The organism is Mucilaginibacter sp. P1_A3 (assembly GCF_056406855.1).
In genome coordinates, this window is record NZ_JBFTZJ010000001.1 from 576,713 (window position 1) to 634,383 (window position 57,671).

The following is a 57,671-nucleotide window of genomic DNA, read 5'->3' on the forward strand; positions in this document are numbered from 1 at the left end:
GAAAACCAAGTGCTGTATAAATCATCATGAATTGCGAGTTTCTCAAACGAAACACCGCACTTCATTCTATTTGAGTTTAAGATACTCCATAAAACCCATCATTCCTGCCGGATAAACCCCAAACCAAATAATTAACAGGCTTAGAACCGATAGAGCTATAATACTTACCATATAAAATACCGGATTTGCTTTTTCTTCTTGAGGTGCAATACTTTTTTGGCCAGCGAACATCGTGGAGATAATCCGGAGATAATAGTACAAGCCAATTACGCTACTCATAACCAGGACAAATGCGGTCACCCAAAATCCCGCCTGAAGCCCAGCTGCCAGTATATAAAATTTACCAACAAAGCCAACTGTGAGCGGTATCCCGGCTAAGGACAGTAAAGCCGAACTAAATATGCAGGCCAAAACAGGGTGTTGCCAAAATAATGCTCTGTAGCTTTCAATATCTTCCGCATCCTTTTCTTTATTGGATAAAACGGTCACAATGCCAAAAGCGGTTAACGTGGTAATAAAATAAGCCATCAGATAAAAACTAACGGCTTTTATACTCATTGTACTGCCAGGGATAAAAGCGACTAACAAGTAACCAAGGTGAGCAATAGACGAATAAGCCAGAATACGTTTCACGTTTTTTTGTTGTACTGCAAGCAGGTTACCCATAATCATTGATGCAATGGCAATACAGATCAGAATAAGCATCACAACCTTAAACCTAAAGCCATCAATCATTATAAAAAAACGGAGCAGCACCGCAAAAACTCCCCCTTTGGAGGCTGTAGCAATAAAGGCGGTTACCGGTGCAGGGGCTCCCTCGTATACATCGGCAGTCCACATATGAAACGGGACTACTGCCAGCTTAAATCCTATTCCCACTAACATCATTCCCAAGCCTGTAAGAAATAGTGGGGATAGTGATTGAACTGAGGTTAGCCAACGGGCAATTATTGAAAAGTCCATGCTTCCGGTTTCCATATAAATTAGGGCCATCCCGAAAAGAAGAAAGGCAGAAGAAAATGCCGCCAGAACAAGGTATTTAATTCCCGCCTCTATATTATGATGCCTAACCCGCAAATAGGCAATCAGGGCGTATAAACCAACAGTCAGGATTTCGAGCCCGAGGAACAAAGAAATAAAATGCTTACTAACTGCCAGCACACAGGCTCCAAGAGTACACAGAAAAAGCAGCACGTAATACTCTTTAGGGCTTTCCTCCTTTTCTTCAAAATAGATATAAGAAAGGATATTGACCACCAAACTTGAAAAAATGATGAGGCCCATAATAAACACCGAAAATCCATCTATAACCAACAGCGGTTCGATGCGGTAAGGAAGCAATTGTTGAATATAAAAAAGTGAAGAAAAGGTGACAGCAAACAAAAGCAGACTACTTAGCTGAATTACGCGGTGACTCAATTTTACTGCAATCAGCAGCATGATCAACACGGAAGAACCGGCAAGTAATAATAATGGCGTAAGAGCAAAGAAATCGTTACCTGACATAGTGTTCTTCTTATTTTTTGACCAGATATTTATTTGTGTTCGATGGTATTTCCTGATGGTTTTCTTTTTGCACACTTTTATTCTCCGTTAGGAAAATATGCTCCAACTTGTTAATCACCGGTTTAACTGTATTGATGACAGGCTGTGGATACAAGCCCAGCCAAATTATTGATAGTGTGAGCGCTGCCATAACCACTATTTCTCTAAATGAAAAATCGCGAACCTGATCCGGTCTTTCTGATGGCCCTAAAAAAACTTTCTGTACAATACGCAAGGAATAAATGGCAGAAAAAACAAGGCCAATGGTAGCGATGACAGTAACCAATACATTGGCTTTAAAAGCGCCCAATAATATCAGGAATTCAGCAATAAAATTCCCCAATCCGGGTAAGCCCAGGGAAGCCATGGCAAACAGCATTCCTATGGCCCCCATTTGAGGCATCTGAGTCCATAACCCTCCCATTTGGTTAATATCGCGGGTATGAAGGCGTTCTTTCAGCATCCCTGCCATAATGAACAAGGCCCCCGTACTTATTGCATGTGTAACCAATTGCATTACTACGCCCTGGAGCGCCAGCTCATTAAAAGCAAAAATACCCAGTATCACAAAGCCCATGTGGCTCACACTTGTGTAAGCTACAAGCCGTTTCAAATCTGTTTGTGAGTAAGCCAGGATGGCCCCGTAAATAATCCCCATTACACCAAAGAGCATAGCCCATGGCGCTAACTCCTTCGCAACTTCAGGGAATAAAGGGAGTACAAACCTTAATATACCATAAGCCCCCGTTTTTAATAGTAAACCTGCCAGTATCAAACTTCCCGCAGTAGGCGCTTCGCCATGCGCATCGGGTAACCAGGTATGAAAGGGAACTATGGGTAATTTCACCACAAAGGCAATCATAAAACCCAACATCAGCCAAAAAGCAATACCCGGTGAAATGATGGTTCCCAGTAATTCAAAGTAGTTGAAGGTATAAACACCGGTATTACTACCATGGATAAAATATAAGCCAATAATGGCCAACAGCATCAGCAGGCCACTGGCTTGGGTAAAAATAAAAAACTTGTACGCAGCATATTCCCGGTTTTCGCTTCCCCATATCCCAATCAGGAAATACATCGGGATAAGCATTACCTCCCAAAAAAAGTAAAACAGGAACAAATCCATTGCCATGAACACTCCTGAAATTCCGGCCAGTATCCAAAGCAAGTTGAAATAATAAAAACCAAGGCGTTCTTTTATATCGTTCCAGGAACATAGTACCGCTAAAATTCCAAGGAAAAACGTCAGTACCAATAACAACAAGCTTAATCCATCAATAGCCAGGTGAAAGCTTATCCCAAATGACGGTATCCAGGTATGCCGGTAATCTATCAACCATGTATTGGAAAGCTGGACATTAACGGTGCGGTATTGGTCGATCCAAAAAGATACTAAAGCAATAAAACCAACTGATAGCGTACAAAGCGCAATCCAGCGGGGTAGGTTTTTATTCCATTGCCCCAACAGGAGTGCCAGCAAACCGCCTCCCATTAATAAACCGATGACATAAATAAGTATCATAACATTATTTGTATACTTAATATGATTATTGCGCCTATTACCAATCCCATAATATACCACCTTAATGATCCCGACTGGGTAAATGATAAGGATCGATAAAGGCGGATAGTGACGAACGTTATACCCTGATAAAGCTTATCAACCACATCATTTTTGTTGATATTGGCTATAAAAACAACAGGCCTCACAATTAGCACATCGTATAATTTATCAAAACCCCAGCCCGAAAACCAGAAAAAATAGAGGTTCATGGCAAATCCCGATTGCTTTAATTTTTCAATACGCTGTGGTTGTTTGTAATAAAACAAATAAGCCAGATAAATCCCACTAAAAGTTGCCAGGAGGGCCAGGATCTGAAATTCCAGTTCAGTATTCATACCGGCCTTTAAAACCGTTTCGGGTAATACCGGCTCAAGCATGCCCGAAAAAAGTCTGAAATGACCAAAATTATGAGGCAGTTCTATAAAGCCTGCGAAAAGGGAAAAAAATGCCAGGACAATTAAAGGAACGGTCATTAACTTACCGGGATGATGACCAATCTCTGTTTTAGCTTCGCCCCAAAAAACAAGAATCACCATCCGGGTTGTGTATACCGCTGTAATGAAAGCCCCCAGCAAGGCAATAAACCATAGCGTGGGATTCCCTCCTTCGCTGGCCCAGGCGTACCATAGTATTTGATCTTTGCTATAAAATCCCGCACTTATCAATGGAAGCGCGGCTAATGAGGCCGAACTAATCAGAAAAGTCCAGAATATGACTGGCAGCTTATTTTTAAGTCCGCCCATTTTAAACATATTATGCTCGTGATGCAAGGCTTCTATCACAGCGCCTGCTGCCAGGAATAAAAGCGCCTTAAAAAACGCATGGATCATGAAATGAAAAATAGCCGCCGACCAGGCGCCTACGCCCAACGCCAAAAACATATACCCGATTTGACTGATGGTAGAATAAGCCAATACCCGTTTTATATCATATTGTGTGAGGGCGCTGAAACCAGCTATGAATAAGGTTGCCGCTCCAATCACAGCAACTGTCATTTGTACAATTGGCGACAACTGAAAAATAACATGCATCCGGGCGATGAGATAAACACCCGCTGTTACCATAGTAGCAGCATGGATTAGCGCACTTACGGGCGATGGCCCCGCCATAGCATCGGGCAGCCAGGTTTGTAACGGTAACTGAGCAGACTTCCCCACCCCTCCGGCAAGTAGCAATAGCGCTGTAATGGTAGCTATTGACGCCCCCTGTTGCCATAAAACCGGGGCCTTAGCCAAAACATCGGGAATAGCCAGCGTGCCAAACTGGTAAAAAATTACAAAAAGCCCGATAGCCATGGCCGTGTCGCCAATCCGGGTGATGATAAAGGCTTTACGGGCTGCATATCCGTTGACCGCGCTTTCATACCAAAAACCAATCAATAAGTAGCTGCACAAACCCACGCCTTCCCAACCCAAATACAACAGCAATAAATTATCAGCCAGTACTAACAGGAGCATAGAGAACACAAACAAGTTCATGCAGGCAAAAAAGCGTGAATAATCTTTATCATCCGCCATAAAACCCGCCGAATAAATATGTATCAGAGCACCGATAAACGTGATTACAAAAACAAAAACAAGTGATAGCGCATCCAGGAAAAGCGTTATTTTAGGGCTAAAGCCAGCTACCTGCATCCATGTCCATAGAGTTTGGGAATAGTTACCTGAAGCAGGCGGATGAGACAGAAAACTGACACCAATTACAAGCACGATGAGAGCTGAAAGGCTTACGCTTCCTGCACCAATTATTGCAACCCAAACACGGGGTATACGTTTACCTGCCAATGCCAGTATCAAAAAACCGGCAAAAGGCAAAACTGGTACAAGCCATAACAGGTTATTCATATTGCTTTTATTTATACGTGTTTTTTGCTTTAAAACCCCTATTCCAATTTTAAACTATCCTTTCATTTCTTTCAACTTGTCAATATCTAATGATTTATGCTGATGATAAATTTGGAGTATCAGCGCCAGTCCAATGGAAACCTCTGCTGCTGCCATAGCCAGGATAAAGATGAACATCACCTGTCCATCCGGTTGTGCCCAGCGTGAGCCCGCTGCCACAAAGGCGAGGCCTGAAGCATTTAGCATTACTTCTACAGATAGCAACATAAAAATGATGTTCTTTCTGATGATGACACCAGCAATGCCCAGCACGAAAAGCAAGCCTGCCAGTAACATAACTATCTCTATAGATATAGATGATTTCATGATTGCTCCTCTCCTTTTAAAAACCTGTGCAAAATCATTTTTTTATGCTGCCCTATATGTGCCGCGCCTACTACACCCGCCATTAACAACATGGCCGCCAGTTCTACGCAGATAAGATATGGCCCGAACAATGAAACAGCAACGACCTTGGGATCAATAATTTGCAGATTGTATGACCCCGCATGAGCTGTAATGATCAGGTAAACCAATTCCACAAAAAGAATAGCCGACAAAATTGCCGGACCAATCCAAACCTTTGGTTTAAGCCATTCTTTCTCCTGTTTCGCCGTTTCCTGGCCGAGGTTTAAAAGCATGATCACAAAAATAAAAAGCACCATGATTGCACCGGCATAAATGATAATTTCAAGCAAGGCTGCAAATGGCGCACCCAATAAAAAAAAGATTACAGAAATGGATAACAAGGAAATAATGAGGTACAGCAGCGCGTGCACCGGGTTATGCCTGGAGATGACCATGACTGTGGAAATCACGGTTACAAAAGCGGTTATGTAAAAAACGATATCCATTTTTAAGGCAATAAACTGTGTATATCAACTGGTGGTTCCTCGTTGTCACCTTCACCTTTTCCTTTTATACCTGCAGCCAAGCCGGCAACTTTATAATAATTATAGCCGGGATATTTCCCCTGGCTATCTATCAATAAATCTTCTTTCTCATAAACCAGGTCCTGCCGGTTATATTCAGCCATCTCAAAGTCGGGAATTAACTGAATAGCGTATGTAGGGCAAGCTTCTTCACAATAGCCGCAAAAAATACATCTGGAGAAATTGATACGAAAAAACTCGGGATACCTTCTGCCATTCTCATCTTCGGTAGCCTGCAAAGAGATGCAATCCACCGGGCAGGCAGCGGCACATAAATAACAACCCACACAACGCTCGCCCATATCGGGGTCACGGGTCAATACAATTCGTCCCCGCCAGCGTGGATGCAACACCACCTTTTCTTCAGGATACTGTATGGTTTCCCTTTTTCTGAACGTATGCAGAAAAGTAAGTCCTATGGTTCTTAATATGCTGATCATCGTTTCTCTTTTTACATTATCACTGATAAAAGGGTGAATTTTAAATCGTCGCGTCCCGCCCTTAGTTAATCGCTATACACGTTATGACATCATTACTTTTTCATCATTAATACAATCCCTCCCGTTATTAATAAGTTTAGTAAAGCCAGGGGTAATAATATTTTCCACCCGTATTCCATCAGCTGGTCATACCTGGGCCTGGGGAGCGAGGCCCTCAGTAAGATGAAAAACACGATAAAAACAAAAGTTTTAAGTGTAAACCAAACTAAAGGAGGCAAGAATGCTGGCCCTAACCAACCACCAAAAAACAGGGTAACTACCATAGCCGAAATGAGGGTGATACCCAGGTATTCGCCAATAAAAAACATCCCGAATTTCATCCCCGAGTATTCCGAATGAAAACCAGCCACAAGCTCGCTTTCTGCTTCCGGGATATCAAACGGCAGCCGGTGTGTTTCGGCAATGCCTGCTATCATGAAAATAACGAAAGCTACCGGCTGAGTAATAATATACCAGCAACCTTTTTGAGCAAGTACAATATCTGTAAGCCTGAATGAGCCTGACAGCATCACTACCCCCATTAGCGAGAGTCCCATAAATACTTCATAACTGATCATTTGCGAGGCCCCACGTAATGCCCCGAGCAGCGAATATTTGTTGTTTGAGGCCCAACCGCCCAACACTATGCTGTAAACACCGAGGGATGACATTGCCAGGAAAAACAGCAGGCCAATATTGAGGTCGGCAATGAGAAGGCCCGGTGCATAAGGGATGATTACGAAACTCATGAGTACCGTAGCTCCTATAATAGTTGGAGCAATCACAAAAATTGTTTTATCAGCAAATGGAGGAATCCAGTCTTCTTTAAAAAACAGTTTAATGGTATCGGCAACTACAATGAGCAAACCAAACGGACCAGCACGATTTGGGCCATATCTATCCTGCCAAAGTGCCAGCATTCTCCGTTCCAGCCAAATCAGCCACGCAGCAATTGTAGTTAATGTAAATAATACAATTACAATCATCAGGATATATTGAAGTATTGTGCTCATATCGCTGCTTTTGTTAAAATTCCTGTCGCCGGCCAGGCAATTCCGCTCAGTCCGGAAATATTGAATGGTATACCTGCCAGGCCTTCTGGTAGTTCTTCATTTATCTTTGCAGGTAACTTATAAAGCTGATCTGTGATCTGCACCTGCATCATATCATTTTCGCTGATATTCAATTTTGCCGCGTCGTGTTTGTTAATGACGATATAAGGCTGGGGAGATCGCTCCGCAATACCGGGTGTATAGATACTGAGTTCTTCGGAACCAAATATGTGCAACAGTGGCACAAGTTGCCATTCCCCGGTACGTGGTGTAAAAGCCGGCGGTATAGTATTCAGAAATCCATTTTGGGCAACGGCGGTTTCTGGGAACAACCTTTTACCCGGATCGCCACCCTGCAAAGGCCCTCCAACTTCCGTTTGGTATTTGTTGATGGATTGTACCGAGTTCCAGCCCGGGGCCCAGTAAAACGGGACTAAAGGAGCCGGCGGCATTCCTTTAAAACCCTCCATCGTAAATGATAAAGCCGAATCGGGATCTTCGGGTGGTTTGGGTTCACTTACAATAATGTTGGCCAGCATAGCCGTGCGGCCGCTATAACGATGTGGTTCGCGGGGAATTTTCTGCCCGGCAATACGAAAGTCCGCGGGTGGCGCTACTGTTTCTGCTCCTTTAAATTGAGGCATTAACCCCACCATTTCGGCCATCAAATCACCGGGAGCGACCAGATCTTCCGGACTTACTCCATTTTTAAATTGTCTTAATTCATCAAGCCATCGCCAGCTTTCCCTCAGGTTTTCATTTTTCGGCATAAATACCTGGAAGAAACACTGGGCCCTGCCTTCGTTATTAACTATCGTCCCATCGGCTTCGGCAAACGTGCCAACAGGTATCAATACATTGGCCCGGTTAGTAGTACCATTATGCAAATGATCAAGCACTATAACCTGTTTGCAATGGTCAAAAAAGCTATCCATATCCTTTTTAGCTCCTCTGCGATACAGGTCATTTTCCACAATAATTACGGTATCAGCTTCCCCCTTTTCCAAAACTTCTGCGGCCTGTTTTAACGATGGCGCCTGCATCATCGCCAATCCCATCGAGTTGCATTCAGGAACCACAAAGCACAGGCTGGCTTTTTTATCTTTAGTACCCAACGCAAATGCAATGTTTGAAGCCGCTTTAAGAATAGCTTCATTACCCAGGCTTGTTCCGCAGATGATCAGTGGTCTTTCAGCTTTTTTCAGGATATCTGCAATGCGATGGGCAAGTTTTAATGTATCATCACCTATTCCCCCGGGCGCAGGGGCTTCATTGTTCAGGGAATTTGCAATGGTAAAGCCTAACCGTGCAATATCATCGGGCGATATATGCAGGCTATCTGAGGCAATTTCGTCCAGCTTGGTTTGAGTGGGATAAGCTACAAAGAGTTCCCCTTTTTCCTGTTGGGCAAATTCACGTAACGCGGCATCATGCCAGGAGGGTATATTTATTCGTTGTGCATTTTCAAAAGGCTTTTTACTTATTGCCTGCCGTACCGCCAGCGCCAATAGTGGTGCAGCATTGGTTATGTCTTCTCCCAGTATTAAAACAGCATCAGCCGCTTCAGTTTCTTTTAAAGTGGGCGTATGGATGTGTCCTGAATTTACAGTATGAAGTATAGTGTGCATTAGCTGAGCTTCGGTTTCTGAAATGCCCTGGTAAAAACTATCTTTTCCTACCAGTTGCATCAAGGCAAAGTTCGATTCCAATGATGCCCGCGGAGAAGCAATACCAATCACCTTATTGTTTAATAAAACAGATTTGAGGTGGTTATATAAATCTTGTTTACCTACAGCATCTGGAACTTTGCCTCGTATTAAAGGCTGCTGGATGCGGTTAATACTGTTTACAAATTCATAACCAAATCGGCCCCTATCACAAATGAAATAACCGTTTACCTCGCCATTAAACCTACTGGTGATCTGCCTGAGTTCCCCATAGCGCTCCCCAGCTATAATATTACAGCCCAGGCTGCAATGCTGGCAAATAGAGGGCGCCATGGTCATATCCCATTTTCGGGTATAATGTTCTTTAAGGGTTTTATCGGTAAAAACTCCGGTAGGGCAAACTTCTGCAAGGTTGCCGCTAAACTCGTTTTCCAGTATGCCATCCTGCGCCCTGCCAAAATAAACATGATCATGAGCTGCAAATACATCGAGGTCTTTCCCGCCGGCATAATCTTTATAAAACCGAACGCAACGGTAACACTGTATGCAGCGGTTCATTTCATGATTAATAAAGGGCCCCAGATACTGATTGGTATGAGTACGTTTTTTGTATTGAAACCGACGGTAAGTATGGCCTGTCATCACGGTCATGTCTTGTAAATGGCAGGAACCGCCCTCATCACAAACCGCGCAATCATGCGGATGATTAGTCATGAGCCATTCTATAACCTGCGAGCGAAAAGCTTTGGCAGTAGGATCGTTAACAGATAGATACATGTTATCTTTCACCACTTCCATGCATGACATCACTAAACGGCCATTGGTATCCTGCTCGTCTTTAAAGAGTTTAATGGCGCATTGGCGGCAGGCGCCTACGGAACCCATGGCGGGATGCCAGCAAAAATAAGGCAAATTAAAACCCAGCGTAAGACAGGTTTCGAGCAAATTTTTGCCGGGCTTTACTTCGTAAGCTTTACCATCAATATAAATTGCTGCCATTGTATTTTACCTCCACGGACATCTTTTTTCGTTTATATGCTTTTCAAAATCTTCTTTAAAATATTTCAGGCCGCTTTGCAGCGGTTCCATTGCTCCGGGCGCCAGGGCACAAAATGTGTTACCGGGTCCTAAATGTTTAGTGTGCATTTTCAACAATTCCAAATCTTCGGGTCTTCCTTCTCCATTTTCAATCGAAAGCAAAATCTTTTCTGTCCAAGGCAAACCCTCCCTGCAGGGTGTGCACCAGCCGCATGATTCCTGCGCAAAAAAGTGCTCCAGGTTGTGTACAAAACCAACTGGACAAGTTTGGTCATCAAGTATGATCATTGTGCCTGTGCCCAAACGGCTGCCGGCCGCAGCTACAGATTTGTAATCCATTTTAATATCAAGGTGCTCTGTTACCAGGAAATCGGTAGAAGCGCCCCCCGGGAGGGCTCCCTTGAATTTGAAGCCATTTTTCATTCCGCCGGCGTGCTCTTCAATCAGCTGCCGCATGGTAGTACCCATTGGCAACTCCCATAATCCGGGGTTATTTACTTTGCCACTAACGCCGTATAATTTAGTTCCCGCATCAGCACCTGGACTCAGGCCTCTAAACCAATCAGACCCATTATTAACGATGTGCGGAATATTACAAAGTGTTTCCACATTATTAACAATGGTGGGTTTACCAAATAAACCACTTACCTGCGGAAAAGGAGGCTTGGTGCGGGGAGTGGCCCTTTTCCCTTCAAGCGCATTTAACAAAGCGGTCTCTTCCCCACACATGTATCTGCCAATGCCTGTATGCAAGTGCATTTCGAGGTTAAAGCCGGAGCCTAAAATATTTTTCCCGAGGTAACCGGCCGCATAAGCTTCATCGATAGCATGCCTGATGAGCCGGGCAGCTTTTTTATAGGCCCAGCGCAAAAAAACATAGGATATATTGGCTTGTATAGCATAAGCCGATACAATCATACCTTCAATTAATTGATGTGGATTTCCTTCAAGCAACAGGCGGTCTTTAAAAGTTCCGGGTTCCATCTCGTCGGCATTGGCAACCAGGTATTTGGTTTGCGCATTATCATCCATCGGCACAAAACTCCATTTAATTCCCGTATTGAAACCAGCGCCACCCCGGCCTTTAAGGTCTGAGTCCTGCACCATTTTTGTAATATCCCGTGGAGACATCTTAACAGCCCTGTGCACAGCCTGATACCCGCCCACACGCACATAATCTTTAAGATTAAACGAAGGGCGATTCATGTCAATATGTTGCGTCAGCGGCGTTTCCATGTATTATTTATACTCTTTTAATATATCATCCAATTTATCGTTGGTTAAATCCCTGTACAAATCATCATTAATCATTAATGCTGGGGCATGATCACAGGTGCCCAGGCAGGGGTTAGGCAAAAGGGTGAACCTGGCATCGGGCGTAGTTTCTCCGAATTTAATGTGCAACCGGGCTTGCAAATGCTCATATATTTTTTCATAACCCATTACATAACAAGTAATACTATCACATAGTAAAATAATATTTCGACCTACAGGCTTACGGAAAATGAGATTATAAAATGTTGCCACACTCTCCAGTTCCTCGGCAGACATATCCATGTGGATTGCAATAGCCCGAAGACTTTCATCTGAGATCCATCCACGATGATTCTGCACAATTTTTAACGCTTCTATGCAGGCCGCTTTCCTGACCGGGACAAGCGCAATCTCATGGTCTATTTTCAATATTTCTTCCGTTGATAGCATAATTGTTTTGATTTAGCCAACCGGGAATTTGTATCGTATTCTCTTTTTATCCTTAACTTCTATTTTTCGAATGTTTCACCTGTCTATATCGGCCAGCACATAATCCATGGCGCCCAAAATGGATAATAAATCTGCAACCGTGTATCCCTTGCTGATATATGGCAGCATCTGCATGTGCGGGAATGAGGGCGTTCGGATTCTCACTCTGTAGGGTGAAGTATTGCCATCACTAGTCAGGTAATAACTATTGGCCCCTTTGGTAGCCTCAATACAGCTCATAGCTTCCCCGGCGGGAATTACCGGCCCCCAACTTACATTCAGGAAATGGGTAATGAGGGTTTCAATATCCTGCATCGTATTTTTTTTAAGAGGAGGTGTAGTTAAAGGGTGATCGGCCTTATAATTTCCCTCGGGCATATTTTTTAGGCATTGATCAATAATGCGCAGGCTTTGCCACATCTCTTCAACACGTACCTTTGCTCTATCATAACAATCGCCGTTTTGAGCCGTTGGGATATCAAATTCAAAATTTTCATAGCCAGAATAGGGTTGTTTTTTTCTGAAATCCCATTCTAACCCGCAAGCTCGTAAACCAGGACCGGTTACCCCCCACTCTATTGCTTCTTCTACGGTGTAAATGCCTATACCCACTGTTCGGCCTTTGAAAATGCTGTTACGCATCACCATCTGGTGATATTCTTTCAGTTGTTTTGGAAAATAAGCTACAAAATCGCTCACCAATTTATCCCAGCCCTTAGGTAAATCCTGGGAAACTCCTCCAATTCTGAACCAGTTTGGATGCATCCTGGCTCCGCAAATAGCTTCCACAATATCAAATATCTTCTCCCTATCTGTAAACATGTAAAATACGGGCGAAAGCTGCCCCAAATCCTGCGCAAATGTACCGTACCATACCAGGTGACTTGCTATGCGGAAAAACTCACATAACATAATGCGCATTACCTTTACCCTTTCGGGAACGATGATACCGGCCAGCTTTTCAACAGCCAGTAAATAGGCCAGATTGTTCATTACTCCACCCAGGTAATCCACCCTATCGGTGTATGGTATATAGGTATGCCATGACTGGCGCTCGCCCATTTTTTCTGCTCCGCGATGATGAAAGCCAATATCCGGAACAGCATCAACGATATCTTCACCGTCCAGCTGGAGAATAATGCGTAAAACGCCATGTGTACCGGGGTGCTGAGGACCAAGATTAAGGAACATAAAATCGGCATCTTCACTTGCTCTTTTTAAGCCCCAGTCTTCGGGACGGAATTGCAGGGCGTTTTGCTCCCGGTCTTGTTTTTCGTCCCAAAGTTTAAATGGCCCCATTTCGGTGGCTCTTGCAGGATGTTCCTTTCTCAACGGGTGGCCTTCCCAGGTCAACGGCATCAGTATGCGGGTTAAATGAGGATGGCCTTCGAAATTTATGCCGAACATATCATAAACTTCCCGCTCATACCAGTTGGCATTTTTCCACAAAAAACTGATAGATGGTATAGATGGATGATCACCTTGTAAGGCTACTTTAAGGCGGATAAAAACATTCCGTTCAAATGAAAGCAGGTGATAAACAATAGTAAAATCAGATAGCGTCGATCCATTCTTTTTAGCATGGCTTCGCTCATCAATAGCACAGAGGTCATACAGTAATTCAAAAGGATGGTGGATGGTGTGCTTAAGATAGTTAAGTACCCTTGTTATGTTTTCCTTTGCAACCCATAAAGTAGTAATCTCATCAACTGTAAGCTGCTGAGTAAAAACAGACCCTCCGAATTCAGAGGTCAATTCATCTGTCAAGCCTGAATAGTTATCCATGCTCTTTATACTTTATTTAGGTTTATATTAAATACTAATGCATGCTAATGCATTTCTTAAATCCAATTTAAATCCCATCAGGCGAACGGAAATCGATCATCTTTTTACGTTCTGCCCTTTTTTCTTCCTTCATTGACACTTGTTCGGGTTTTATAACCCCCTGGGGACCAATGGCCCAACTTAAAGGTCTTTGTTCTTTCCCTACCGAAGCAGCCAGGAGCATCAACCCCTGCATAAAAGCATCAGGCCGGGGTGGGCATCCGGGAACATATACATCTACCGGCAAAAACTTATCTACGCCCTGCACAACACTGTAAATATCATACATGCCACCGGAGTTGGCGCAGGAGCCCATGGAGATCACCCATTTAGGTTCCATCATTTGCTCGTGCAAACGTTTAATGATTGGGGCCATTTTTACAAAAACGGTTCCAGCTATAACCATTACATCAGCTTCACGGGGAGTTCCCCGTATTACCTCCGCTCCAAAACGTGCAACATCATATTTGCTGGTTAAACTGGTTGCCATTTCCACAAAACAGCACGAAAGGCCAAAATGAAAGGGCCACATGGAATTTTTTCGACCCCAGGCGAGTAAATCCTGAACTGTTGTAAGCATAACGCTTTGCCCAACAGACTCTTCAAAAGAACCTGTTCCTTTTAGCGTATTTGCCGGTTCAGCCGGGTTACTAAGCCACCATTTCATATTGTGGGTTTCTTTAGGTTTAGTTTTTGATAAGCTTTTAGAATTTTCTTCCCATCAGGTCCAAAATCCAATGCTCCAATGCTCCATTCATAAATAAGTACAGCAAACAACAGCCCAATAAAAATACAAATGCTTATATAGCCCGGCCATCCTAATTCATTAAATGCCAGGGCCCATAAAACAATAAATACTACTTCGATATCAAAAATGACAAATATCATGGCCACAAGGTAGAATTGCGCCGAAAACCGCAGTCTTGCCGACCCGGTTTCTATGATGCCCGATTCATAAGGCTGACCGGTGGCCCGATCAGTATGACGTTGTCCCAAAAAATAGGAAAGGGAAATAATAAGGATCATTAACAACAAAACAAAAGCACCGTAAACTATAAATGGCCAAAATGGTACACTGGGTGGGCTTGATACATTCATAAATACTATATTATAAAAGAATGTCTATAAACTGCTTTTGTACTTGAATGGGTATTTCCCAAATTTTAGCAGCCTTTAATGTAATGCTCCATATTTTCGATAATGAATTTTTGTTCTTCGATGATGTATTTTACTACGTCGCCAATAGAAATAATTCCCTTTAGTTTGCCATCGTCTATTACGGGCAAATGCCGTATAAATTTATCGGTCATTAACCTCATGCATTCTTCTATGGTGTTAGAAGAGGAAACGGTTACCGGATCTTCCGTCATGATTTCACCAACCAGGATTTCTTTGGAAGCTCTCCCTTTCAGGATCACCTTACGGGCGTAATCCCTTTCGGTGAAAATACCACGGAAGTGCTCTTGGTCCATTACTAAAATAGCGCCAATGTTTTTTTCATACATCAACTCCAGCGCTTCAAAAACAGTAATATCCGGACTTACAAAAATTGGAGATTGACTTTTGGTACATAAGATATTTCTAACACATCCCATTATGAGCTCCTTTCTGGTTACAGGTTGGGGAAATAATTTGGTAACAAATTGGTTATAATAAAGTTACTTAATTGTTTCAGAAAAAAAAGCAATATTTAAAAATAAATAACAATATTGATTTTTATTTTCAACTGCAAAATTCAGGCTAAAAGCGGTGTGAAAATCCCTAAGCCATTTAGCCTCTTATTTTTAGATTATCGACTTATTTGACGCTCTTTTTCTATAAGTTGGTCGATTTTCTGCTGAATGAGTTTAGTGTATAACGTTCCTTTTTAAAATCAGTGTCAGTCCTTATTTAAAATCGGCCCCTTTTGTTGTTAATTTCCACTGTTCCAATTCTGCAGACATAGCTGCCAGTTTTTCCGAAGCCCTGTTATAGGCGTCATTCCCAAGAAACAGGTGCATTGGCGGTTCAGAACTTCCAGCCAATTCCATAAATATTTCCGCTGCCCGGTCCGGGTCACCAGCTTGCTGCCCGTTCATGGACAAGTAACGGTCCTGCGTGTTCCTGACAGCTTCATAACCTTCAATTTTGGTAGTGGTGAACGCAAGCGAGTCTTTAGTTAAAAATCCTGTACGGAAACCAGATGGCTCTACTATAGTAACTTTAATTCCAAATTCTTTAACATCCAATGCGATGACTTCAGAAAAGGCAGCCACCGCAGCTTTGGTAGCTGAATAAACAGACCAACCGGGAGCACCAACAAAACCAGCCACCGAACCGATATTTATAATATAACCCGACCGCTGACTGCGCATTACCGGCAAAACACTCTTTACCACATTTATTGTAGCAAGTACATTAATATTAAAGATGTTCCTGACATCCTCTTCGGCTATTTCTTCTAATGTTCCGGCCATTCCATAGCCAGCGTTATTAACCACCACATCAATCCGGCCGAACGCTGCCAGTGTTTGCTGTATGGATTCATCAATGCAATCCACGTTATTCAAATCGACGGCCAGCGGAAGAAAACGATCCTTGTCTATCAATCCAACCTCCTGGCTCAATGCATGTGCATCACGGGAGGTTGCGGCAACCCGATAGCCGTTATCAAGCAGTTTTTTTACCAGGGTCAATCCCAATCCCTGAGAAGTCCCGGTTACATACCATACTTTTGAAGTATTCATCACGTTACATTTTAATGTTTCTATTCGAGTTATTTTAAGGCATGATCTATTCCGTCCGGGTATTTCACAGCTTAAAATTTTTTATCGGATAATGTTTTACAGTTCAGTTTTTACACCTGTTTTAAGAATCTTTAAGCGGTCGGCAATGCCCAGAACCTGGAAGGATTGCCGCAACGTTTCTCCGGTTTCTGTATAATGCGACCAGCCTTCAAAATGTACCGGAATAATGGTTGCCGGGGCAAAAGCAAAAGCCGTATCGATTGCGTCATTCGCTCCCATGGTTACATTAAATGGTCCCCGTGGTTTAGCGGCACCCGCAAAAATGAATACATATTTAGGTTTAAATCGTTCAGCTACTTCTTTTATCCCCTCATAAAAAACAGTGTCACCGGTAATGTAAATCTGCATTTCATTAGTCGATATAATAAAGCCCGTTACATCACCCGTAAGATGCTCACTTCCAGCCGGGCCATGGCGGGCAGGTGTTGATGTAATTGTGACCTCATCATTTAAAACAATGCTTTCCCATGGTGATAAACCTACAGCGTTCCCCTGCAATCTCTCCGCTCCTATCCTTGTGGTTACCGTTTTAGGAACTGACTTTAAAAATTCCCTGCCGGCATGATCCAGGTTATCGCCATGCTGGTCATGGCTTAACAACACGACATCTATTTTACCGATATCAGTGAGAGCCGGCCCTTCGGTTTTCCAGTAGGCAGGTTTGTCATTAATCATAAACGATTCACCCGCCGGGTCAAGCGTCGGATCTGTCATCAGCCTTAACCCACCAATCTCCAGAATGATAGTGGGGCCTCCGAGATAAATAACGTTGATTGCATTTTTCATGATTATAAGCTTTTCGAGGTCAAAGTATACTACTCGGCAACATCAGTGATCATTTTATTAACAATCATCCACTGGTTATCGATTTTATGAAACGACAGGAACTCATCATAATTAAAGTCGTACATTTTCACATGTACTTTGGCAACTGCTATTGAGTTTACTACATCAATAGAAATAATTGTTCCTTTAAAAGGCTTACCAGAATCTTTGGGGCTTTGACGGTTCTTTACTCCATCAAGGTACTGATCGAGAGTTTTAGCATAAGGCTGTCCCTTCACATCCCCGAACAATAAGGTACCGGGGTTTAAAATATTTCCCAGGGTGGTTATATTGCCTTCATAGATAGCTTTGAAGTAATAATTCTCGAGTGCCTGGGTGATTGCTAATGAATCTTGCTGTGTATTTTCCATTTTGTTTGAATTTTGTGCTTTTAATACCATTAATGTACAGGACAAAAAAGCGGTCAGTAAAAGCGTTTTCATATTAATTCAGATTGTGCCCTGCTCCCAAACCTCCATCAACGTTGATGATTGCTCCGCTAACAAAGTTGCTCTTGGCAACGGTATAAACCATTTGCGCGATATCTTCTACTTCGCCCACGCGGTTCAGCAAATGTAAGCCTGCGCTTTGATCAACACTATCACCGTGCATTGGGGTGCGGATGGTGCCTGGTGCAATCGTATTCACCCTGATGTTATCTTTGCCAAATTCGGCTGCTAATTGTATGGTAAGCGCATGTATTGCCGCCTTTGATGCCATTTGTGCCGTAATGGGTACCCCCGCAATGCCGTGGTTTACCAACGGAGCACCAATATTAATCACTACGCCATTATGCTGCTTAAGCATTTGAGGAATAGCAGCCTGGGTAGTAAAGAAAGTACCCTTCAGGTTTGTATCCAAAAACCGGTCGAGGTAAGCTTCATCTACCTCAAGGAATGGTTTGGTTTCAAAAATACCGGCGTTGTTCACCAATACATCCGCTGAGCCAAATTTTGCAATGGCAGTAGCTACCAGGTTTTCACCGGTCCTTTTATCACTTACATCGCCGGCTACCATGGCCAGATTTGCACCTGCGCCAAGTTCCTTGTAAACCTCTTCCAGCTTTTCAGCAGTTGATGAATTGATCACCACATTGTCGCCGTTTTCTAAAAAGTGACGGGCTATTTCTTTACCGATGCCTGATGAGGCACCGGTAACAATTATTGTTTGTGTTTTCATTATATTATTTTCTATCGGCAGTAATGCCTTTGTCTCTCAATACAGATACCTGTTCTCCGGCGTAACCCCAGTCGTCCAGATCAATTTCCTGGATCACCACGTGAGTCAGATGAGGGTCTTTATTCAATACATCAGTCATTAGGCTGGTTACACCTTTAATCAGCGCTTGCTTTTGTTCTCTTGTAACGCCTTCGCGGGTTACTTCAATTTTAACGTATGGCATGGTTTTAATTTTTATGCTAAAGCGGCCTATCAGGCAGCTTTAGCGGTTACACTTACATTGAGTTCAAAATCATTATAGATCAGCGTATCGCCCAAATCTTTAAAGAAATTACCTGAACGGAATTTCATTTCATATTTTGTACGATCAATTACCAGTTTACCACTTGCGGTTAAATTATCACCGTTTGTATTGATCACTACATCAAAACCAACGGGATGCGTAATGCCTTTGATGGTCAGATCACCTTCGACATGATTTCCTGATACTGAGGCGATTGCTAAAACTGCTTCAGGGTACTTTTCAATAGAGAAGAAATCATCAGAAGCGAGGTGACCGAAGAATTGCGCGTTGGTTGCAGGGTCGGTTACATCCAGTATTTTGATGGAGGTGGTATCGATGATAAATTTACCGCCAGCAAGTTTACCGTCATTCAGAATCAATTCACCTTCTTTAACAGCAATGGTACCATTGTGTGCGCCGGTTACCTTTTTGCCTACCCAGTCAATATTGCTTTGGGTATTTACGATTTCAAATTTTTGAGTTTCCATTTTCTTTGTGTTATTAATTACACCACAAAGTACGGCAGGATATTCCAGGTGGCTACGTGACCTATATCACATTTGAAGAGCGGCAAAATGTATGTGATGTAGATCACATAGCAGGCATAGTATGTAGCTGGCTACGCGTTATATCTTGAAATAACCTAATTATTATGATGCAATTTAGTTATATATTATAAAGTTTATATAATGAATTGTAATCAGAAATATACCGGGTAGGCATAACAAACTGCATGATGAGTAAGATTGATTGCCGTATTGCTATTGGTGCAGAACGTTTCCAATTAGCATTTAAGTCCCTACCTTTATCCTATCTAAAAACAAGCATATGAAAGCATTTCTTGGAATGGGCCTTTTAGGTTCAAATTTTGTAAAAGCAATGATCAAAAAAGGTGACCAGGTTCAGGTTTGGAACCGGACGAAGGAGAAAGCAAAGGCATTGGAAGCTGATGGAGCCAAAGCATTTGACAACGTTGCCGAGGCCGTAAAAGGCGTAGCCACTATTCATCTTACTTTAAAGGATGACAACACGGTAGATGAAGTATTATCCTTAGCCAGCGAGGGGTTTGAACCGGGCGTTATTATTATAGATCATACAACCACCTCTGCAAAGGGTGCTGTAGACAGAACAGCTGCCTGGAAAGCGAAAGGATTTACTTATCTGCATGCTCCGGTATTTATGGGTCCACAAAATGCATTGGAAAGTACAGGTAACATGCTTGTTTCCGGAGATCAGGAAGTTATCCGCAAAGTAGAACCAGAACTATCCAAAATGACCGGTAAGCTGATCAATTTCGGTACAACGGAAGGCAAAGCGGCAGGTATGAAACTAACGGGAAACCTGTTCCTGCTGACCATGACCGCCGGTATCGCTGATACACTGACATTTGCCAAAGCGCTGGGCATCCCGGCCGGAGATGTATCTGCCTTATTTGACTCCTGGAACCCCGCAGCGGCAATGCCTTCAAGACTTAAAAGAATAACAACCGGAAATTTCACTCAACCCTCGTGGGAACTGAATATGGCGAGAAAAGACGCTGGCCTAATGCTGGCCGCAGCCGCAGAGCAAAATGCAAGACTAAGTCTGATACCAGCAATAGCCGACCTCATGGATCAATGGATTGATAAGGGACACGGTAATGATGATTGGAGTGTAATTGCTAAAGATGCAGTTTCCTAATTCCTGTGCAACAGTTTACAACAAAGCCGCTTCAAAATCAATTGAGGCGGCTTTGTTCATCATTGACAAATTAACACTTACGTTCATATAGGAAGCATCATTTTCAAAATGTGCATTATAAAAATCAAACTTCTTTTCGGGAAAATCGTGCGCTATCCGTGGGCGGCTCGCAGTATTTAGGTTATTTGAATAGCAACTCCTGGGTTAATTTACCACCCTGCGTTACCCTAAGATCATTTCTCAACATAGCTTTAGCATGTAAGCCGTCATCGTCGGCATTAAGAACTTTTCTGCTCAGCGCCTCCATTTTTTCTCTAAAACCATCAAGCATTGCATAATTTTTAAGCTCATACAGCAACATCAGGTCCCAGTCATTTTCTGAAGAAGGCAGTGCAGAAAAAACTTTGTAATCCAGGATAAGTCCGGCTTCCTTTGCTGCCCGCATTTGTTTTACCCATCCCTCACTGAGGTTTTTCAAATAAAGATTGTTCATGCCTGGTTTGGTATGTACAAATTGTACTTGCCAAAGCGGACCGTCTGTATAAGGCTTGTCAGTCTGGGCAAAAGAAACACCTGTGCTTACCAACAGTAAAACGATACTGATGATAAAATTTAAGATAGTTTTTTTCATGGTTTTACAATTTAGATTTAATGGCCTTTTATTGATCTAACCTACTGATTTAAAAAAAAATAAAAAAGAAATAAGATATGATCCTCGTCACGATTTAGAGTAGAAAACTGTTCATAGTTACTGTCTATTTGCAGGTGAAAGTATCATGTGAATGATTTTGAATTATTGTTCTATCCATTATATTTGCATCGTAATTTGTTTAATTTAAACAGTTCGGGATGTAGCGTAGCCCGGTATCGCGCCAGCATGGGGTGCTGGAGGTCGTGGGTTCGAATCCCGCCATCCCGACTTGAAAAAGGCTTTATGGATTAAACTCATTAAGCCTTTTTTATAAGGCCCACATTTTTAGTTCGTTCTCTTAAGATTGTAATTATCAAGGTAAAAAAGCCGCAAGCCTAGTTTATACCTGGCGGCTAAAATAAAAACAGGCTGTATCATATTCATGACCAGCCTGTTTTTAATAATAGCTATATCCTTGACCAATGTACTATTTGTAAAACATTAAAGGTCTGCGATTTAGAATACTGCAACAATTTGTAAATTCAAATTATTCATTAAGGTTTAACCGTATTTGCAATCAGGGTTACCGCTGTTTGTGCAAATAGTTTACCTGTAACTTTAGCCCCTGTGTTTAAAGAAATTAGTGTTTTGCTAATGATAATTCCTTTAAAATTTGCGTATGTTCCAAGGGTAGCTTGTCCAGAAACTACCCAAAAAATATTCTTAGCCTGGGCGCCACCTGCCAAAGTAATGATTGCGCTATTTCTTACAACCAGATTTTGTGCTATTTGAAAAACCCATACATCGTTTGGCCCACCACTTAAAGTAACACCGGCATTTGTTACTAAAACTCCGGTACTCCATTTATATAAGCCCGCAGGTAAAGTTCTGCCACTGATATCACCTGCATACTTATTAACCAAAGGTGAAGGAGTGGTAATTCCATTTGCAGTGGTAAATGCCGTTTTCATGTCGCTTACTGCGGTGGTCATTTTAGATGGAGTGGGAACTGCATAATTGGGTCCGTAAACTTTTCCGATTACAATAGGAGTATGTGAGGATTGATTATTGGTATCCATTATTAATCCAAATCCTGTTATTGCGGTAGAGGCAATAGGACTTGATCCTATATCGCCGGTAATTGAGGTAACGCCAGTAGTACTGATACCTGTTTCTGTTAAAATTGTAAAATTGTTTGCTGTTCTGAGGTTTATTGGTAAAAGCCCTGCAGTACCTGTAACTACTGCTAAATTTGTGGATAATGAAGATTCAGGCGGTGCAGTTGGCGCCACATCGGCACTCTCCTTTTTACATCCTGCTGTAAATACAATTAGCACTAACATTAAAAACCAAACCATGTTGAGCTGTTTAAAATAGCTACTACATTTTTGGGTACTGTTTACGGCGAAATTGTTTTTTCTACTCATGATTTGTTATTTAATACTGGTTTTGATATTATAAAATGTTAAAGATTAAATTTTATAATAAGGATTTCATTTACAACAGAATAGCAAAGCAAGTGCCCGCAATTTTTGGGGTGTTAATTACCGCCAAAAAAAGCAAACTACTTTTTTCTTGATTTTTTTAATCATAACATCCATCAAATGATCTAATTATGAAATTTTTTTAAATAAAAGTTAACCAGTTTAAATAATGAAAATTGGTAGAAATAAAAACTAATAAATTCTATATTTAATTTCATCAATAGTTGTTCTCGTTTATTTTATTTCAAAATACATAATCATTATTTCTTTTAGGTTAAATAACAACAGATAAAACCCAACTTGAATCTAATGACGTCTGTTTGTAAAATATTAAATTTGTTATGATAGATAATGAGGAGGGGGATTTAGCTTTTAAATTGATTATGATCGATATTCACTAAATACTGTAGGTATTGAACTAAAATTGCATTAAATTCAATACGCTATTTAAAATAAGACATTTATGTGTCTTTTTTATATGTTGTTTGATTAAAGTAAAACATAAAGACAGTTTTAAATTAGTTTGATATAATAAATGCATACATTTTTGAATTTCCGCATGATGTTGTAGTTTTAATGCGTTCAGAAGTTTTTACTTTTGAATTTAAACTTACCTATGTATTCTACTTTCGAAACCGAATTCCGCGTACGTCCCGACGATATAGACATGTTTCAGCATGTGCACAACAGCAAATATTTTGATTATGTGCTGGCTGCGCGTTATGACCAGATGGAACGCTGTTATGGCATGGCCATGGAAAAATTTATGGAACGTGGTTTTGGTTGGGTGGTACGCATAGCCCATGTTGATTACAAGCGCGCCCTCACCATGGGCGATTATTTCATTGTAAAAACCGGAATTGAAAGTATAGATGAAAAAGGTTGCCGCGTAAAGTTTAGCATAACCAACAAAGCCACTGGAAAAATATCCTGCGATGGTTATTTTGATTACGTGATGATAGATATGGCTACCGGTCGGGGTACTAAGATCCCGGAGGATGTGATTGAGCAGTATACCGTTTAGTTGGCTTTTTATCTGAACCCTGGAATTCCTTGAACTTGTTACATTGCACTAATTTTAAAATTCTGACAATTCATTAATTCAGTTCACGTCCTTATAAACGTTACAACTCAATATCTTTATTCACCATTCCCTGATAGCTGTAGTAATTAAAATAGAAAAACAAATACCCTACTCCAAGGTTCAGTGGTATCAGTACCCAAAGCAGGTGAAACATGATAATCCAAAACAGCACAATAAATAATCCTAATATCCATTGGAGGTATTTATCCATGTTAAGACCAAACCAGTATAACATGCTGTGAAATAGCAACGCCGTACTTAAACCGGCGAGTAATAACTCCACCGCCATTAAGGGGCTAAACCTGCTAAACAACCATACAGATTCAGGTAATAGAAAAAATAAATAAACACCCGCAAAACTCAGGAACAATTGCCAGCGACTGTAGGGCAGATTACGTGAAAAACATAGGCGGATTTCTTCAAAACAGCGCGCTTCAAATATCAGTACCACGTGTGCCGTTATTACAGCGAGCATTGCTATACCCGCTACTCGCATATCACTTTTCACATCGGCAAACAAATAAAACACACCGGTAATAATAAGCCACGATAAAGCCTTGGTTACAAAATACTGGATTTTAAGACTATCAAATACATGATAGATATACAAACTGAAATATGGCTTACGCCAGCTTCTGCTTAGCTTTAATAGCAGCGACTGGCTACTTCCATCAATCAGGTTATTTAACTGCCTGGTATATAACACAGCGCTGCAATAAACCATTCCTGTTATAAACAGTAATATAACTAAAGGCATTATATAATAATGATGTGTAACGCCCACCCCTACGGTCAACAGTGCATATATGATTATTGGAAGTAAAATATAAGCTTGTGCATAAAACCAGCTTTGTAATTGTTCATTTCGATTTAAAGCATTGCTGCTATAAAACAGGAAGTGTTTTTCAGGCTTGAGTAACTGCACAGAAACATAATGCCAGCTTTTAAATATATAGATAAGCCATCCACCAAAAACCAGCATCAGCATAACCGGGCTACTGCACATGGCAATCATTAACGATTCATGGTAACTCAGGAGCGTGTTGCCAGGCACGCATCCCACCATAATAAAAAAAACAAATAACAATACAGGCGCATGCACCTGGTAAAAGCCGTTGGCAAATACCTTTAACAACACGGTAGTTAATGGCGGCTTCATTAAGTAATGAATTTTAGGGTTTGTTCCTCAACCAACAGCTCACGTGCTATAGGCAGGGCATCAAGCTCCAATAGTTGGTGCGATGAAAGCAGAAAACTGGTGCCCTGTTCATGATAACGCTCGGCTATCCAGATGTTCAGGACCTTTAATGATGCTGTATCAATGGTAATAAGCGGTTCATCCAGCAAAATCAATTTAGGATTACCCATAAAAGCCAGCACCAGTGACAGTTTTTTGAGCATCCCACTGGAGTAGGTACCCACAGGTTGACCAACATAAGCCTGCATTTGCATGGTTTCTATATAATGCTGCTCCTGCCCTTTCGGTGCGTCTTTGGCCTGGGCAAACAGTGCTATCATTTCGGTGCCCGTTAAAAACTCCGGGAACACGGGTTCGGCCTCAGCAAAATTTACCAGCTTGCGGTACGCTACCGGGTGCTTTTTTATACTGATACTGTTATCAAGCAAAATATCTCCCTCGAAAGATAAGATACCAGCGATGGATTTTAGTAACGTGCTTTTACCCGATCCGTTAACACCCTTTATCCAATAGATACCCGGATTAATGGAAAGTTCATCAATTTTCAGAGCGGGAAAACCGCCGTATCGCTTTTTGAATTTTATAAACTGAAGCATTGATAATTGGATAAAAAAGTAACCGGCATTGTTACACGTAAAATAAAAAAGACGCACATGATGCGTCTCTAAATTTTTAATAACAATTTGAAAATTGGACAGCCCAATTCCCCAATTATAAAGCTCCCTCAATTAAATCCCCGTAAAACTCACCTAAGTGCATTCCTGCAGCCCTTACCTGCTGTGGAATAAGGCTATTTGCAGATTGGCCCGGCGTGGTGTTGATCTCGATAAAGTAAAACTCGTTAGTACCTTCCAATAAAATAAAATCAACCCTTACCATACCCCTGCAATTAAGGCGAATGTATACTTCGGTCACTATTTCGGCTATCAGCTCGTTTTGTTCAGCCGGTAAATCGGCAGGAGTTATTTCCTTGGTAACGCCGGAGGTATATTTTGCCTCGTAATCAAAAAAATCTTTAGTTGTGAGAATCTCGGTAGCCGGCAGAACGGTTATTTTACCATTCAGCCTGGCAATGCCAATACTAAACTCACGGCCTTTAATAAATTCCTCTACCAGGATCTGGTGATCTTCGTGAAAAGCTTTTTTCAATGCATCCGGTAAACCAGCTACATTATAAACCTTGCTCATACCAACACTGCTGCCACCATTATTGGGCTTAATAAATAAAGGAAATTTCAACGTAGCCGCAATAATAGCAACGTCATGCATATCCTTATCAAACAACCGCATAGAATGGGCTGTATGTAAGCCATGTATGCCATTCACAATGGTTTTAGTATATGCCTTATTCATGGTAATGGCGGACGTTGTTGCGTCACAGGTATTATACGGTATGCCCAGCATATCTAAATAGCCTTGAATCTTGCCGTCCTCTCCAGGGGGGCCATGGACAGTGATAAAAGCGAAATCGAACTTAATTTTTTCATCGTTTATGGTAAGGCTGAAATCGTTTTTATCAACATCAACAGTTCCATTTGCAAGCTCATGAAACCACTTGTCGCGGTTTATGTATATGGTATAAACTTTATATTTTTCAGCATCCAGATTACCAGCTATATTTTTGGCGCTGTTAACAGATACTTCGTACTCGCCGGTAAAACCGCCGGCTAAAAGGGCTATATTCTTCATATTTGGGATTTCGGATGTTCAGATTCGGATTTATCTTTGATTTTCAATTTGTGCCACACCGGGATTCTATTTTTCGATTTCCGAAAATAGAATAATAGAATTGAATATGCTAAACTGAAATTACAAATTCATAATTTCAAAATCCTTAAATCCGAATCTGAACATCCCAAATCCAAAATAATCCTTATGTTTGATACTTATTTGACTGTAATTATCCTTACATATACTGATGAGCAAATTTGGGGCTTACTTAAAAACAAAATCATTCCGTTATAACCTTATAGGCGCTATTATTACCGTAATAGTGATTGTTTTAATAGCATTTTACAGCTTAGGATATTACACCAACCATGGATCGGGCATACCGGTACCAAAGTTGAAAGGTGAAAAGATAGATAGAGCTATGGCCTTATTAAAAGAACAAGGATTCGGCTATAAGATAGATTCTGTTTACGTAGCGGATGCAGACCCTGGCACCATAGTGGAACAGGATCCCGATGCAGGAACAAACGTTAAAGAAGGGCGCGTAATATACCTTACTATGGTTACGCTACAGGCGCCTCCTGTTGCACTGCCAGATCTGGAACAAAGTACTTATCGTGAAGCCACTGCTACCCTATCAAACTATGGTTTAAAAATTGGTGATACTACCTACCGTTCAGATATTGCGCGCGACCGGATTCTGGAAGTTCGGTATGGAGGTGCAATTATTAAAGCGGGTTTCAAACTACCTAAGGGCTCAAAGGTTGATCTTGTTTTGGGAGATGGAGAGGGCGCCAGCGAAGTGGAGATCCCTGAATTAATAAACCTTGATCTGGATGCGGCACGTTTCGCAATTAAAGGAGCAGGTTTATCTATAGGTACAATTACCTACCAGGGAACCATAACAGATTCGACCAATGTTGTAGTTTCTGCACAATATCCTATGAAAACCGATTCGTTAAGTAAAACCAGTATAGGTACACGTATTAATATTACGGTTACACAAGGTGCAAAAGCAGATGCAGCCCCAACAAATTAATGCAACGGAACTGCTCGCCCGTATAAATAACGGGGAGGGTTTAAATTTAATAGATGTTCGCGAAACTATTGAATACCACACCTTTAATATAGGAGGCACTAATATTCCGCTTTCTGTTCTTGTTAATACCATAAATAACTGGGCTTACAACAAAACAGATGAGTTGATCGTTATCTGCAAAGTTGGTTTGCGAAGCGAAACCGCGCAAAAAATTCTACTGCAAAATGGGTATCAAAACGTTAAAAACTTAAGCGGCGGATTGATTGCCATTCAAAAATTAAAATAATTACTATTCATAACTATTTATCATGACTGAACAGAAGTCAAAATCAGGATTATTAAAAAAGTTCATTATAGCACTGGTACTGGTTATCATTGTATTGCTGGCATTTACAGGTGTAAATTATTATTTTAAATACTTTGGTCCCAATGTTACCGGTAAGCAGCAGTATTTGTACATACGTACAGGCGCAACTTATGCCGATGTTTTAAAAACCATAAAAGAGCAGGATATGGTTAAAGATACAGCAACATTTAACTGGGCTGCTACAAACATGAATTATATTCATCGCGTTAAGTCAGGTAAATATCGCCTTCACGAGGGAATGAGCAATCGTAAACTCATTAACATGCTGGCATCAGGCGCACAGGAAGCAATTCAGCTGGAATTTCATGGCCTAAGGATGAAGGAACAGTTTGCGGGTTTTGTATCTAAAAAAATAGAAGCAGATTCTACGGCAATCATCAACCTGCTTGATTCTGCGGGTTATGTAGCTAAATATGGTTTTACTACCGATAACGTGTACACCATGTTTATACCCAACTCCTACCAGCTATACTGGAATACATCGCCCGATAAATTCTTTAAAAGGATGTATGCCAACTATGAAAAATTCTGGACACCTGAGCGTAAACAGAAAGCCGCGGCACTTAATCTTTCCCAACAGGAAGTTTCTGTTTTAGCCTCAATTGTTGATGCCGAAGCTTTACATGATAATGAAATGCCAGCTGTTGCCGGCTTATATCTTAATCGCCTTAAAAAAGGAATGAAACTGGAAGCCGACCCTACCGTGATCTTCGCCCTTAATGATTTTACCATAAAGAGGGTGCTTAACAGATACCTTTCTTATAATTCGCCATATAATACTTACCTGCATACTGGATTGCCTCCTGGCCCAATTATGATGCCTTCTGTCAATGCAGTCAATGCCGTTCTCGATTATCAAAAAAGCGATTATATTTATATGTGTGCCAAAGCCGATTTTTCCGGATATCATGCTTTTGCAACCAATATGGCCGATCATTTGGTGAATGCTCATAAATTTCAGGAAGCACTTAACCAGCGCAACATTAAAAGGTAATGTTTGAGAATACCACCAAAATAAGGGTACGTTACGGCGAAACCGACCAGATGGGCTATATGTACTACGGTAATTATGCCGAATTTTATGAGGTTGGCCGGGTAGAAATGTTGCGTAGCCTGGGCTTAACCTATAGCGGTATGGAGCAATCGGGCATTATGATGCCGGTATTGGAGTTAAAGTGTAAGTATTTAAAACCAGCCTTATATGATGAGGAGATCAGCGTAAAAGTGATCATGGATAAAATGCCAGGAATCCGCATCCATTTCAGGTATGAGTTAAGTAATAATAAAGGTGAACTTATCAATACAGGCGAAACGCTATTGGTATTTATTAACATGAAAACCAATCGACCTTGCTTGCCCCCACAGGATTTTATAGATAGATTATTGCCTTTTTTTGAGTAAATTTGGTTAGATGAGATGGCTACACCGTTTTTTACTGCGCTTTAAGTTTTATCAGTACATTGTAGAGTGGACCAAGTTTATCGTAATTCCAGGTTTCCGCCCACTGCCATTATATACGGTTATTGATTTTTTTATTACGGAGATTTCTAAAAGCTCACTGATAAATCGTGCATATTCCCTTGCTTATAGTTTCATGATGGCCATTTTTCCGGCAACTATATTTTTGTGCACGTTAATACCCTATATCCCCATAAATCATTTCCAGGGAAACTTACTCAGCATATTGGCATCAATAATGCCTACAGAGGCATATCTGGCCTTTAGGGGCACTATTATAGATATCATTAAGAACCAAAATGGCAAATTGCTTTCTTTTGGTTTTTTGCTGACTATTTATTTTGCTACAAATGGAGTTATCAATTTGATGAAGGCATTTAATAAATCGTCGCTGATTGTGGATAAACGCAGTTGGGTAAAAAGACGTGTAGTTGCCCTTGGCATTACAATAGCCATCTGCATGGCCTTTTTAACTGCTATAGCAATTATGATAGCCGGACAGGCAATTATAAGCTGGATACGATCACACGTGGATACAGAGAGCCATTTCTGGATCTATCCAATCATGTTGTTCCGCTGGGTTATGATTATCATTATTTATTTTGTAACCATCGCTTGTCTTTACCGTTATGCCCCTGCTCATAAGAAGCGGTGGAAGTTTTTAAATCCCGGATCAGTTTTAGCAACCGGTTTGGCCGTTTTAACCTCATTGGGGTTTTCATATTACATCAACAACTTTTCATCTTACAATAAAGTGTACGGATCATTGGGCACAGTGATAGTTGCAATGCTGTGGATGTATATAAATTCATTGATTTTGCTCATCGGATTCGAACTAAACGCATCCGTTGACCTCTCAAAACGGAGTTTAAGGGTAATAAAACCGCGATATAACAGCTTTAGACAGAAAAAAGCCGATTCTTTGAAAAATTAAGGCATTGACATTCAAAAGCTTAAAGCCATATATTAAGAAAATGAAAAAAAAACGTTATCTCAGCTTGTCAATTCGCTTCGGATTTGTACTTTTGTGCCCGGAGAGCTGGCAGAGTGGTCGATTGCGGCAGTCTTGAAAACTGTTGAACTGTGAAAGGTTCCTGGGGTTCGAATCCCTAGCTCTCCGCAAGAATTTTAAATAAAAAAGCTCTCTGTTAAATCAGAGGGCTTTTTTTATGAAGTTAAAAAAGGGGATACTTTGAAAGAATATACAAAGACCGAAAACTGTGATTCGATTTCTTCAATAGGGAGCTCTTCAAAATAACCGGCATGGAAACTGGCAGCATTGTAACCAGTGGATATTAATTCTTGCTCACAGAATTATTTACCATTTTTCGAATATTGATTAATTGCAAATTATTGAGATAAAGACAGGCAATTAAGTTATTTTTTGGAAAAAGCCCATCCTAAACCTTAATTATTTGCTATTTACCCGAGGATTTTAATGTGAAGTTAAATTAATCCTTAATTATGCGGGAGTGGTTAAAATATTCATCGTAGCTGTCGAATAGAACACGATTTTTGCCCTATTGCCTGGTAGTAGCAATCATGTTTCAAAATTGTTTTTTTAATGCTTAATTCAGTAAATTTATCTAATGCATTTGATTACCAATTAGATAATATCCATTTAAAAATACATGGAACTGACCCAATATATTAATACTAAAATAAAACTTACCGCGGAAGAAAGTAGTACAATTGATGCCGCTTTCAACCGGCAATTTTATCCTAAAGGGACTATATTGACGGAGCCGGATAACCGGTCGCAAAAAGTTCATTTTGTTGAGAAGGGAATGCTCCGGACATTTTATAACAAAGACGGAAAAGATATCACTCATTTCTTCTTTGATGAAAATGCCATTACAATGTCGTTAGAGAGTATCTATTTTAACAAAACAGACCCTTACGGCAGGGAGGTTCTTGAAGACACTACATTAAGGAGCATACGCTTTAAGGAATTTGATGATTTATTTAACAATATCGACGCATTCAAAAAATTCGCTTTTATGGTATCGATCGAGACTTTAAAACGATTTTCGGACAAACTTTTTGCGTTGCAATTTCAAACTGCAGAACAACGCTATAAGTCTATGACCGATAACTATTCAAATATTTTATTGAGGGTGCCGCTTGGGCATATCGCTTCCTATTTAGGTATTACCCAACAAACCCTAAGTGTGATAAGAGCCCAGAAATGATTTTTTATTATACACTGCACACATTGAATTTCAAGATAACCGTTGTTTTACAAATATCATTGAACAATAAAATATCTTTTTAAAAATTTAGCACCGTCACGAGGTGGTGTTCTTGCGATTTTCTCTATTCGCGTTTATTTTCATCTTATTTAGTTATTTATTCCACTCATCCGGATATTTAGTTGTGCTTTATCTAACCTCATTCGCGCATTTAAAGCATATTAAAGGTCCGTGCAATTAATCTGCTCACACTTTTCATTTTTTAAGATATCTTAAAAGTAGCCTCGTTCTTCCTCCCGTCCTTTGTATTATAATTTTTATTAATGCAAAAGGATATTAAAGAAATGGGGATTCATTATATATTTATAACAGATGACCTTGGAATTGCATCTGTCTTTCCAATCATAAAGTTCAAATTAACCGACTTAAATTGTCAGCAGGTCTCGCTACTTTATTTCTCTGTAAACAAGCAACACGTCTTCCAAAAAGAACTGCAAATACTGGAGAGACGTTTTCTCACACAACTATACGTAAGCTACCTCTCAAAAGATATTGAAAATCTCTCTGTATTTCCAAACGAGGAAATTGAAGCTGTCTTGAATGCAAACACCATGCAACGCATGGATTTCATTCTTTCCGGCAATGAAGAATTTATTGAGAACGTAAAAAGGATCCTGATTTTTTTTGATATCAGCGAAGTACAAATTCAAAAACAATTTTTCACAGAATAACAAAACAATATAATATGAAAAGATTAAAAAAACTAACACCAGTCCTCATTCTCCCAGCCGTTACTTCTTTGCTTTTCCTTGCAGGCTGTAATACGAAAGATAAACATGCCACTGATGACACGCCTATAGGTTTAGCGGTAAGAACAGAGGTTGTTCATGCTGATATAATCGCTAAAGAAGTATCTGTAAGCGGGAATATAGAAGGTAACACCACTGTGAAACTTGGTTTTATGGTGGGTGGAAAAATCAACTATGTTTCCAATAAAGAAGGGGAAAATATTTCTAAAGGGCAATTGATCGCCAGTCTTGATCCAACTAATTATTCCATTGCCAAGGGGTCAGCAGACGTGCAGGTCAATACCGCAACTGATGAATTTAACCGCTTAAAGATATTGCATGACAGAGGTAGCCTTAGCGAAAGCGACTTTTCCAAAATAGGCTTCAGTGTACAACAGGCAAAGCTTCAGCAACAGTTACAGCAAAAGAATTTGTCCGATACGAGGTTGTATTCGTCAATCAGTGGCGTACTGCTCAAAAGACAGGCCGAAATCGGCGAGATCGTCGGCGTTGGCATACCACTATTTGTTATAGCAGATATCAAAAAGGTAAAGGTTTTGGCCTACGTCCCTGAAGGCGAATTGCATGAAATAAAGATCGGACAAATCAGCAAAATTAATATTTCATCACTCGATAAAATATTCACGGGAAAAGTAATTGAAGTTGGCTCAGCAGCTGACGCCACCTCAAGAGCGTTCACCATTAAGATTGAACTGGATAACCCAGGATCACTCATCCGGCCAGGAATGATTGCCGAGGCAAAAATTGCTACCACAGAAAAAAAGCAGGTGATCTTACTTCCTGCGGAATGCATTCAACAGGATTTGTCAAATCAGAGTTTTGTTTTTGTGTTGGACAAACAGCAAAACAAAGTGTTTAAGCGCCGGGTAAGCCTGGGTGACCTATTTAATAACAAAATTGAGATAATTTCTGGACTTACTGATGGTGAAGTTGTGGTTACCAGCGGCCAGAAAAGATTGTCTGATGGTTCATCAATTTCTATAACCAATAAATAAAACTATAATGAATATCATAAAAGCATCGCTCAAGTATAAGCACGTCACATTGTCGGTATTACTGTTGCTTTTTGCGGTTGGTGTAAATTCTCTTTTGAATATGCCACGCAGGGAGGATCCTAAAATTACCATCCGCCAGGGTTTAGTCATTGCATTTTTCCCCGGAGCTAACTCTGCACAGGTAGAAGACCAGGTTACAAAAAAACTGGAACAATATCTTTTTCAATATGAAGAGGTAGATAAATCAAAAACATATTCTACTACAAAGGATGGCGTGGTGGTAGTCAATGTGGAGCTCACCGAGAGTGTAAAGCAACCCGATATATTTTGGAGTAAACTTCGCCACCAGCTTTTAGTCTCCAGGCAAATTGATTTACCGGAAGGTGTTAAAGGGCCTGTTGTAAACTCGGATTTTGGCGACACTGAAGCTCTGGTTATCGGACTGGAAAGCAACAGTGCCAGCTACCAGGAATTAAAACATTATGCCCAAAGATTGGAAGACTATCTGCGGACTATACCCGCTGCTTCAAAAATAAAGCGTATAGGCGAGCAGCAAGAGGAAATTGTAGTGTCATCCAACTCAGAAAAAATGTCACAATATGGAGTTAACGCACAACAAGTGGTGCAACTCCTGCAATCTCAAAATAGCATTAATCCAACCGGCGAGGTTAAAACAAGCAACAGTAAAACGCCGCTTTATACTAATGGTTACTATAATACTGAAACAGAGCTATCCAATCAAATCGTTGGCACATCCCAGTCAGGCTCTGTAGCAAAGCTCGGCGATGTCGCCACTTTAACGAGGGATTATGCTGACCCGGAAAATATCATCACAGTTAATGGCAACAAAGCCATTATGCTCTCTGTTCAAATGCAGGAAGGTAATAACATCGTGAAATTTGGTAAAGAAGTTACCGGCAAGATCGAAGAAGCCAGGAAAGTAATTCCATCCAATATCAAAATCACAACCGTTGTTAATCAGCCCCAGGTGGTTGACGAAAACATATCACATTTCATTCGGGAATTCTTTTTGGCCATCGTATCAGTGATCGTTGTAGTTGTATTGCTTTTGCCCTTACGTATAGCTACTGTTGCAGCTATGGCAATCCCTATGACCGTTGCGGTAACCTATGCCATAATGCATGCATTGGGGATCGAATTGCACCAGGTTTCCCTGGCTGCGCTAATCCTCGTTTTAGGAATGGTAGTGGATGATGCCATCGTAATTGCTGATAATTATGTAGAACTATTAGATGAAGGTATTGACAGAGCGACCGCAGCATGGAGAAGCGCCAATGATTTGGTAATACCGGTACTTGCTGCAACAGTTACAATCATTGCTTCATTTATGCCGATGATTTTGTTGCGGGGAACTGTGGGTGAATTTATTTTTACATTGCCTATAACAGTAGCAGTTGCCCTTGCCTCTTCATTTTTAGTAGCCATGGTATTAACCCCTATGCTTTGTTTCACCTTTATCAAAAAAGGGCTGCACCAGAAAACCGATGCTCCCGAAGCGGACACAAAAGAAACAACCGAGAAGAAAGAAAGAAAATCATTGCTGGATTTAATGCAGAATGGGTACAACAAGCTTTTAGATTGGTGTGTCAATCATCCAAGAATAACTATCCTGAGCAGTTTAGTGCCTATTGCATTTGCATTGCTACTGTTTTCAAAAGGAATAAGGCAGCAATTTTTCCCCGCGGCAGAAAGGAGTCAGTTTGTTGTAGAACTATGGATGCCGACCGGCACAAAATTGGAAAAGACTCATGAGGCGATTTTAAGAGTGCAAGCATTGTTGAAAAATGACAAAAGAGTAGTGTCTTATGCAACATTTTCGGGTACTGCCTCTCCGAGGTTCTATTATAATTTCTCTCCGGAATTTCCCACAAATAATTATGCACAGATACTGATTAACACCACCACAGAAAAGTCTACTGACGAGCTCGCCGAGGAATTAAGCGGCAAAGTGGATAAATTAATACCGGAGGGCACAACGTATGTTAAATTGATGCAACAGGGCTCATCGCTCAAAGCACCGGTAGAGGTTAGAATTATCGGGGAGGATATCGATCATCTGAAATCTATTGCAACACAAGTAAGTGATATTATTAAAAAAGCAAAAGGCAGTCGTTTTGTGAGAAGCGACTTTGCAGAAGATTATTATGGAATAGGGATAAAATTAAAAGAAGAAGCCAGCCGCCTGGGTTATACTACTACCGGTATCTCTCAATCAGTGTACACCGGATTTAGCGGGGCCGCTATTTCTACTATGTATGAAGGCAATAATCCGGTAAATATTGTATTTCGACTGGATGAAAAAAACAGGCAGACCACTAATGATCTTCAGAATATTTATTTGAGATCCCCTGTTACCGGCGCTAATGTTCCGCTAAGGCAAATTGCTGATTTGACGCCTCGCTGGCAGACCGGCCGCATTATGCACCGCAACGGTGTGAGGACGCTTACCGTGCAAAGCGAAACGACACAGGATGTTCTTCCGTCAGAATTATTAGCGGCTATACAGCCTGAGATTGCTAAACTACACCTGCCCAACGGCTATCGCATCGACTACGGCGGTGAAGATTTTAACAAAAAAGAGGCATTAGGTCAATTAATTACGGCATTGCTGGTGAGCCTTGTGCTGATATTTTTTATCCTTCTTTTCCAATTCCGCGATCTCAAAGAGGCGGCAATAGTGATGCTTACAATACCGCTAAGTTTGTTTGGCGCCATCATGGGCCTCTATCTCACCGGAAACTACTTCAGTTTCACATCTTTTATTGGTTTGATAGCACTTTCGGGAATTGTAGTACGTAATGCAATCATCCTGGTTGACCATACCCATGAATTAATGAAGCACGGACTCGATTTAAAAGCAGCGGCTATAGAATCAGGAAAAAGGCGCTTAAGGCCCATCTTCCTTACTGCTATGGCAGCAGCAATTGGTGTATTACCCATGATCATATCAGGATCCGCCATGTGGGCGCCTCTTGCAAGTGTACTGGCCTTTGGCGTGGTATGGAGCATGGTTATGGCATTAATCTCTGTTCCTGTACTATATATTTCCTGGATAAAGCCAAAACCAATCAATTAAAAAAAATTTAAAGCCAACGTAAAATGAAAAAATACATAAAATGTCTTTTACTGCTATCCATTACTTTTTTATGCCGCAGCAGCTTGTTGCACGCACAAAACGTGGAATCATATTCATTGCAACAATTACAAGATTCTGCATTAAAGAATAACCACGTATTAGCAATAAAACAGTGGGAAATTAAAGAAAAGCAGGAGAAAACTAAAGAAGATGAAATCAAGAGGTATCCCGCACCTACCCTGAATGGTAACTATCAACACGTTTTCAATTTGGGAGAAATCACGATTCCTAAAGGCACGCTTGGGGAAACAAATAATGCGTCGTTTCCTAACACCGACCGAAGTTTTAATGTAGGTAAACACGAAAATTATGGCGCCGGATTATCGGTTTATCAGCCCATCACCCAGCAGGCCAAAATCAGCACTTTACTGAAAGCAGACAAGACGGACGAGATATTAACCGAAAAGGAAAAATTCAAAACGTCGTTGCAAATAAAGCAGGTCATAGTAAAGCTTTATTACGGAACGTTGATTTTACAAAAACAACTGGATGAAGCGGAGGTAAAGCTGGCCTTAGCTAGGTCAAAATATACAGATGTTGAAAATGCTCTATTAGCCGGTAAAACAACCCATGCAGATAAAGCAGGATTGCAGGCTAATATCGCCGACGAAGAACAAAACGTCTTAAAGATAAACATACAGATTCAGGATTATATAGGCGATCTGATTAACGTAACCGGTGTAAATGCGGGTTCATTGAAGCTTACAGAGATTGAGCCGGCTATTCAACAGGTAAATGGTTCGGAGGAGTATAAGAACGTAGCATCTAATTCAAACGCCGACCTGCAAATAGCTAACCTGAACAAATCGAAAGCTTTATTGGGAATAAAAGCAGCCAGGCAAAGTAATATACCGGATATCGGTTTGATTGGCGGCTATTCTTATGTATTCGGAAGTGCTATAGTACCTTCCAGTAACCCATATATAGGGGTGAATCTGAAGTGGAACCTGCAGGATATTTTTTCAAACAAAAAGGTAGTAAAACAGAGACAATTTCAGCTAAAGCAATCTGAAGAAAGGATTCTTAATACCCAACAGCAGGTAAATAATAATATCGAAAAGGCTTACAGGAAAATTAATCAGTCACGGGCGCTGATCACAGTGGCGCAAAAGGTGGTTTCCTACCAAAAGGAGGAACTAAAAATACAAGAAAATAGGCAGGTTGCCGGTCTTAATGTAAAAACTGATTTACTCAATACAAAGTCTTTCCTGGCAAAATCCGAGGCTGATAGGTATGCCGCACAGTTGTCTTATTTGATGGCAGTTTCTGATCTGCAAATCCTGATAGGCCAATAGGTCGGAATAAAAAAGTATCATCCTAAAGATAGAAAACGCTCCGCTAAAGGAGTTTTAAAAAAGAAAATCATATGAAAATAATAATCATTGGAGGAGGATTTGCGGGTCTCAATCTCGCAAATCAACTTGCCGGAAACCAATTAATTGATATTACGCTTGTCGATAAGAATAATTATCACCTTTTTCCACCGCTGCTTTACCAGGTGTCTACGGCTTTTATCGAAGCATCGAATATAAGTTACCCGTTTAGGAGAATGTTCCAATACAAAGAAAACCTTCGTTTTCACCTCGGTGAATTGAAAAACATTGTAGCATCAAGCAACAAAATTGAGACGTCGGATGGCGATTTATATTATGACTGTTTAATACTTGCAATGGGAACTGAGACCAATTATTTTGGTTTGGAGAATATAAAAAGGCATGCCTTGCCCATGAAGACCATTGATGATGCAATTCATCTTCGTAACCATTTATTGTTGAATGCCGAGAAAGCTGTGAGAACAAATGACCCGGTCGATAAGGTAAAACTGCAGAATATTGTTATTTCCGGAGGTGGGCCAACAGGTGTGGAAGTTTCCGGCATGTTGGCAGAAATGATTCATTCACTTGTTAATAAAGATTACCCTGAGCTTAAAAACACCAACGCCAATATTTATTTAATTAGTTCAGGAAATGCCTTGCTCGGTCCGATGAGCGCAAAATCGCAGGCAGAGGCTTATAAGGTATTAAATAAATTAGGTGTGCAGATAAAATTAAATACCGCCGTCAAGGACTATATTGATGGAGATATTTGCCTTTCCACAGGAGAATGCATCCCCGCCGCAACGTTGGTTTGGACATCTGGCGTTATCGCGCGACAAGCGCCCGGGCTTCCTGACACATCTACGGGCCGGGGCAAGCGAATTATAGTTGATGAATTTAACAGGGTAAAGGGCACACAAAATATTTTCGCAATCGGAGATCAATGCCTTCAAACAACAGATGTGGATTATCCGAACGGGCACCCGCAACTTGCACAGGTTGCTATTCAGCAAGGGATTCATCTCGCTTTAAATCTTAAGCTATTACAATCCGGGCAGGCATTAAAAGCATTCAAATATAAAAACAAAGGAAGTATGGCTATTATCTCGAAATACAAGGCTGTAGTTGATTTACCGAAGACCTTTTTTAAAGGATTGCCAGCTTGGTTTGTTTGGTTATTTGTTCATATCATCCCAATTGTGGGGTTCGGCAACAAAGCTAAACTGGCCTGCAATTGGTTCTGGAGTTTGATAACAAATGACCCCACCTTAAGATTAATCATCCGGCCCAAAAAGTGAATGAAATTAGATTTAACTGAATCTTGCAGTTTGGTTGCTTTCTTTAAGAAATGTTAAATCTTTTTTTTACAGCGATATAGACAGGCTAAACAAAAAAATCATGGAAACAATATTTGAATTTACACATACCATTATGTTCATCTGCATAATCATTATCATCTACCTTTCGGTAGGTGATAAAAGGAGATCTGGAAGGTACAATAATGAGCTGCTTGATATCGAAAGTAAAATCAATCCGGATCAATCGCATATTTTTATATCGCCTGGCTTCGAACCTGTTGTTTATATTTCTCAGATAGTATTTTAATAATTGATTACAGCGCTCGAATAGCTTCATAACTGCTGTAAGCGGTGGTCAGGCAAAGGATATCTCACATTAACAATCTATGTTTCCTTTTGCAAGCCAGGCGCATTTTAAGTGGTATAACCACGAGATCAATCCAAAAGTGTTATCGATGATATATGAATGCTAAAGTCAAATGAAGTAATGCCAGCTTTCAACCATGTTAATTCAGTTTTTTATTAAAGCCAACATTTCCAACCAATGGACATCCCAAAAAAAATAGCCGACAAAGTGCATACTCTTTTTAGCCGTTACGGCATTCGTTGCATTAGTATGGATGATATTGCATCTGATCTAAGGATCAGTAAAAAAACAATTTATCAATTTTACTCCAATAAAGATTCGTTGGTAGAGACATTTGTAGATACGGCAATAGATGAAAACATCTTTCGATGTAAAATTCTTGTTGAAAAAAGTGATGACGCCATTATTGAGTTGTATTTCTTGTTGGTATACGCAATGGAGCTTTACATTATTTTAAACCCTGCAATCGTTTACGACCTGAAAAAAAATCATGAATTGGCTTATGAAAAATTTAAAGGACACAAAACCCAGTTCATTCATCAAACCGTTAAAGCAAATATAGAACGTGGCGTAAAAACAGGTTTGTATCGCAAGGATTTTGATATTGATATAATAACGAGGTTTTTTCTCGAAAGCTTAGCCATCATATCAAATCCCGCGGCATTTCCCCCTACTCATCTTAAAAGGAAACCAGCAGATGAGTTATTTGCCTGCCTGATAAGTGGAATAGTAACCACAATCGGAATGGATGTTGTAAGCGCATATAAGAACCAGCGCGACATTATGTTTTTAAGTAATTATGAAGACCGGCCTTTTTGGGACCATTAAACAAGTGAAATCATTCATTCTATGGATAAATTTATATACATATCGTTTCTTCTCATATTGAAGCTGAATCTTGCATTCGGACAGAGTGATTGGAAACTTAGTACTGAAAAGGACGGAATAAGAGTATACACCAGCATAGTGCCTGATTCAAAGATCAAAGCTGTAAGGGTGGGATGCTATTTAAACGCGACTGCATCCCAGTTGGTGGCCTTATTAATGGATGTGAAGACAAGCCCTGATTGGGAATATCATACAAAATCTTGTGTACTGCTAAAACAAGTATCATCGACGGAACTTTACTATTACTCGGAAATCAGTTTACCCTGGCCCGCCGAGAACCGGGATTTTGTTGCTCATTTAATCATTACTCAAAATCCGGATACTAAAGTGGTTACTGTTGAGGGTCCCACTGTGCCGGGTTTTGTCCCGGTAAAAAAGAGCATTGTCAGGGTTGTTAATTCCAGCGGAAAATGGATAATTACGCCAGTCGGGGCTGATCAGTTAAAAGTTGAGTATATGATACATGTAGATCCGGGAGGCTCCGTGCCGGCATGGCTGGTCAATATGTTTGCAACAGAAGGCCCATTAAAATTTTTCAAGAGCCTGAAAATACAATTGCGAAAGCCGGCATATCAAAACGTTGTTATTGCATCTATTGAAAATTAGCTGATTTTTTGCCAATGCAATTTAATAACATTGCAGTATTAGAATAGGCCCCTAAACTTTATTCTTTTCATCGAAAAATCGTCATTCTTAAGGAAACCAAACTTGAAAATAAAAAACCATCTCCCATTAAATGGAGATGGTTCTATTTGGAGGCTTTAAAGTCATAAGCGTCTATATCTGGATAATCCGTGGCCGTTGTCTTTATAATCTAAAATAGCATTCTTTCATCAATCAGCCAATCTTCAAATCAAAAGGCATTTTTCGCAGACGCTTACCTGTTGCCGCAAAAATGGCATTAGCTAATGCAGGCGCAAAGGGAGGAATCCCCGGTTCTCCAACACCCTTTATCCTGCCGCCATCGGCCAGTATATGCACCTCTACAGGTGGAGCTTCATTTATACGCGGCACCGGATTATCGTAAAAATTACTTTGCTCTACTACGCCATTCTTAAAAGTTATACGGGGTTTAGTGGCAGCAGAAAGTGCCATTATCACAGCACCCTCCACCTGGTTTTTTACGTTGTCTGGGTTTACCACAATACCCAGATCAATGAGGGCGATAACCCTGTCAATTTTAATTGATTTGCTTACAGCGTTGTAGGTCACTTCTACTACATATCCCAGTTGGCAGCCAAAAAATTTCCACTGGGCTACTCCCCTGCCTTTATCCACCGGTAACGGCTTATCCCAATTTGATAGTTCCTTTAATTTTTGTAACAGCTTATAAGTATCCGAGGAGGGCGCAACCATATTTAAACGAAATTCCATGGGGTCTTTCCCGGCCTTATAGGCCATTTCATCTACAAAGGACTCATGGGGAAAGCAAATCGTTGAACTGACCACTGACCGAAATGCTGCTCCGGGAATATGGGAGTCTGTTTTAACATAAGATGTTTTGAGGTTAGGTATCTCGTAGTCCTGGGCGCCTATACCCTCCACCATACTCCCATCGAGCCTGGTCTTATTAAAAGTTTTGAATAGGGACTCGTGAAAATTAGGCCCGATCACTTTGTGCCGGAAGCCAGCAATTTGCCATCTTCACCAAGAGTTCCACTCATTTTGGAAAAGGTCATCATTCGCCATGCACCTTGCCTTGTACAATCTTCTCGCGACCACAACGTTTTAACCGGCCGATCAACCAGTTTGGCTACGTTTACGGCTTCTACAATATAATCGTAGTACAGGCGCCTGCCGTAACCACCACCAATAAACATATTGTGGTACTTTACATTATCTGGCTTAAAACCGGTAAGCGCAGGTACATCATTGTCGCCAGAGCCTGTTATTAGATTAGGAACCTGGTTGGATGACCATATCTCTACTTTATCTCCGGTGACCTGTGCCACGCAAACCATGGGTTCAAGTGTATGGTGGGCTATTACAGGTGTTTCATAATTCGCATCAATCGTATTTTGAGCGGAGGTTTTAACGGCGTCTATTGCCCCGATATTCTTATCTATCATGCCTTCTTCATCGGCGTGTTTCCATAAATATTGATCGTAATCGGCCGAGTTATAAGTTTCAAAACCTTTGGTATCCCATTCAATCTTTAGTTTTTTACGAGCCTGCATCGCCGTCCAGTATGAATTAGCGATAACTGCCACACCAATAAAACTATAGATGCCTACAATCCGCTCTACTTTATCTACTTTGATAACGCCTGACATTTTTAGCGCCTCGCTTGCATCGAAGCTTTTTAATGTTCCACCGATAACGGGGCATCGCTCCACAGTTGCATAAACCATATCCGGTACTTGAACATCTATACCGAATATCGCAGAGCCATTTGTTTTCATAGGTACATCCGGGCGATGAGCTTGTTTCCCTATAATTTTAAAATCTTTAGGGTCTTTAAGTTTAGGATCTTTAGGCAGTTCTATCTTTGACGCTTCTTCAAGCAAATCGCCATAGGCCGTTGATCTTTGCGTAAGCCGGTGAAATATCTTGCCATTCTCCGCATAGCAGTCAGCTTCATTTACTTGCCATTTGGTACTCGCTGCAGTAATAAAAACCGCTTTGGCTGCGGCGCCTACTTTCCTCATTTCGTTGTAGCTGCCACGCACAGAAGTGCTGCCCCCGGCGCGCTGGCCATTCCCAAATTCCTTTTCCCCGCCGGTATTTTTTATAATGACCTGATCAAGCGAAACTTCAAATTCTTCAGCGATCAACGCGGGTATGGATTGAAAAGTACCCTGCCCCATTTCGGGCTTAGTGTTAAATAGGGTAATCTGCCCATTAGGTTCGATGAGTATAAAAGGCGTAAAGTTTTTGGCTACAGCTATTGCCGAAACCTTACTTGTTTCACCTTTTGCCGTAAGGCCAAGCCATAAAGCCACCCCAAAGGTACTTGTGCTCTTTATAAAATGACGTCTTGATATTTCGTTCATCGTTTTATCATTTAGGTTTATTGCCTCCTTGTGGTCACGCTTGTCAATACTGCCCTACCGGCATCGGCTTCCGTTTTGCCTATTTTAATTTCCTGTATAGCCAGCATTTCTTTAAGCTGCGGTTCAGTTAAGCCGGTGTGCATGGCGATTGACAAATGCCCGGATAACTGGGAATCGACCCCGCCAAGGCTAACCAGCGCAGAAACCGTAGTTAATTCACGTTCCTGATCGGTAAGTACGCCACGTCCAAAAACATCTGCAAAAAGGTGCTCTTTTAGTAAGGTATCAATAGCCGGTAAAAACGCCGCATAACCTCTTTTGGGCTCGATTTCGGGACGACCGGTGAGCCGTTCTAATATTTTTTTACCAGATGCATATTTGTCGGCAGCGGGTGGCGCAATAAGAGGGGCAGTTCCTTCAGGGTCATTGACGCCTTTCGCTTTCCTTTCGTTCAATACCGCAATAAATGTGTTGATGCCGTTAAGACTGCGCGGGAAACCGCAATAGGCATACAGGTGTATCATTATCTCTTTGATCTCATTCACCGTCATCCCGGCATCCAGTCCATCATTCATGGCATTCTTCAGGCCAGTAAGGTTACCCTTTGCTGTAAGTGCTGAGATAGCAACGATACTTTTCTGTTTGTTATTCAATATTATATTTGTTTGTGCTTTCACCTTATTCAAGCTTATCAATATTAAAAGGAGCAAGATTGTTTTTTTCATAAGTCTGATTTGTTTTATTGATTAGGTTGATGCTATCGTTTAGGGGCGTAAGCTCTCGTGTGAAAATGGCATCCTTTTCGTCCCCCTTAACCTGCTTGGCTGGTTGGTCGGAACAGAATCTCGTTGATATCCACTTCTTCAGGCTGGCTCATAGCAAATACAACACATCTTGCAAATGAATCCGCAGGAATGGCGAAAGCATCATAGAACTGTTTAATGCCTGCTGCTACATCAGGCTCGGTTACACTGTCGGACAACTCCGTTGCAACAGCACCTGGTGAAATGATTGTTGTACGGATATTGTAAGGTTTAACTTCCTGACGCAAGCCTTCGGAAATAACACGAACCGCTGTTTTTGTTGCCGAATAAACAGCACCACCCGGATTTACCTTGTGCCCGGCTACAGATGAAACGTTAATGATCTGTCCTGATTTTTGCGCTTTCATGTAGGGCAACGCAGCAGCAATACCATACAATACGCCTTTTAAATTCACATCGATCATCTGATCCCAGTCATCAATCTTCAATCGTTCCAGTGGAGAATGGGGCATCAGGCCAGCATTATTGATGATCACATCAATGCGTCCGTATTTTTCCACTGTGGTATCAACGAGTTTCTTGACCTGTGCTGCATCTTTAACATCAGTTGCTAAGGCCATAGCCCGGCCGCCCTTATTATTAATTTCATTTGCTAAGGCATCAATGCGGTCGGCCCGGCGTGCACCAAGTACTACGGTCGCGCCTTCGGCAGATAACATTTTGGCAGTAGCTTCACCTAAGCCACTACTTGCACCTGTGATAACAACTACTTTTCCTTCTATATTTTTCATTTAAATAAATTTAACCTTTCTATGTTTTTAACTGATACAAAGTTCCTGATGATTTTTTCCTCATTTGGTATACAGATTACTGAAAAGACTACCAAATTCACCGATTTATAAGATTACAATAGGTAATACTCTAATGATCAGGTAAATTTGATTCATTGTTTTAAAGTTTTGATATGGATGATATGCTGAAATTTGATACTGTTGCTGAGTATAATGCTTTCAACAATCAGGAAACGCTGAACCCGCTTGTTAGTGTAGTCGATCTTTCAAAGGCAGCCCCCAGAGCATCCCGCAGGTTGTGCTATGGTTTTTATACAGTTTTTTTGAAGCAGATCCGGTGCGGTGATCTAAGATACGGACTTAAAAATTATGACTACCAGGAAGGTACGCTTATCTTTTTGGCGCCGGGCCAGGCTATAGGAGAAAACAACCCCGAGATGTTTTATCAGCCGCAGGGGCTTGCCTTGGTATTTCATCCTGATCTGATCCTCGGAACTTCCCTTGGGCGCCACATGAGTGATTATTCCTTTTTCTCATATGATGTGCATGAAGCGCTCCATATATCAGAACAGGAACGACAGATTGTTTTAGATTGCTTCTCAAAAATTTCATTTGAGTTAAAGCATGGCTATGACAAACATACCAAGAAACTGATTGCATCGAACATTGAACTATTTCTTGATTATTGTATTCGTTTTTATGACCGCCAGTTCCTCACCCGCGACATCGTGCACAGAGGAATTATTGAACGTTTTGAAAGCTTACTGAACGAGTATTTTCAATCGGGCAAGGCACAAGACATGGGCCTTCCGAATGTAGCCTATTGCGCAGAAAAATTGGGTTTATCTGCAAACTACTTTGGCGACCTTATTAAAAAAGAAACCGGAAAAACCGCATTGGAATTTATTCAATTAAAGATCATGGACGTGGCCAAGAATAAGATTTTTGATCCCAACAAAACCATCAATGAAATTGCTTTTGAACTGGGATTTAAATACCCTCAGCATTTCAGTCGTTTATTTAAACAACGCGTGGGCTATACACCAAATGAATACCGAACTTTGAATTGATTGCGGTTCATAGCAATCAATTCACTCTTTAACATAAAAGTGCTAAATAACATATTCAACCTGCCGGGGATATTCCAATCATAGGGCCTTTGGGCAGGTGATGGCTAAAGATCACAGTAAGGCAGAACAAAAACTGCTGCAACTGGCCGAAAACCAAGGTATCATTTTGCCCGCTGCCGTCGTAAGCAATGGATAGTACCCTACCTTGCCTCTTATTTTTCCTTTTAAATCAACACTTTTCGACTTTTTAATTCGCTTTACTGCTTGCACTAATTCTTCACCCTCCCCTGCTCGGCATCGGCGCCGGTTTGCTCTTTTTTACGCTGCCCAGCTACAGCTTTGCCAAAACGGAAACTGAGGGTTAATAAGGCCGACCGGGTATCGCCGTGGTTGGTATAAGTGGCATCTGTTAGGTACAGGTTATTGATGGCTCCCCGGTTTATGTTAGTATACAAAATATCATTCACACTAAATTTAAGGGCTACCTTAGGCGATAGGTTCTTAGATACCGCTGCATTTAACGCGCCCTTGCCGCCTGTAACAAACTGGGCATTGGTAATGCTGCTTTGGTAATTACCATCCAGCTGCAGGTTAAAGCCATTTTGTAGTTTAAACTGTAAAATACCCTGGCCGTATACAAATGTGCCTTTGGTATCCAGCACGCCGGTGTAAAAATTACTGCGCGAGTGGATACGGGTTACTTCGGCATTTATTTGTACGCTCAACCATTTTGCCGGCTCAAAGTCTCCATCTACAGAAAAACTGCTAACCGTTTTGTGGCCTATATTACCGGGGCGGCTGTAATAAATGCCGTTTACTATCTGGATAGTTTCATCGGCATCATTCTTTGTGTCACTGTAGCTGAGGGTACCGGTAATATGGTTTTTAAAAATATAAGCTAACTCAATTTTATTGGCGAACGATGGCTGTAGATATGGGTTACCCACGTAATAGGTAAACTTATCAAACGGGGTAACAAAAGGATTCAGGTCCTGGTAATACGGTCTGTCAATGCGGCGGCCGTAATTTAGCTGTACCTGGTTATCGCCCAGGCTATCCAGCTTGTATTGTATAAACATTGTGGGGAACAGATCGGTATAGGTCCGGTTAAAGGACGAGTCGGGCTTCATAACGTTGCCCAGCTGATGCCCGTTTGAGCCTGTATTTTCCAGCCTTAAACCAGCCTGAATACTCAGCCTTTTAAAATCCCTGTTCAGGTTAAGGTAAGCGGCGTTAATATGTTCCTTGTAATTAAAATGGTTGGTTTTATCATAATCGGGCGTGGCATTGCCGTTTGCAGTATTAAAATAATTGGCTATGTTATCAGTTTGGGTATAGCTGGCTTTTAAGCCGGCTTCCAGTTTCAGGCCATTACCCAGGGGATGACCGTAGTCTGCCTTGGCCGATACAATTTTAATATTTGATGGTAGGCTCCCGTTTAAGCTACTTTGGCTTATCAATGCACCACTGGGCAAAAAGGTTTCATTATCAAAATCCTGTTTGTTGGTGGTGGCATAGTTAAGATAATCCAGATTGGCAGTAATATCCGGACCGTCTTTTTTAAACTCGTGCCTGTAATTCAGGTTTAGGGCGGTATTTTTAAAGCTTCCTTTTTCGGTATTTTTTGAAACAACGCTTGAATCAAGCTGACCAGCTGCATTTAACAGGTTGCCCGTGCCTGTGCTTGGCAAATAAGGATAACGGGCTAAGCCGGTCATCGCTATGCCATAGGTTGTATTTGGTGTTGCGTAATAATCGGCGCCAATGGTAAGCTTGCCACCATGCCCCTGCCGGCGGTTATAGGTATCCTGGTTGAAAATACCTGTAGTTTCGCCGCTGGTATTTTTATATCGCCTAAAGATGGCTACATCGGCATAGCTGTTACGCACGATGTAAGCCAGGTTACCAAACAAGTTCAGTTTATTTTTGCGGTAATTGAAGTTAAGGCTGTTATTGGTGCGGGTGTAGTGGGTTTGGCCAACACTTAGGCTTAGCCCCAGGTTGAAGCCTTTAAGCTGTGTTTTTTTTGTTTTTATATTGATAACCCCTGCATTGCCCGCCGCGTCATATTTCGCCGGCGGGTTGGTCATGATTTCTATTTGCTGCAGGCTTGATGATGGCAGGGCACGTAAATAATCGGCGAGAGCGGCGCCCGATAAATAAGTTGGCTTATCATCCATAAAGATAGCTACTCCCTGCTGCCCTTTAAGGCTGATAGTCCCGTTTTGATCAACCAGCACCCCCGGCGATTTTTCCAATACATCAAGCGCGGTTGCACCAGCGTTACTGATAAGCGCATCGACATTCAAAACCGTGCGGTCTATCTTGTGCTCAATATATGATTTTTGGCTTGTGATGCTTACTTCTTTCAGCGCCACCTGGCCGGTTTGCAATACGATATCTTTTAATACAACAGGCGGTTGTTCCTGATTGATGGTTATGATGTCGCTTTTATATTTATTATACCCCATAGCGGTTACCACCACCCGGTAAGCTCCACCTTTAACGCCGTCAAAAACAAAATGTCCACCGGCATCAACCAGCTCATATTTCAGGGTGACCGAATCTTTGGCATCGCTTAAAATTACAGTAGCGCCACTGGCGGGCTTTTGGTCAGCATACAATACCCTACCTGTTATTTTACCTGTTGCTGTTTGGGCATTTACAAAAATCGGGGCAATAGTTATCCATATGGTTAAAATAACCATGATCAGTTTTTTCATTTCGATAAGATTAAAGGGGTTGTTACGAGCTCAAACCTACTCCGGCTTAATTACAGTTTTACTTAACTGCTGGCAAAGGTTTTTGAGTCGCGATAAGGATGCTGCAGAATTGGTGTTTTTATCAACTTTAACCAGCAGCCATCCGGCAGAGGCTTTGATATAAAAGTTACTGCTATCGGCCAGGTTGATTTTCGTATTCACATCATCGGAATTTTTGAATACGATTACCGGCTTTAAAGTCTCATTAAAATAAGCCTCTACCTTTTTAGCCTGACCGCGATTGTAGGAAGCCTCCAGTTTAAATAGTTTAGGGGTTTCGGTTATTTTAATATCGGTACGGCCGCCGTTATCGGCAATAGTAAATGCCAGGCATATAGTAAGGGATATAATACCGGCTATAAGTAAAAAATAAAACGATTTCATGGTTGATAATTTTTGAGGGTTGATTAATTAAAGGGCATAGCTTTCCCTGTGCCCAAGGTGCAGACGTTTAAATTTTGCAGCTGTCTTAACTCTTGATTCTTAACTCTTGACTCTATTTGCCTCTCGCAGTTTACAGCCTTTTTAACAGGAAGTAATATCCCAGGAAACCCAGGGCGATGCTAAATATCATCACGGTGGCGGCATACAGTCCCGATGGCATATAAAAGCTTACAACTGTAAGACCGATAGCAATGGCGGTTAATATGGCAAACCATTTAAGCGAGTTCTCTTTGCCTTTTTGGTTTGCAGGTAGTAATTGGGCAATTACACCTTCGGCAACGCCTTTTTCAACAATGGTGCGTTTTAACCTGTCGTCTAAAAATAGCTTGATGAGTGTGAGTACGAACGAGGAGGCCAGGAAAACGAGAATAATGATCACTATGCTGTGCATCATCTCAAAAAAAGCCTGCTCGTTTGTAAAGGGATCAAATACGGTTTGGGCATTGGCAGTAATACCTGCTAACATTAGGAATATGATGGTGGCTGATTTTTTCATGTTGCTGTTTTTATCGTTGTAATACCGGATGAGACCGGCAGCCTGTGTTTATGTTGCAGTTAATTAATCAATTAAAATCCAGTTTTTTCATTTGGTCGTGGTGTTCTTTAATTATTGTATTGAGCACGCCCCCAAATACAGCTATTGCGCTTGATGTTAAAATGGCAACAAACAACGCTGGCAGGCTTTTAAATAACAGTACCAGGTAGTTGCCGAATACCAATGATACTGTAGCTAAAAATATCATGGTTAACGCAACACCTAAAACAGTGATCCAGGGAAACTCTGCTTTTGGGGCGGGCAGTTGCCCCAGCACCAGTTCGGCAAGGTTAAAATCAAAAGCCGGCTTTTGCATGACGCTCATTTGTTGGGTAAGCAGGCGATAATTGGCCAGCTTGGCGCTGCAAGTGGCACAGCCTTGTGCATGGGCGGCAATGTCTTCGCCGGCGAATGTGCCCTCCAGGGCGTATTGCTGTAAATCATTGTCTGAAGGATGATAACTACTCATAAATCTCCGCGTTTATAGTTGGTTAGCAGATTTTGTTTTAAAGCCTGACGGGCCCTGAAAAGGTAATTTTTAACAGTGCCTTCGGGTAGGTTGCTGATTTCGCAAATTTCAGCATAGCTCATTTCTTCCTGGTGATAAAGGGATAACAACGTTTTGTATACCGGCGATAGCTTATCCATTTCGGCATTTAAAATAACAGATAATTCCTTTGCTGAAAATAACCGCTCTACCTCATTATCATAATGGCCGGCATCTTTTTGCTGCAGCCGCTCAAGCGTTTGCTGTTGCCCGTCATCCTCATTATCCCGCCCGTCTACCAGCATTACCTTCTTTTTCTCCAGGTAATGCAGGCAGGTATTGTAAGTGATCTGCCCTATCCAGGTTGATAATTTGGACTTAAATTTAAAGCCCGGCAAATTTTTATAAACTTTCAGGTAAACATCCTGAGCAAGGTCTTTTCTATCTGCGGGTACTGGTATCATTTTAAATATCAGTTGAGCCACCAGCCCCTCGGTGTTTTTAATAATATTACCAAAAGCATACCTGTCGCCGCCCAAAGCGCGGGAAACCAGTTGTTGATCTGTATGCTGATATTCGTTTTGGTGGCTCACTTACTGATTAGACCGGGCTATTGCATAAAGGTTGCAATAATTTTTCAGTATCAAGTCGCCGGTAATACGTTCGTTAATGCACTTTTAACTTTGAATTGTTTTTTGTTAGCATTATGGTGAAAACTCCCGTGCCTGGCTTAAATTATAAAGGGGAAATACAAGATCAATCAGCAAAAAGTTTCTTTTAATTGGTTACAAATGACCGGTACCTGCATTTAACAGGGGTATTTGAATAGGTAGCGCTTTTCGCTATTTATTCGGTATCCGTATGAATGTGCTTTCTGAATCCATCGGGAGACAGCCCAGCTTGTTTCTTAAAGAATTTGCAAAAATAGGAGTTGTCTTCAAAATTTAACGCGTACGCGATTTCCGTAATCGTTAAATTGAAATTAATCAGCATCCGTTTAGCTTCGAGCGCAATCCTGTTTCGGATTAAATCTCCCGCAGACTTCCCCAGTACTTCATTGCAAAGCGCATTTAAATGATTAGGAGTAATGAATAAAAGCTCGGCATACTGCTTTGGCAACCGCAGGTTCAGGTAATTTTTTTCAATCAACTTTTCAAAATTTCGCAACAACGTCATGTTATAAGAATCTGCCGGGTGTACCTCATTTCTCACATTCATATTTCCAATCTGTAAAAAAAGTTGCAGAATCCAAACTCTGATCGCATCCGTTTTAAAACGGTGTTGTTTTTCCATTTCTATAACCGCATTTTCGAAGATTTCGGTAATTGATGCTCTTTGTTCTTCCAAAATGTCAATCACTGAATCACCCGCGATACCATTAAGAAAATAGAATTGATCCAGGTAGTCGGATTTTAGTAAGAAAGATTGAAAAAACTGAACAGAGAAATTAATGACATAGCCATCCATATTACCCTCGAAGTCCCAGCCGTGCACCTGACCGGGGGCCATAAAATAGGCCCTGTATGGTATGATCTTGAAATTTTGAAAGTCAATTGAAAAGCTACCGCCACCATGCGTAAATAATATCAGGTGATAAAAATCGTGACGATGCGGAAAATGAAGGTATTTGAGATTTTTTAAATAGACAGCAAAACGACTGACAATAACGTCCTGCTGCCTATCTAAAGAAAACTCGCAGATATCATATACTTTAAACTCACTTTTCATCCTTAAACATAATGTTAGTGGCTCACTGTTTCTTCATTCAATTCATAAACATATCCTAAACTATGCGCGTTGTTATGTGATACGTTCAAATCTTTTACAAGACCAGTTTTCAAATCTATTACCCATCCATGCACTTCCAGATCTGTGCGCTCTTTCCATGCATTTTGTACAACTGTCGTTCTGCATAAATTATAAACCTGTTCTTCAACGTTTAGTTCTACAAGTCGGTATACTTTCTCTGTCTGGTTCTCAATGGCATCCAATTCATGACTGTGTATGCGGTAAACATCTTTGATATGCCTTAACCAATTGTCTATCAGGCCAAACTGTTTTTTACTTAACGCCGCGGTTACACCACCGCACCCGTAGTGGCCGGCAACAATCACATGCTTAACTTTTAAAGTATTTACCGCGTAATCCAGAACACTTAACATGTTCATATCCGAATGTACGATTACATTTGCAATATTACGATGTACAAATACTTCGCCTGCCCGCGTACCTGTAACTTCATTTGCCGGAACGCGGCTGTCTGCACACCCTATCCATAATATCTCGGGACTTTGACCAGCGGCCAGTTTGTTGAAAAAATCAGGTTCTTCCTGTATACGTTTAGTTGCCCAGTCGCTATTGGCTTTGAGCAGAGCTTTGTAACTATCTGTTTGTGCTAATTTTAATTCCATGATCTCTCAATTTTATTTTATCGGTTTTTCCTTTTGTTAAGGAGCATAAAGCACTTTGATTCTTCTTTATGCTCCTGATACCTGCTTAGAATTTATTAAATGGTAAAAACTTGCCATCTAAAATTAGCTTCACGCGGGCACCGTTAGGTGATTCAATCTTTTCGATGTCTATCTTAAAATCAATACCGCTCATCGCACCGTCTCCGAACAGCTCATTAATGGCCGCTTTAATATCCGGGCCATAATTCTGCATCATTTCAATTAACCTGTACAAAGTTGGATCAGTAGGTGTAGCTTGTAATGCACTTCTTAGCGGAATTTCTTGTAACGATGCCACAAGTTCTGGCGTCAGCGATAATATCTCTCCGATTTTTTCGGCGGCTTCCTGATCCAAAGTGGCCTGACCATGCAGGGCGTGTATAGTAAAAATCAAACTACTGCCGATAGCGTCTGCTAAATCCTGAAATTTTATTTTTTTGTTTTTGATGCTTTGAATAATTAATTCAGCTGCTGTTTTTTTGTCCATCTTTTAATTTTTTTTTATTAATCAAAAATACTGGCTGTCAGATTATTGACACGGTGGTAATTAGTGAGATTGCGGTACATTTTACTGATTCATTTACTTTCCATCACTACGGCCTGTTAAGTTACAGGACTTGCTATCATACAGGAATCGTAGAATTTTTACTTCCCGTAATGGATCGGCTTAGATGGCTTAGCGGGTTTAGAAACAAGGGGTAGTAAAAATAAACTGAGAGATCTGAAAATACCTTGATTTGGATTATGGCCCGGAATAATGAGTTATCCTTCTTTTTTGTATTCTGAAATATTTTGGCCTGTTATATTTTTAAAGAACCGGCTAAAGTGTGCCGCATCCTCAAAACCCAATTCGTAGGCAATTTCTTTAGCCGACTTGCCTGTATAAAAAAACAATCTTTTTGCTACTTAGTTCGTTGCCATCGCCCTATAATAAAAAAGGTAATCACTGCATCGCGCTGTGATTACCAAATCCAAAAAGCGGAGACCAAGCCGCCTTTATATAAAAAGTAAACAAGAAAAACTTATCTTTTCAACACTAGGTATTGGTACGGTTGCAGGGTAACCTGGGTATTGAAGGTGGTGTTAATTTTAGTTAAGCCGTTAGTCCAGGTGGTGCCTTGCAACGCGGCCGGAACAGTATAATTGATACTGCTATTTTTCGTATTTACCAGTACCAACACATCATCGGCACCTGTTTTTTTCTCAAAGGCGGCAATGTCATTGTCGTTGTAAGCAGTTAACGCGCCGGTTTTAACGGCCTCGTGAGCCTGGCGAAAGGCGATGATCTTTTTATATTCAGCAACCATATCGGGGTTGGCACTATAATCAACTGGTACATTGTTAAAAAAATTAATCGCGTTAGGATATCCTACTTCCTGGCTGCTGTATACCAACGGTACACCACCCATATAAGCCGCTAAAACAAACGCTGCCAATGCACCCTGCTTGCCTTTATATTCGGTTATGGTGCTGCCGTCAGAAGATGCATTGTCATGGTTGGTGATATACCTTAGCTTAATGCCTGGTGATGGTAGCGAAGCAATTTCTGCCGTATTGGTGCTAAATAAAGCCGAGGGAGTTTGAGTTCCTGCAAATACATTTTTAAGGGTACTATAATAACTAAACGCATAGCTAAGCTGGAAACCGGCTGTTATTTCCGGTCCTTTTGTGCCTTCGGCCAAATAGATCAGCTTATGGGTTTTTATAGTATTTAAGGTATCCAATGCCTGCGCCCAGAAATCGTTAGGCACGTTATCGGCAAAATCGCAACGGTAACCGTCAATATTGGCATTAAAGATCCAGTATTTCATGGCCTTGATCATGGCCGCGCGCATATTGGCATTGTTGTAGTTTAAGGCTGCAACATCGCTGTAATTAGTTCCCGGCGGAATAATGATATTTCCCCCGGCATCCTGCTGGTACCATGATTTATTTTGGATCCAGGCATTGTCCCACGAAGTGTGGTTGGCCACCCAATCCAATATCACCGCCATGCCCAAAGTATGTGCTTTGGCAACATAAGCCCGCAGGTCTTCCAGGGTGCCAAAGTCAGCATTTACAGCCATATAATCTTTTACCGCATAGGGCGATCCTGACGCCTTTAATACACCAACCGGATAGGTAGGCATTAACCAAACTACATTGATGCCAAGCGCTTTGATAGAATCAAGGCGGGCCATCGCGCTGTTAAGCCCTATGGGCGAATAGGTTTTTAAATTCACCTCGTACATCACAATATCCTTGCTGGCAGGAACGCCACTAAACGGGGTACCGTATTGTGCCGGGTCGCCGCTTACCGGTGGAGGGTTGGTTGTGCCTGTATCTGATGGTGCAGGAGTTTTTTTGCCGCAGCCCAGTAATGAGCCTACGAGCATCATAAGTAGTATTAAACTATTCATCTGGGATTTTTTGTTACACAAATTCATACACACGTTTCCTTTTTATTAATAATTTATTTGAATGTTAGTTGATGCATTGCTGATGGTTATGGTTTTAACCGGGCTATTGTCTGGCGCGTTAACGCTTCCTTGCGGGTCGGTATTGGCAGCAGCACCCAAAAAGGCTACACTGCTATCCTGTAGTTTTAAATCAGTGTTGCCGACTTTAACTGATGTTGACTGCTCAAAGCCATGAAGCACCAGCCTGATGTATTTAAAATTGGTTTTAAAACTACCTTCGGCCTTGTCAAAAGTGATGGCTTTTTTATCTGGATCGAAGCTGATGGTCCGTTTGTAAAAGTCACCTTTTTGATAACTAAAGCTTTTGCCATCATCTTCGTAATAAACAAAATGGTTTGCCTTGCTGCCTTTGTAAACATGCACGGCAAGGGTATCTGTAGGCAATTCAGCCGTCGACTGGGTTAATGATTGCATGGGTATAATGCTGCCACCCTTAACATAAACCGGCAGTTTACTTAGCGTTAACGGAACAGTTACCTCCTGCCCACCCTTTTGCTCTACGCCGGTGTAAAAATCATACCAGTTACCTGCGGGGAAATAAACTTTTCCAAATGAGGCGGTACTTTCAAACGGTGCAACCATAAATCCGTTGCCAAACTCATACTGGTTCTGGTAGGCAGCATCCAACACTTTAGGGTCAAAAGTATAGTTGATAGCCAATGAACGCATTACCGGCATCCCGTTTTGGGTTGATTCATAAAATGACGAATATAAATACGGCATAAGCTGGTAACGCAGACTGATATAATTACGGGCTATATCCAGTACGTCTTCACCAAAAGCCCAGGGTTCGGCAGCACGGCTGTTAAGCGCGGTATGATTACGGTAATAAGGGATAAAGGCACCCAGTTCAATCCAACGGGTATACAGCGAAGTGGTTGGGTTACCGGTAAAGCCACCAATGTCCATCCCCGTAAAAGATACCCCACTTAAGCCCAGGCTATTCATTAACCTGATACCTAACAGCATGTGATCTTCTTCGGCACGGTTATCGCCCGTCCAAATGGCCGAGTAGCGTTGCAAACCTGCGTAACCGGAGCGACTCAGGATAAAGGGGCGTTCTTTAAAATGTTCCAAAGCACCTTCATAGCTGGCTCGAATCATCTCCAGGCCATACACGTTATGCGCTTCCAGATGGGTGGTTTGCCTGCCGTCAAAATCAAATAAAACATTGTCGGGCATTTTTTGCCCCCAGGTAGATATCTCATTCATGTCATTCCATATCCCGCTCACGCCTGATTTAGCAAAGAAGTCGACTTGGTTGCGCCACCATGCACGGCCCTTTTCGCTGGTAAAATCGGTAAAATTACACCAGCCCGGCCATACCTGCCCGGTATAAGGTGTACCATCGGGGTATTTGATGTATACATCCTGTTTTAAACCACTTTCATAAGCAGGAGCGCCTTTTTCAACCTTAATGCCTGGGTCAACAATAACCGTTAGTTTAAAATTAAGCTTGTTTAAATCGCTGCTCATCTTTACCGGATCGGGAAAGCGACTCTTGTTCCAGGTAAATAGCTGGTACCTATCCATGTAATGAATATCTAAGGTAATACCATCGGCAGGGATGCGTTTCTCGCGCAGCGTTTGCGCTATACGCATTACCTCGGCGGTGGGGTAATAACTGTAGCGGTTTTGCTGATAACCTAACGACCATTTTGGCGGCAAAGGCATGCGCCCGGTTAACCAGGTATAAGAAGCAATGATATCTGCCATTTTTTTATGGTAGATAAAATAATAGTTCATTTGCCCGCCATGCGCGCCAAATGATGAAAAACGGTTGTTGCTGGCACCAAAGTTAAAATCGCTTTGATAACTGTTATCCATGAAAATACCATAGTTTAAACCGTGGTGAATACCCGCGTAAAATGGAATGGTGGAGTAAAGCGGATCGGCATCCGTTCTGTAACCATATACGTCGGAGTTCCAGTTGATATAGGCATTACCCTTACGGTCAAGATTACCGGTTTTTTCGCCAAGACCCACAAAGTGCTCATCATCCTGCATTTTTTTGTAGGTTGTTACCGATTGATTAACCCATGAAGTGGTCAAGCCCGGTTCGTCCTGGTTGATCACTTTGCCAGCGATTGTGTAAAAGGCGATGCTGAAAGGCTTTTTTTGAATTACAGTCTTAAGCGAATCGGTAGTGATATTTATTTCGCCTTCTGTTTGGGTTATCTGCGCATTTACGGGCATCATTTTACCAACAACAGCGTAAGAAAAATCACCGCCAAGCGGGCTTTTATCTAATTGTACGCGAACAATGGATGGGCTGTAAACTGTTATTTTACCATAAGCGTTGGTAGTTTTAAAAGTAACATCCTGTTTTCCAATAGTAGCAGTTTCAAAATTACCGGGCATTACCACAGGTGATTGTGCCTTAACACGCGGCAAGTTTAAAACACATGCAAGCAAAAATGTGATCTTAATGAATTTCATGAATTAATCTGGGTAATGAGTTTGTTATTGCTGTAAATAA

Annotated in this window: 57 protein-coding genes and 2 tRNA genes; 19 read left to right on the top strand and 40 right to left on the bottom strand. The window is 41.3% G+C overall.

Annotation, left to right across the window (positions count from 1 at the left end):
• Positions 1-66: 66 nt before the first annotated feature.
• The 20 genes from AC1D0K_RS02290 to AC1D0K_RS02385 all read right to left on the bottom strand — a co-directional run bounded on the left by AC1D0K_RS02290 (position 67) and on the right by AC1D0K_RS02385 (position 19,291).
• A complete protein-coding gene (locus AC1D0K_RS02290; protein WP_477397065.1) occupies positions 67-1,506 on the bottom strand; it encodes an NADH-quinone oxidoreductase subunit N in 1,440 nt (479 codons plus the stop codon).
• 10 nt (positions 1,507-1,516) lie between these two features.
• The gene (nuoM, locus tag AC1D0K_RS02295) at positions 1,517-3,070 is read right to left on the bottom strand and encodes an NADH-quinone oxidoreductase subunit M (protein WP_477442518.1); all 1,554 of its coding nucleotides are present in this window, start codon (positions 3,068-3,070) and stop codon (positions 1,517-1,519) included.
• Positions 3,067-4,956 (bottom strand): NADH-quinone oxidoreductase subunit L, encoded by a 1,890-nt coding sequence (nuoL, locus tag AC1D0K_RS02300; RefSeq protein WP_477442516.1) that lies wholly within the window; start codon positions 4,954-4,956, stop codon positions 3,067-3,069. Before nuoL ends, nuoM begins: the two co-directional genes overlap by 4 nt.
• A 54-nt stretch (positions 4,957-5,010) precedes the next feature.
• Entirely contained in the window at positions 5,011-5,322 is a 312-nt protein-coding gene (gene nuoK / locus AC1D0K_RS02305) for an NADH-quinone oxidoreductase subunit NuoK (RefSeq protein WP_477397059.1), read from the bottom strand.
• Positions 5,319-5,849: an NADH-quinone oxidoreductase subunit J gene (nuoJ, locus tag AC1D0K_RS02310; RefSeq protein WP_477397057.1), complete on the bottom strand. Its 531-nt coding sequence runs from the start codon at positions 5,847-5,849 to the stop codon at positions 5,319-5,321. The genes nuoK and nuoJ overlap by 4 nt, the downstream gene beginning before the upstream one ends.
• A gap of 2 nt (positions 5,850-5,851) precedes the next feature.
• Entirely contained in the window at positions 5,852-6,367 is a 516-nt protein-coding gene (nuoI, locus tag AC1D0K_RS02315; protein WP_477397055.1) for an NADH-quinone oxidoreductase subunit NuoI, read from the bottom strand.
• A 92-nt stretch (positions 6,368-6,459) separates the two neighbouring features.
• Complete coding sequence (gene nuoH / locus AC1D0K_RS02320; protein ID WP_477397053.1) at positions 6,460-7,419, bottom strand: NADH-quinone oxidoreductase subunit NuoH; 960 nt, start codon at positions 7,417-7,419, stop codon at positions 6,460-6,462.
• Positions 7,416-10,124 carry an NADH-quinone oxidoreductase subunit NuoG gene (gene nuoG, locus AC1D0K_RS02325; protein ID WP_477397051.1) on the bottom strand — a complete coding sequence of 903 codons (2,709 nt, stop codon included), beginning with the start codon at positions 10,122-10,124 and terminating at the stop codon, positions 7,416-7,418. Before nuoG ends, nuoH begins: the two co-directional genes overlap by 4 nt.
• Before the next feature lie 6 nt (positions 10,125-10,130).
• Positions 10,131-11,399, bottom strand: a complete 1,269-nt coding sequence (nuoF, locus tag AC1D0K_RS02330) for an NADH-quinone oxidoreductase subunit NuoF (protein WP_477397049.1) — start codon at positions 11,397-11,399, stop codon at positions 10,131-10,133.
• A 3-nt stretch (positions 11,400-11,402) separates the two neighbouring features.
• Positions 11,403-11,867: an NADH-quinone oxidoreductase subunit NuoE gene (gene nuoE, locus AC1D0K_RS02335; RefSeq protein WP_477397047.1), complete on the bottom strand. Its 465-nt coding sequence runs from the start codon at positions 11,865-11,867 to the stop codon at positions 11,403-11,405.
• A gap of 75 nt (positions 11,868-11,942) precedes the next feature.
• On the bottom strand, positions 11,943-13,691 hold the full coding sequence (gene nuoC, locus AC1D0K_RS02340; protein ID WP_477397045.1) for an NADH-quinone oxidoreductase subunit C/D: 1,749 nt from the start codon (positions 13,689-13,691) through the stop codon (positions 11,943-11,945).
• Positions 13,692-13,758: 67 nt separating this feature from the next.
• Positions 13,759-14,397 carry an NADH-quinone oxidoreductase subunit NuoB gene (nuoB, locus tag AC1D0K_RS02345; protein WP_477397043.1) on the bottom strand — a complete coding sequence of 213 codons (639 nt, stop codon included), beginning with the start codon at positions 14,395-14,397 and terminating at the stop codon, positions 13,759-13,761.
• Positions 14,394-14,828: an NADH-quinone oxidoreductase subunit A gene (locus tag AC1D0K_RS02350; RefSeq protein ID WP_477397041.1), complete on the bottom strand. Its 435-nt coding sequence runs from the start codon at positions 14,826-14,828 to the stop codon at positions 14,394-14,396. Before AC1D0K_RS02350 ends, nuoB begins: the two co-directional genes overlap by 4 nt.
• A 65-nt stretch (positions 14,829-14,893) precedes the next feature.
• Positions 14,894-15,325 carry a CBS domain-containing protein gene (locus AC1D0K_RS02355; protein ID WP_477397039.1) on the bottom strand — a complete coding sequence of 144 codons (432 nt, stop codon included), beginning with the start codon at positions 15,323-15,325 and terminating at the stop codon, positions 14,894-14,896.
• 291 nt (positions 15,326-15,616) lie between these two features.
• Positions 15,617-16,456: an SDR family NAD(P)-dependent oxidoreductase gene (locus AC1D0K_RS02360; protein WP_477397037.1), complete on the bottom strand. Its 840-nt coding sequence runs from the start codon at positions 16,454-16,456 to the stop codon at positions 15,617-15,619.
• 96 nt (positions 16,457-16,552) lie between these two features.
• The gene (locus AC1D0K_RS02365) at positions 16,553-17,302 is read right to left on the bottom strand and encodes an MBL fold metallo-hydrolase (RefSeq protein WP_477442513.1); all 750 of its coding nucleotides are present in this window, start codon (positions 17,300-17,302) and stop codon (positions 16,553-16,555) included.
• 29 nt (positions 17,303-17,331) lie between these two features.
• Positions 17,332-17,712, bottom strand: a complete 381-nt coding sequence (locus tag AC1D0K_RS02370) for a nuclear transport factor 2 family protein (protein WP_477462989.1) — start codon at positions 17,710-17,712, stop codon at positions 17,332-17,334.
• A 73-nt stretch (positions 17,713-17,785) separates the two neighbouring features.
• Positions 17,786-18,520 carry an SDR family NAD(P)-dependent oxidoreductase gene (locus AC1D0K_RS02375; RefSeq protein WP_477397031.1) on the bottom strand — a complete coding sequence of 245 codons (735 nt, stop codon included), beginning with the start codon at positions 18,518-18,520 and terminating at the stop codon, positions 17,786-17,788.
• A 4-nt stretch (positions 18,521-18,524) separates the two neighbouring features.
• Entirely contained in the window at positions 18,525-18,743 is a 219-nt protein-coding gene (locus AC1D0K_RS02380) for a tautomerase family protein (RefSeq protein ID WP_477397029.1), read from the bottom strand.
• Positions 18,744-18,772: 29 nt separating this feature from the next.
• On the bottom strand, positions 18,773-19,291 hold the full coding sequence (locus AC1D0K_RS02385; protein ID WP_477397027.1) for a YceI family protein: 519 nt from the start codon (positions 19,289-19,291) through the stop codon (positions 18,773-18,775).
• A gap of 340 nt (positions 19,292-19,631) precedes the next feature.
• Here AC1D0K_RS02385 and AC1D0K_RS02390 point away from each other — a divergent pair, with 340 nt between their 5' ends.
• Entirely contained in the window at positions 19,632-20,483 is an 852-nt protein-coding gene (locus AC1D0K_RS02390; RefSeq protein WP_477442511.1) for an NAD(P)-dependent oxidoreductase, read from the top strand.
• A 181-nt stretch (positions 20,484-20,664) separates the two neighbouring features.
• Here the strand turns inward: AC1D0K_RS02390 and AC1D0K_RS02395 are convergent, their stop codons facing one another.
• Positions 20,665-21,114 (bottom strand): hypothetical protein, encoded by a 450-nt coding sequence (locus tag AC1D0K_RS02395; protein WP_477392999.1) that lies wholly within the window; start codon positions 21,112-21,114, stop codon positions 20,665-20,667.
• Between the two features lie 214 nt (positions 21,115-21,328).
• Here AC1D0K_RS02395 and AC1D0K_RS02400 point away from each other — a divergent pair.
• A tRNA-Pro gene (locus AC1D0K_RS02400) sits at positions 21,329-21,402 on the top strand.
• A gap of 266 nt (positions 21,403-21,668) precedes the next feature.
• Here the strand turns inward: AC1D0K_RS02400 and AC1D0K_RS02405 are convergent.
• A complete protein-coding gene (locus AC1D0K_RS02405; protein WP_477393001.1) occupies positions 21,669-22,541 on the bottom strand; it encodes an ice-binding family protein in 873 nt (290 codons plus the stop codon).
• 673 nt (positions 22,542-23,214) lie between these two features.
• Here AC1D0K_RS02405 and AC1D0K_RS02410 point away from each other — a divergent pair.
• Positions 23,215-23,622 carry an acyl-CoA thioesterase gene (locus AC1D0K_RS02410; RefSeq protein WP_477393003.1) on the top strand — a complete coding sequence of 136 codons (408 nt, stop codon included), beginning with the start codon at positions 23,215-23,217 and terminating at the stop codon, positions 23,620-23,622.
• Between the two features lie 100 nt (positions 23,623-23,722).
• Here AC1D0K_RS02410 and AC1D0K_RS02415 read toward each other — a convergent pair whose 3' ends face one another.
• The 3 genes from AC1D0K_RS02415 to AC1D0K_RS02425 all read right to left on the bottom strand — a co-directional run bounded on the left by AC1D0K_RS02415 (position 23,723) and on the right by AC1D0K_RS02425 (position 26,569).
• Positions 23,723-24,841 (bottom strand): hypothetical protein, encoded by a 1,119-nt coding sequence (locus tag AC1D0K_RS02415; RefSeq protein WP_477393005.1) that lies wholly within the window; start codon positions 24,839-24,841, stop codon positions 23,723-23,725.
• Positions 24,841-25,476 carry an ABC transporter ATP-binding protein gene (locus tag AC1D0K_RS02420; RefSeq protein ID WP_477393007.1) on the bottom strand — a complete coding sequence of 212 codons (636 nt, stop codon included), beginning with the start codon at positions 25,474-25,476 and terminating at the stop codon, positions 24,841-24,843. Before AC1D0K_RS02420 ends, AC1D0K_RS02415 begins: the two co-directional genes overlap by 1 nt.
• A 115-nt stretch (positions 25,477-25,591) precedes the next feature.
• A complete protein-coding gene (locus AC1D0K_RS02425; RefSeq protein ID WP_477393009.1) occupies positions 25,592-26,569 on the bottom strand; it encodes a D-alanine--D-alanine ligase in 978 nt (325 codons plus the stop codon).
• Positions 26,570-26,798: 229 nt separating this feature from the next.
• Between AC1D0K_RS02425 and AC1D0K_RS02430 the strand changes: the two genes are divergently transcribed.
• From AC1D0K_RS02430 to AC1D0K_RS02500, 15 genes are all read left to right on the top strand, one after another.
• Entirely contained in the window at positions 26,799-27,590 is a 792-nt protein-coding gene (locus tag AC1D0K_RS02430; RefSeq protein ID WP_477393011.1) for a PASTA domain-containing protein, read from the top strand.
• Complete coding sequence (locus AC1D0K_RS02435; protein ID WP_477393013.1) at positions 27,571-27,876, top strand: rhodanese-like domain-containing protein; 306 nt, start codon at positions 27,571-27,573, stop codon at positions 27,874-27,876. The genes AC1D0K_RS02430 and AC1D0K_RS02435 overlap by 20 nt, the downstream gene beginning before the upstream one ends.
• Before the next feature lie 22 nt (positions 27,877-27,898).
• Complete coding sequence (gene mltG / locus AC1D0K_RS02440; protein ID WP_477393015.1) at positions 27,899-28,951, top strand: endolytic transglycosylase MltG; 1,053 nt, start codon at positions 27,899-27,901, stop codon at positions 28,949-28,951.
• The gene (locus AC1D0K_RS02445) at positions 28,951-29,358 is read left to right on the top strand and encodes an acyl-CoA thioesterase (RefSeq protein ID WP_477393017.1); all 408 of its coding nucleotides are present in this window, start codon (positions 28,951-28,953) and stop codon (positions 29,356-29,358) included. Before mltG ends, AC1D0K_RS02445 begins: the two co-directional genes overlap by 1 nt.
• A 10-nt stretch (positions 29,359-29,368) precedes the next feature.
• The gene (locus tag AC1D0K_RS02450; RefSeq protein ID WP_477393019.1) at positions 29,369-30,349 is read left to right on the top strand and encodes a YihY/virulence factor BrkB family protein; all 981 of its coding nucleotides are present in this window, start codon (positions 29,369-29,371) and stop codon (positions 30,347-30,349) included.
• Positions 30,350-30,448: 99 nt separating this feature from the next.
• Positions 30,449-30,535, top strand: a tRNA-Ser gene (locus AC1D0K_RS02455).
• A 511-nt stretch (positions 30,536-31,046) separates the two neighbouring features.
• Positions 31,047-31,607, top strand: coding sequence for a Crp/Fnr family transcriptional regulator (locus tag AC1D0K_RS02460; RefSeq protein WP_477393021.1), 561 nt, complete (start codon positions 31,047-31,049; stop codon positions 31,605-31,607).
• 323 nt (positions 31,608-31,930) lie between these two features.
• Complete coding sequence (locus tag AC1D0K_RS02465; RefSeq protein WP_477393023.1) at positions 31,931-32,338, top strand: hypothetical protein; 408 nt, start codon at positions 31,931-31,933, stop codon at positions 32,336-32,338.
• A gap of 14 nt (positions 32,339-32,352) precedes the next feature.
• Positions 32,353-33,411 (top strand): efflux RND transporter periplasmic adaptor subunit, encoded by a 1,059-nt coding sequence (locus AC1D0K_RS02470; RefSeq protein ID WP_477393025.1) that lies wholly within the window; start codon positions 32,353-32,355, stop codon positions 33,409-33,411.
• Positions 33,412-33,418: 7 nt separating this feature from the next.
• Positions 33,419-36,508: an efflux RND transporter permease subunit gene (locus tag AC1D0K_RS02475; RefSeq protein ID WP_477393027.1), complete on the top strand. Its 3,090-nt coding sequence runs from the start codon at positions 33,419-33,421 to the stop codon at positions 36,506-36,508.
• 23 nt (positions 36,509-36,531) lie between these two features.
• Positions 36,532-37,863, top strand: a complete 1,332-nt coding sequence (locus AC1D0K_RS02480) for a TolC family protein (RefSeq protein ID WP_477393029.1) — start codon at positions 36,532-36,534, stop codon at positions 37,861-37,863.
• A 71-nt stretch (positions 37,864-37,934) separates the two neighbouring features.
• Complete coding sequence (locus AC1D0K_RS02485) at positions 37,935-39,182, top strand: NAD(P)/FAD-dependent oxidoreductase (RefSeq protein WP_477393031.1); 1,248 nt, start codon at positions 37,935-37,937, stop codon at positions 39,180-39,182.
• A 100-nt stretch (positions 39,183-39,282) separates the two neighbouring features.
• The gene (locus AC1D0K_RS02490; protein ID WP_477393033.1) at positions 39,283-39,489 is read left to right on the top strand and encodes a hypothetical protein; all 207 of its coding nucleotides are present in this window, start codon (positions 39,283-39,285) and stop codon (positions 39,487-39,489) included.
• 237 nt (positions 39,490-39,726) lie between these two features.
• On the top strand, positions 39,727-40,377 hold the full coding sequence (locus AC1D0K_RS02495; protein ID WP_477393035.1) for a TetR/AcrR family transcriptional regulator: 651 nt from the start codon (positions 39,727-39,729) through the stop codon (positions 40,375-40,377).
• Between the two features lie 21 nt (positions 40,378-40,398).
• A complete protein-coding gene (locus AC1D0K_RS02500) occupies positions 40,399-41,043 on the top strand; it encodes an START domain-containing protein (RefSeq protein ID WP_477393037.1) in 645 nt (214 codons plus the stop codon).
• 231 nt (positions 41,044-41,274) lie between these two features.
• Here AC1D0K_RS02500 and AC1D0K_RS02505 read toward each other — a convergent pair whose 3' ends face one another.
• The 4 genes from AC1D0K_RS02505 to AC1D0K_RS02520 form a co-directional block, all read right to left on the bottom strand.
• A complete protein-coding gene (locus AC1D0K_RS02505; RefSeq protein ID WP_477393039.1) occupies positions 41,275-41,985 on the bottom strand; it encodes a molybdopterin cofactor-binding domain-containing protein in 711 nt (236 codons plus the stop codon).
• Between the two features lie 62 nt (positions 41,986-42,047).
• A complete protein-coding gene (locus tag AC1D0K_RS02510) occupies positions 42,048-43,430 on the bottom strand; it encodes a xanthine dehydrogenase family protein molybdopterin-binding subunit (protein WP_477393041.1) in 1,383 nt (460 codons plus the stop codon).
• A 17-nt stretch (positions 43,431-43,447) separates the two neighbouring features.
• Positions 43,448-44,155 carry a carboxymuconolactone decarboxylase family protein gene (locus tag AC1D0K_RS02515; RefSeq protein WP_295720139.1) on the bottom strand — a complete coding sequence of 236 codons (708 nt, stop codon included), beginning with the start codon at positions 44,153-44,155 and terminating at the stop codon, positions 43,448-43,450.
• Positions 44,156-44,241: 86 nt separating this feature from the next.
• A complete protein-coding gene (locus AC1D0K_RS02520) occupies positions 44,242-44,985 on the bottom strand; it encodes an SDR family oxidoreductase (RefSeq protein ID WP_477393043.1) in 744 nt (247 codons plus the stop codon).
• Positions 44,986-45,158: 173 nt separating this feature from the next.
• Here AC1D0K_RS02520 and AC1D0K_RS02525 point away from each other — a divergent pair, with 173 nt between their 5' ends.
• Positions 45,159-46,055 carry a helix-turn-helix domain-containing protein gene (locus tag AC1D0K_RS02525; protein WP_477393045.1) on the top strand — a complete coding sequence of 299 codons (897 nt, stop codon included), beginning with the start codon at positions 45,159-45,161 and terminating at the stop codon, positions 46,053-46,055.
• Positions 46,056-46,324: 269 nt separating this feature from the next.
• On the opposite strand, the gene AC1D0K_RS02530 is transcribed toward AC1D0K_RS02525, so the two are convergent.
• The 11 genes from AC1D0K_RS02530 to AC1D0K_RS02580 all read right to left on the bottom strand — a co-directional run bounded on the left by AC1D0K_RS02530 (position 46,325) and on the right by AC1D0K_RS02580 (position 57,631).
• Entirely contained in the window at positions 46,325-48,778 is a 2,454-nt protein-coding gene (locus AC1D0K_RS02530; protein ID WP_477393047.1) for an outer membrane beta-barrel protein, read from the bottom strand.
• A gap of 36 nt (positions 48,779-48,814) precedes the next feature.
• The gene (locus tag AC1D0K_RS02535; protein ID WP_477393049.1) at positions 48,815-49,201 is read right to left on the bottom strand and encodes a hypothetical protein; all 387 of its coding nucleotides are present in this window, start codon (positions 49,199-49,201) and stop codon (positions 48,815-48,817) included.
• A gap of 130 nt (positions 49,202-49,331) precedes the next feature.
• Positions 49,332-49,757, bottom strand: a complete 426-nt coding sequence (locus tag AC1D0K_RS02540) for a hypothetical protein (RefSeq protein ID WP_295720130.1) — start codon at positions 49,755-49,757, stop codon at positions 49,332-49,334.
• Positions 49,758-49,824: 67 nt separating this feature from the next.
• Complete coding sequence (locus AC1D0K_RS02545) at positions 49,825-50,265, bottom strand: hypothetical protein (protein ID WP_477393051.1); 441 nt, start codon at positions 50,263-50,265, stop codon at positions 49,825-49,827.
• Positions 50,262-50,876 carry an RNA polymerase sigma factor gene (locus AC1D0K_RS02550; RefSeq protein ID WP_477393053.1) on the bottom strand — a complete coding sequence of 205 codons (615 nt, stop codon included), beginning with the start codon at positions 50,874-50,876 and terminating at the stop codon, positions 50,262-50,264. The genes AC1D0K_RS02545 and AC1D0K_RS02550 overlap by 4 nt, the downstream gene beginning before the upstream one ends.
• 253 nt (positions 50,877-51,129) lie before the next feature.
• On the bottom strand, positions 51,130-52,011 hold the full coding sequence (locus AC1D0K_RS02555; RefSeq protein ID WP_477462990.1) for an AraC family transcriptional regulator: 882 nt from the start codon (positions 52,009-52,011) through the stop codon (positions 51,130-51,132).
• Positions 52,012-52,025: 14 nt separating this feature from the next.
• Positions 52,026-52,694 (bottom strand): carbonic anhydrase, encoded by a 669-nt coding sequence (locus AC1D0K_RS02560; RefSeq protein WP_477393058.1) that lies wholly within the window; start codon positions 52,692-52,694, stop codon positions 52,026-52,028.
• An 85-nt stretch (positions 52,695-52,779) separates the two neighbouring features.
• Positions 52,780-53,220, bottom strand: a complete 441-nt coding sequence (gene cynS, locus AC1D0K_RS02565) for a cyanase (RefSeq protein ID WP_477393060.1) — start codon at positions 53,218-53,220, stop codon at positions 52,780-52,782.
• Positions 53,221-53,495: 275 nt separating this feature from the next.
• Complete coding sequence (locus AC1D0K_RS02570) at positions 53,496-53,627, bottom strand: helix-turn-helix domain-containing protein (protein WP_477393062.1); 132 nt, start codon at positions 53,625-53,627, stop codon at positions 53,496-53,498.
• A gap of 128 nt (positions 53,628-53,755) precedes the next feature.
• Positions 53,756-55,132 carry an alpha-amylase family glycosyl hydrolase gene (locus tag AC1D0K_RS02575; protein WP_477393064.1) on the bottom strand — a complete coding sequence of 459 codons (1,377 nt, stop codon included), beginning with the start codon at positions 55,130-55,132 and terminating at the stop codon, positions 53,756-53,758.
• 45 nt (positions 55,133-55,177) lie between these two features.
• Positions 55,178-57,631 (bottom strand): glycoside hydrolase family 31 protein, encoded by a 2,454-nt coding sequence (locus tag AC1D0K_RS02580; protein WP_477393066.1) that lies wholly within the window; start codon positions 57,629-57,631, stop codon positions 55,178-55,180.
• Positions 57,632-57,671: the final 40 nt, after the last annotated feature.

Bases quoted from the DNA above. Each gene is read 5' to 3' on its own strand.
- AC1D0K_RS02290 (WP_477397065.1), bottom strand. From the start codon at position 1,506: ATGTCAGGTAACGATTTCTTTGCTCTTACGCCATTATTATTACTTGCC.
- nuoM (WP_477442518.1), bottom strand. From the start codon at position 3,070: ATGATACTTATTTATGTCATCGGTTTATTAATGGGAGGCGGTTTGCTG.
- nuoL (WP_477442516.1), bottom strand. From the start codon at position 4,956: ATGAATAACCTGTTATGGCTTGTACCAGTTTTGCCTTTTGCCGGTTTT.
- nuoK (WP_477397059.1), bottom strand. From the start codon at position 5,322: ATGAAATCATCTATATCTATAGAGATAGTTATGTTACTGGCAGGCTTG.
- nuoJ (WP_477397057.1), bottom strand. From the start codon at position 5,849: ATGGATATCGTTTTTTACATAACCGCTTTTGTAACCGTGATTTCCACA.
- nuoI (WP_477397055.1), bottom strand. From the start codon at position 6,367: ATGATCAGCATATTAAGAACCATAGGACTTACTTTTCTGCATACGTTC.
- nuoH (WP_477397053.1), bottom strand. From the start codon at position 7,419: ATGAGCACAATACTTCAATATATCCTGATGATTGTAATTGTATTATTT.
- nuoG (WP_477397051.1), bottom strand. From the start codon at position 10,124: ATGGCAGCAATTTATATTGATGGTAAAGCTTACGAAGTAAAGCCCGGC.
- nuoF (WP_477397049.1), bottom strand. From the start codon at position 11,399: ATGGAAACGCCGCTGACGCAACATATTGACATGAATCGCCCTTCGTTT.
- nuoE (WP_477397047.1), bottom strand. From the start codon at position 11,867: ATGCTATCAACGGAAGAAATATTGAAAATAGACCATGAGATTGCGCTT.
- nuoC (WP_477397045.1), bottom strand. From the start codon at position 13,691: ATGGATAACTATTCAGGCTTGACAGATGAATTGACCTCTGAATTCGGA.
- nuoB (WP_477397043.1), bottom strand. From the start codon at position 14,397: ATGAAATGGTGGCTTAGTAACCCGGCTGAACCGGCAAATACGCTAAAA.
- AC1D0K_RS02350 (WP_477397041.1), bottom strand. From the start codon at position 14,828: ATGAATGTATCAAGCCCACCCAGTGTACCATTTTGGCCATTTATAGTT.
- AC1D0K_RS02355 (WP_477397039.1), bottom strand. From the start codon at position 15,325: ATGGGATGTGTTAGAAATATCTTATGTACCAAAAGTCAATCTCCAATT.
- AC1D0K_RS02360 (WP_477397037.1), bottom strand. From the start codon at position 16,456: ATGAATACTTCAAAAGTATGGTATGTAACCGGGACTTCTCAGGGATTG.
- AC1D0K_RS02365 (WP_477442513.1), bottom strand. From the start codon at position 17,302: ATGAAAAATGCAATCAACGTTATTTATCTCGGAGGCCCCACTATCATT.
- AC1D0K_RS02370 (WP_477462989.1), bottom strand. From the start codon at position 17,712: ATGGAAAATACACAGCAAGATTCATTAGCAATCACCCAGGCACTCGAG.
- AC1D0K_RS02375 (WP_477397031.1), bottom strand. From the start codon at position 18,520: ATGAAAACACAAACAATAATTGTTACCGGTGCCTCATCAGGCATCGGT.
- AC1D0K_RS02380 (WP_477397029.1), bottom strand. From the start codon at position 18,743: ATGCCATACGTTAAAATTGAAGTAACCCGCGAAGGCGTTACAAGAGAA.
- AC1D0K_RS02385 (WP_477397027.1), bottom strand. From the start codon at position 19,291: ATGGAAACTCAAAAATTTGAAATCGTAAATACCCAAAGCAATATTGAC.
- AC1D0K_RS02390 (WP_477442511.1), top strand. From the start codon at position 19,632: ATGAAAGCATTTCTTGGAATGGGCCTTTTAGGTTCAAATTTTGTAAAA.
- AC1D0K_RS02395 (WP_477392999.1), bottom strand. From the start codon at position 21,114: ATGAAAAAAACTATCTTAAATTTTATCATCAGTATCGTTTTACTGTTG.
- AC1D0K_RS02405 (WP_477393001.1), bottom strand. From the start codon at position 22,541: ATGAGTAGAAAAAACAATTTCGCCGTAAACAGTACCCAAAAATGTAGT.
- AC1D0K_RS02410 (WP_477393003.1), top strand. From the start codon at position 23,215: ATGTATTCTACTTTCGAAACCGAATTCCGCGTACGTCCCGACGATATA.
- AC1D0K_RS02415 (WP_477393005.1), bottom strand. From the start codon at position 24,841: ATGAAGCCGCCATTAACTACCGTGTTGTTAAAGGTATTTGCCAACGGC.
- AC1D0K_RS02420 (WP_477393007.1), bottom strand. From the start codon at position 25,476: ATGCTTCAGTTTATAAAATTCAAAAAGCGATACGGCGGTTTTCCCGCT.
- AC1D0K_RS02425 (WP_477393009.1), bottom strand. From the start codon at position 26,569: ATGAAGAATATAGCCCTTTTAGCCGGCGGTTTTACCGGCGAGTACGAA.
- AC1D0K_RS02430 (WP_477393011.1), top strand. From the start codon at position 26,799: ATGAGCAAATTTGGGGCTTACTTAAAAACAAAATCATTCCGTTATAAC.
- AC1D0K_RS02435 (WP_477393013.1), top strand. From the start codon at position 27,571: ATGCAGCCCCAACAAATTAATGCAACGGAACTGCTCGCCCGTATAAAT.
- mltG (WP_477393015.1), top strand. From the start codon at position 27,899: ATGACTGAACAGAAGTCAAAATCAGGATTATTAAAAAAGTTCATTATA.
- AC1D0K_RS02445 (WP_477393017.1), top strand. From the start codon at position 28,951: ATGTTTGAGAATACCACCAAAATAAGGGTACGTTACGGCGAAACCGAC.
- AC1D0K_RS02450 (WP_477393019.1), top strand. From the start codon at position 29,369: ATGAGATGGCTACACCGTTTTTTACTGCGCTTTAAGTTTTATCAGTAC.
- AC1D0K_RS02460 (WP_477393021.1), top strand. From the start codon at position 31,047: ATGGAACTGACCCAATATATTAATACTAAAATAAAACTTACCGCGGAA.
- AC1D0K_RS02465 (WP_477393023.1), top strand. From the start codon at position 31,931: ATGCAAAAGGATATTAAAGAAATGGGGATTCATTATATATTTATAACA.
- AC1D0K_RS02470 (WP_477393025.1), top strand. From the start codon at position 32,353: ATGAAAAGATTAAAAAAACTAACACCAGTCCTCATTCTCCCAGCCGTT.
- AC1D0K_RS02475 (WP_477393027.1), top strand. From the start codon at position 33,419: ATGAATATCATAAAAGCATCGCTCAAGTATAAGCACGTCACATTGTCG.
- AC1D0K_RS02480 (WP_477393029.1), top strand. From the start codon at position 36,532: ATGAAAAAATACATAAAATGTCTTTTACTGCTATCCATTACTTTTTTA.
- AC1D0K_RS02485 (WP_477393031.1), top strand. From the start codon at position 37,935: ATGAAAATAATAATCATTGGAGGAGGATTTGCGGGTCTCAATCTCGCA.
- AC1D0K_RS02490 (WP_477393033.1), top strand. From the start codon at position 39,283: ATGGAAACAATATTTGAATTTACACATACCATTATGTTCATCTGCATA.
- AC1D0K_RS02495 (WP_477393035.1), top strand. From the start codon at position 39,727: ATGGACATCCCAAAAAAAATAGCCGACAAAGTGCATACTCTTTTTAGC.
- AC1D0K_RS02500 (WP_477393037.1), top strand. From the start codon at position 40,399: ATGGATAAATTTATATACATATCGTTTCTTCTCATATTGAAGCTGAAT.
- AC1D0K_RS02505 (WP_477393039.1), bottom strand. From the start codon at position 41,985: ATGGTGGAGGGTATAGGCGCCCAGGACTACGAGATACCTAACCTCAAA.
- AC1D0K_RS02510 (WP_477393041.1), bottom strand. From the start codon at position 43,430: ATGAACGAAATATCAAGACGTCATTTTATAAAGAGCACAAGTACCTTT.
- AC1D0K_RS02515 (WP_295720139.1), bottom strand. From the start codon at position 44,155: ATGAAAAAAACAATCTTGCTCCTTTTAATATTGATAAGCTTGAATAAG.
- AC1D0K_RS02520 (WP_477393043.1), bottom strand. From the start codon at position 44,985: ATGAAAAATATAGAAGGAAAAGTAGTTGTTATCACAGGTGCAAGTAGT.
- AC1D0K_RS02525 (WP_477393045.1), top strand. From the start codon at position 45,159: ATGGATGATATGCTGAAATTTGATACTGTTGCTGAGTATAATGCTTTC.
- AC1D0K_RS02530 (WP_477393047.1), bottom strand. From the start codon at position 48,778: ATGAAAAAACTGATCATGGTTATTTTAACCATATGGATAACTATTGCC.
- AC1D0K_RS02535 (WP_477393049.1), bottom strand. From the start codon at position 49,201: ATGAAATCGTTTTATTTTTTACTTATAGCCGGTATTATATCCCTTACT.
- AC1D0K_RS02540 (WP_295720130.1), bottom strand. From the start codon at position 49,757: ATGAAAAAATCAGCCACCATCATATTCCTAATGTTAGCAGGTATTACT.
- AC1D0K_RS02545 (WP_477393051.1), bottom strand. From the start codon at position 50,265: ATGAGTAGTTATCATCCTTCAGACAATGATTTACAGCAATACGCCCTG.
- AC1D0K_RS02555 (WP_477462990.1), bottom strand. From the start codon at position 52,011: ATGAAAAGTGAGTTTAAAGTATATGATATCTGCGAGTTTTCTTTAGAT.
- AC1D0K_RS02560 (WP_477393058.1), bottom strand. From the start codon at position 52,694: ATGGAATTAAAATTAGCACAAACAGATAGTTACAAAGCTCTGCTCAAA.
- cynS (WP_477393060.1), bottom strand. From the start codon at position 53,220: ATGGACAAAAAAACAGCAGCTGAATTAATTATTCAAAGCATCAAAAAC.
- AC1D0K_RS02575 (WP_477393064.1), bottom strand. From the start codon at position 55,132: ATGAATAGTTTAATACTACTTATGATGCTCGTAGGCTCATTACTGGGC.
- AC1D0K_RS02580 (WP_477393066.1), bottom strand. From the start codon at position 57,631: ATGAAATTCATTAAGATCACATTTTTGCTTGCATGTGTTTTAAACTTG.